This window comes from Sphingobacterium kyonggiense, assembly GCF_039536825.1.
In the GTDB taxonomy this organism is placed as follows: Bacteria; Bacteroidota; Bacteroidia; order Sphingobacteriales; family Sphingobacteriaceae; genus Sphingobacterium; species Sphingobacterium kyonggiense.
Window position 1 is genome coordinate 841,522 of the sequence record NZ_BAAAZI010000006.1, and the last position, 57,671, is coordinate 899,192.

54 protein-coding genes, 2 tRNA genes and 1 pseudogene (2 of these 57 only partly in view) are annotated in these 57,671 nt (G+C 35.2%); 36 read left to right on the forward strand and 21 right to left on the reverse strand.

The annotated features are described in order from the left end of the window. The 4 genes from ABD676_RS08505 to ABD676_RS08520 all read right to left on the reverse strand — a co-directional run. A protein-coding gene (locus tag ABD676_RS08505) for a DKNYY domain-containing protein (RefSeq protein ID WP_344674203.1) crosses the window boundary here: on the reverse strand, positions 1-282 show its 5' portion. The gene continues 453 nt to the left of window position 1, outside the view; 282 of the gene's 735 nt are visible here — the first part of the coding sequence; the start codon lies at positions 280-282; its stop codon lies off the left edge, out of view. A 168-nt stretch (positions 283-450) separates the two neighbouring features. Further along, positions 451-1,476, reverse strand: a complete 1,026-nt coding sequence (locus ABD676_RS08510; protein ID WP_344674204.1) for a PDDEXK nuclease domain-containing protein — start codon at positions 1,474-1,476, stop codon at positions 451-453. 570 nt (positions 1,477-2,046) lie between these two features. Beyond that, a tRNA-Ser gene (locus tag ABD676_RS08515) sits at positions 2,047-2,131 on the reverse strand. Between the two features lie 246 nt (positions 2,132-2,377). Continuing rightward, positions 2,378-3,040 (reverse strand): DUF6266 family protein, encoded by a 663-nt coding sequence (locus tag ABD676_RS08520; RefSeq protein WP_344674205.1) that lies wholly within the window; start codon positions 3,038-3,040, stop codon positions 2,378-2,380. A gap of 704 nt (positions 3,041-3,744) precedes the next feature. Here ABD676_RS08520 and ABD676_RS08525 point away from each other — a divergent pair. The 4 genes from ABD676_RS08525 to ABD676_RS08540 all read left to right on the forward strand — a co-directional run bounded on the left by ABD676_RS08525 (position 3,745) and on the right by ABD676_RS08540 (position 7,025). Next, positions 3,745-4,287 (forward strand): hypothetical protein, encoded by a 543-nt coding sequence (locus tag ABD676_RS08525; RefSeq protein WP_344674206.1) that lies wholly within the window; start codon positions 3,745-3,747, stop codon positions 4,285-4,287. An 83-nt stretch (positions 4,288-4,370) separates the two neighbouring features. Next, positions 4,371-5,474 carry a serine hydrolase domain-containing protein gene (locus tag ABD676_RS08530; RefSeq protein ID WP_344674207.1) on the forward strand — a complete coding sequence of 368 codons (1,104 nt, stop codon included), beginning with the start codon at positions 4,371-4,373 and terminating at the stop codon, positions 5,472-5,474. A gap of 10 nt (positions 5,475-5,484) precedes the next feature. Next, complete coding sequence (locus tag ABD676_RS08535; RefSeq protein WP_344674209.1) at positions 5,485-6,345, forward strand: tetratricopeptide repeat protein; 861 nt, start codon at positions 5,485-5,487, stop codon at positions 6,343-6,345. Between the two features lie 68 nt (positions 6,346-6,413). After that, entirely contained in the window at positions 6,414-7,025 is a 612-nt protein-coding gene (locus ABD676_RS08540) for a hypothetical protein (protein ID WP_344674211.1), read from the forward strand. A gap of 101 nt (positions 7,026-7,126) precedes the next feature. On the opposite strand, the gene bglX is transcribed toward ABD676_RS08540, so the two are convergent. Next, positions 7,127-9,328 (reverse strand): beta-glucosidase BglX, encoded by a 2,202-nt coding sequence (gene bglX, locus ABD676_RS08545; protein ID WP_425565276.1) that lies wholly within the window; start codon positions 9,326-9,328, stop codon positions 7,127-7,129. A 180-nt stretch (positions 9,329-9,508) separates the two neighbouring features. After that, positions 9,509-10,879: a glucoamylase family protein gene (locus tag ABD676_RS08550; protein WP_344674214.1), complete on the reverse strand. Its 1,371-nt coding sequence runs from the start codon at positions 10,877-10,879 to the stop codon at positions 9,509-9,511. A gap of 427 nt (positions 10,880-11,306) precedes the next feature. On the opposite strand from ABD676_RS08550, the gene ABD676_RS08555 reads away from it, so the two are divergent. The 4 genes from ABD676_RS08555 to ABD676_RS08570 all read left to right on the forward strand — a co-directional run bounded on the left by ABD676_RS08555 (position 11,307) and on the right by ABD676_RS08570 (position 13,996). Then, positions 11,307-12,089 (forward strand): hypothetical protein, encoded by a 783-nt coding sequence (locus tag ABD676_RS08555; protein WP_344674216.1) that lies wholly within the window; start codon positions 11,307-11,309, stop codon positions 12,087-12,089. Between the two features lie 79 nt (positions 12,090-12,168). Next, positions 12,169-13,236, forward strand: a complete 1,068-nt coding sequence (locus tag ABD676_RS08560) for a helix-turn-helix domain-containing protein (protein ID WP_344674218.1) — start codon at positions 12,169-12,171, stop codon at positions 13,234-13,236. Between the two features lie 177 nt (positions 13,237-13,413). Continuing rightward, positions 13,414-13,743 carry a hypothetical protein gene (locus ABD676_RS08565; RefSeq protein ID WP_344674220.1) on the forward strand — a complete coding sequence of 110 codons (330 nt, stop codon included), beginning with the start codon at positions 13,414-13,416 and terminating at the stop codon, positions 13,741-13,743. 73 nt (positions 13,744-13,816) lie between these two features. Beyond that, positions 13,817-13,996 (forward strand): hypothetical protein, encoded by a 180-nt coding sequence (locus ABD676_RS08570; RefSeq protein WP_344674222.1) that lies wholly within the window; start codon positions 13,817-13,819, stop codon positions 13,994-13,996. Positions 13,997-14,441: 445 nt separating this feature from the next. Here the strand turns inward: ABD676_RS08570 and ABD676_RS08575 are convergent, their stop codons facing one another. Together ABD676_RS08575 and ABD676_RS08580 are read right to left on the reverse strand one after the other, a co-directional pair. Next, positions 14,442-16,298: a glycoside hydrolase family 2 protein gene (locus tag ABD676_RS08575; protein ID WP_344674223.1), complete on the reverse strand. Its 1,857-nt coding sequence runs from the start codon at positions 16,296-16,298 to the stop codon at positions 14,442-14,444. 332 nt (positions 16,299-16,630) lie between these two features. Further along, entirely contained in the window at positions 16,631-17,893 is a 1,263-nt protein-coding gene (locus ABD676_RS08580) for an NAD(P)/FAD-dependent oxidoreductase (protein ID WP_344674224.1), read from the reverse strand. A 512-nt stretch (positions 17,894-18,405) separates the two neighbouring features. Between ABD676_RS08580 and ABD676_RS08585 the strand changes: the two genes are divergently transcribed. The 6 genes from ABD676_RS08585 (at position 18,406) to ABD676_RS08610 (ending at position 24,525) form a co-directional block, all read left to right on the forward strand. Next, positions 18,406-20,595, forward strand: a complete 2,190-nt coding sequence (locus ABD676_RS08585) for a GumC family protein (RefSeq protein WP_344674225.1) — start codon at positions 18,406-18,408, stop codon at positions 20,593-20,595. Between the two features lie 16 nt (positions 20,596-20,611). Next, positions 20,612-20,818 (forward strand): hypothetical protein, encoded by a 207-nt coding sequence (locus tag ABD676_RS08590; RefSeq protein ID WP_344674227.1) that lies wholly within the window; start codon positions 20,612-20,614, stop codon positions 20,816-20,818. Positions 20,819-21,240: 422 nt separating this feature from the next. Next, positions 21,241-21,363 carry a hypothetical protein gene (locus ABD676_RS08595; RefSeq protein WP_344674229.1) on the forward strand — a complete coding sequence of 41 codons (123 nt, stop codon included), beginning with the start codon at positions 21,241-21,243 and terminating at the stop codon, positions 21,361-21,363. A gap of 113 nt (positions 21,364-21,476) precedes the next feature. Further along, complete coding sequence (locus ABD676_RS08600) at positions 21,477-23,060, forward strand: fimbrillin family protein (protein ID WP_344674231.1); 1,584 nt, start codon at positions 21,477-21,479, stop codon at positions 23,058-23,060. 78 nt (positions 23,061-23,138) lie between these two features. Next, positions 23,139-23,408, forward strand: a complete 270-nt coding sequence (locus ABD676_RS08605; RefSeq protein ID WP_344674233.1) for a PqqD family protein — start codon at positions 23,139-23,141, stop codon at positions 23,406-23,408. A 7-nt stretch (positions 23,409-23,415) separates the two neighbouring features. Beyond that, positions 23,416-24,525, forward strand: a complete 1,110-nt coding sequence (locus ABD676_RS08610; protein WP_344674234.1) for a nucleotidyltransferase family protein — start codon at positions 23,416-23,418, stop codon at positions 24,523-24,525. Between the two features lie 70 nt (positions 24,526-24,595). On the opposite strand, the gene ABD676_RS08615 is transcribed toward ABD676_RS08610, so the two are convergent. The 3 genes from ABD676_RS08615 to ABD676_RS08620 form a co-directional block, all read right to left on the reverse strand. Beyond that, positions 24,596-25,552, reverse strand: coding sequence for a YiiG family protein (locus ABD676_RS08615; RefSeq protein WP_344674236.1), 957 nt, complete (start codon positions 25,550-25,552; stop codon positions 24,596-24,598). Between the two features lie 335 nt (positions 25,553-25,887). Next, positions 25,888-26,226 carry a zinc-ribbon domain-containing protein gene (locus ABD676_RS18225; RefSeq protein ID WP_425565277.1) on the reverse strand — a complete coding sequence of 113 codons (339 nt, stop codon included), beginning with the start codon at positions 26,224-26,226 and terminating at the stop codon, positions 25,888-25,890. 118 nt (positions 26,227-26,344) lie between these two features. Further along, entirely contained in the window at positions 26,345-26,698 is a 354-nt protein-coding gene (locus ABD676_RS08620) for a DUF2200 domain-containing protein (protein ID WP_344674238.1), read from the reverse strand. Between the two features lie 225 nt (positions 26,699-26,923). Here ABD676_RS08620 and ABD676_RS08625 point away from each other — a divergent pair, with 225 nt between their 5' ends. Together ABD676_RS08625 and ABD676_RS08630 are read left to right on the forward strand one after the other, a co-directional pair. Beyond that, complete coding sequence (locus ABD676_RS08625; RefSeq protein ID WP_344674240.1) at positions 26,924-28,303, forward strand: DUF1800 domain-containing protein; 1,380 nt, start codon at positions 26,924-26,926, stop codon at positions 28,301-28,303. 12 nt (positions 28,304-28,315) lie between these two features. Next, a complete protein-coding gene (locus ABD676_RS08630) occupies positions 28,316-29,503 on the forward strand; it encodes a DUF1501 domain-containing protein (protein ID WP_344674242.1) in 1,188 nt (395 codons plus the stop codon). 161 nt (positions 29,504-29,664) lie between these two features. On the opposite strand, the gene ABD676_RS08635 is transcribed toward ABD676_RS08630, so the two are convergent. Continuing rightward, positions 29,665-30,189 (reverse strand): hypothetical protein, encoded by a 525-nt coding sequence (locus ABD676_RS08635; protein WP_344674244.1) that lies wholly within the window; start codon positions 30,187-30,189, stop codon positions 29,665-29,667. Positions 30,190-30,406: 217 nt separating this feature from the next. On the opposite strand from ABD676_RS08635, the gene ABD676_RS08640 reads away from it, so the two are divergent. After that, a complete protein-coding gene (locus tag ABD676_RS08640; protein ID WP_344674245.1) occupies positions 30,407-31,090 on the forward strand; it encodes a hypothetical protein in 684 nt (227 codons plus the stop codon). A gap of 53 nt (positions 31,091-31,143) precedes the next feature. Further along, a complete protein-coding gene (locus ABD676_RS08645) occupies positions 31,144-31,818 on the forward strand; it encodes a DUF4625 domain-containing protein (protein ID WP_425565278.1) in 675 nt (224 codons plus the stop codon). A 472-nt stretch (positions 31,819-32,290) separates the two neighbouring features. Here the strand turns inward: ABD676_RS08645 and ABD676_RS08650 are convergent. Continuing rightward, positions 32,291-32,973, reverse strand: a pseudogene (locus tag ABD676_RS08650) (sulfite exporter TauE/SafE family protein). Positions 32,974-33,526: 553 nt separating this feature from the next. After that, a tRNA-Lys gene (locus ABD676_RS08655) sits at positions 33,527-33,599 on the reverse strand. 265 nt (positions 33,600-33,864) lie between these two features. On the opposite strand from ABD676_RS08655, the gene ABD676_RS08660 reads away from it, so the two are divergent. Both ABD676_RS08660 and ABD676_RS08665 read left to right on the forward strand, forming a co-directional pair. After that, entirely contained in the window at positions 33,865-34,734 is an 870-nt protein-coding gene (locus ABD676_RS08660; protein ID WP_344674247.1) for an SPFH domain-containing protein, read from the forward strand. A 28-nt stretch (positions 34,735-34,762) separates the two neighbouring features. Next, positions 34,763-34,957 (forward strand): type II toxin-antitoxin system antitoxin, encoded by a 195-nt coding sequence (locus tag ABD676_RS08665; RefSeq protein WP_344674248.1) that lies wholly within the window; start codon positions 34,763-34,765, stop codon positions 34,955-34,957. Positions 34,958-34,968: 11 nt separating this feature from the next. On the opposite strand, the gene ABD676_RS08670 is transcribed toward ABD676_RS08665, so the two are convergent. Next, on the reverse strand, positions 34,969-35,277 hold the full coding sequence (locus tag ABD676_RS08670) for a hypothetical protein (RefSeq protein ID WP_344674250.1): 309 nt from the start codon (positions 35,275-35,277) through the stop codon (positions 34,969-34,971). A gap of 268 nt (positions 35,278-35,545) precedes the next feature. On the opposite strand from ABD676_RS08670, the gene ABD676_RS08675 reads away from it, so the two are divergent. The 7 genes from ABD676_RS08675 (at position 35,546) to ABD676_RS08705 (ending at position 42,595) form a co-directional block, all read left to right on the forward strand. Next, positions 35,546-36,529 (forward strand): PLP-dependent cysteine synthase family protein, encoded by a 984-nt coding sequence (locus tag ABD676_RS08675; RefSeq protein WP_344674252.1) that lies wholly within the window; start codon positions 35,546-35,548, stop codon positions 36,527-36,529. Then, positions 36,522-37,568: a DUF6695 family protein gene (locus ABD676_RS08680; protein WP_344674253.1), complete on the forward strand. Its 1,047-nt coding sequence runs from the start codon at positions 36,522-36,524 to the stop codon at positions 37,566-37,568. The genes ABD676_RS08675 and ABD676_RS08680 overlap by 8 nt, the downstream gene beginning before the upstream one ends. 11 nt (positions 37,569-37,579) lie before the next feature. Beyond that, on the forward strand, positions 37,580-37,948 hold the full coding sequence (panD, locus tag ABD676_RS08685) for an aspartate 1-decarboxylase (RefSeq protein ID WP_344674254.1): 369 nt from the start codon (positions 37,580-37,582) through the stop codon (positions 37,946-37,948). Between the two features lie 259 nt (positions 37,949-38,207). Further along, positions 38,208-38,879 carry a hypothetical protein gene (locus ABD676_RS08690; RefSeq protein WP_344674256.1) on the forward strand — a complete coding sequence of 224 codons (672 nt, stop codon included), beginning with the start codon at positions 38,208-38,210 and terminating at the stop codon, positions 38,877-38,879. A 24-nt stretch (positions 38,880-38,903) separates the two neighbouring features. Further along, a complete protein-coding gene (locus ABD676_RS08695; protein WP_344674258.1) occupies positions 38,904-40,946 on the forward strand; it encodes a hypothetical protein in 2,043 nt (680 codons plus the stop codon). Between the two features lie 45 nt (positions 40,947-40,991). Continuing rightward, a complete protein-coding gene (locus ABD676_RS08700) occupies positions 40,992-42,275 on the forward strand; it encodes a hypothetical protein (RefSeq protein ID WP_344674259.1) in 1,284 nt (427 codons plus the stop codon). Between the two features lie 92 nt (positions 42,276-42,367). Then, a complete protein-coding gene (locus ABD676_RS08705; RefSeq protein ID WP_344674260.1) occupies positions 42,368-42,595 on the forward strand; it encodes a quinol oxidase subunit 4 in 228 nt (75 codons plus the stop codon). A gap of 839 nt (positions 42,596-43,434) precedes the next feature. Here the strand turns inward: ABD676_RS08705 and rplI are convergent. The 4 genes from rplI to ABD676_RS08725 all read right to left on the reverse strand — a co-directional run bounded on the left by rplI (position 43,435) and on the right by ABD676_RS08725 (position 46,307). After that, positions 43,435-43,878, reverse strand: a complete 444-nt coding sequence (rplI, locus tag ABD676_RS08710; RefSeq protein ID WP_344674261.1) for a 50S ribosomal protein L9 — start codon at positions 43,876-43,878, stop codon at positions 43,435-43,437. A gap of 13 nt (positions 43,879-43,891) precedes the next feature. Further along, positions 43,892-44,155: a 30S ribosomal protein S18 gene (rpsR, locus tag ABD676_RS08715; protein ID WP_103906215.1), complete on the reverse strand. Its 264-nt coding sequence runs from the start codon at positions 44,153-44,155 to the stop codon at positions 43,892-43,894. Continuing rightward, positions 44,155-44,523, reverse strand: a complete 369-nt coding sequence (rpsF, locus tag ABD676_RS08720) for a 30S ribosomal protein S6 (RefSeq protein ID WP_344674267.1) — start codon at positions 44,521-44,523, stop codon at positions 44,155-44,157. Before rpsF ends, rpsR begins: the two co-directional genes overlap by 1 nt. A gap of 578 nt (positions 44,524-45,101) precedes the next feature. Beyond that, positions 45,102-46,307 (reverse strand): pyridoxal phosphate-dependent aminotransferase, encoded by a 1,206-nt coding sequence (locus ABD676_RS08725; RefSeq protein ID WP_344674268.1) that lies wholly within the window; start codon positions 46,305-46,307, stop codon positions 45,102-45,104. Positions 46,308-46,440: 133 nt separating this feature from the next. Here ABD676_RS08725 and ABD676_RS08730 point away from each other — a divergent pair, with 133 nt between their 5' ends. The 8 genes from ABD676_RS08730 to ABD676_RS08765 all read left to right on the forward strand — a co-directional run bounded on the left by ABD676_RS08730 (position 46,441) and on the right by ABD676_RS08765 (position 55,374). Further along, positions 46,441-47,439: a bile acid:sodium symporter family protein gene (locus ABD676_RS08730; RefSeq protein WP_344674270.1), complete on the forward strand. Its 999-nt coding sequence runs from the start codon at positions 46,441-46,443 to the stop codon at positions 47,437-47,439. A 57-nt stretch (positions 47,440-47,496) separates the two neighbouring features. Further along, positions 47,497-48,477 (forward strand): cation diffusion facilitator family transporter, encoded by a 981-nt coding sequence (locus ABD676_RS08735; RefSeq protein ID WP_344674272.1) that lies wholly within the window; start codon positions 47,497-47,499, stop codon positions 48,475-48,477. 465 nt (positions 48,478-48,942) lie between these two features. Next, a complete protein-coding gene (locus tag ABD676_RS08740) occupies positions 48,943-49,500 on the forward strand; it encodes a nuclear transport factor 2 family protein (protein WP_344674273.1) in 558 nt (185 codons plus the stop codon). Between the two features lies 1 nt (position 49,501). Next, positions 49,502-49,783: a GNAT family N-acetyltransferase gene (locus ABD676_RS08745; RefSeq protein ID WP_344674275.1), complete on the forward strand. Its 282-nt coding sequence runs from the start codon at positions 49,502-49,504 to the stop codon at positions 49,781-49,783. 24 nt (positions 49,784-49,807) lie between these two features. Further along, positions 49,808-50,461, forward strand: coding sequence for a Rossmann-fold NAD(P)-binding domain-containing protein (locus ABD676_RS08750; protein ID WP_344674276.1), 654 nt, complete (start codon positions 49,808-49,810; stop codon positions 50,459-50,461). A 213-nt stretch (positions 50,462-50,674) separates the two neighbouring features. Further along, complete coding sequence (locus tag ABD676_RS08755) at positions 50,675-52,888, forward strand: NADP-dependent isocitrate dehydrogenase (protein WP_344674277.1); 2,214 nt, start codon at positions 50,675-50,677, stop codon at positions 52,886-52,888. Between the two features lie 146 nt (positions 52,889-53,034). After that, on the forward strand, positions 53,035-53,898 hold the full coding sequence (locus ABD676_RS08760; RefSeq protein WP_344674279.1) for a sugar phosphate isomerase/epimerase family protein: 864 nt from the start codon (positions 53,035-53,037) through the stop codon (positions 53,896-53,898). A gap of 135 nt (positions 53,899-54,033) precedes the next feature. Further along, positions 54,034-55,374: a PDZ domain-containing protein gene (locus ABD676_RS08765; protein WP_344674280.1), complete on the forward strand. Its 1,341-nt coding sequence runs from the start codon at positions 54,034-54,036 to the stop codon at positions 55,372-55,374. Between the two features lie 43 nt (positions 55,375-55,417). Here ABD676_RS08765 and ABD676_RS08770 read toward each other — a convergent pair whose 3' ends face one another. Then, the gene (locus ABD676_RS08770) at positions 55,418-56,371 is read right to left on the reverse strand and encodes an acetyl-CoA carboxylase carboxyltransferase subunit alpha (protein WP_344674281.1); all 954 of its coding nucleotides are present in this window, start codon (positions 56,369-56,371) and stop codon (positions 55,418-55,420) included. Between the two features lie 190 nt (positions 56,372-56,561). On the opposite strand from ABD676_RS08770, the gene ABD676_RS08775 reads away from it, so the two are divergent. Continuing rightward, a complete protein-coding gene (locus tag ABD676_RS08775) occupies positions 56,562-57,443 on the forward strand; it encodes a mechanosensitive ion channel family protein (RefSeq protein ID WP_344674283.1) in 882 nt (293 codons plus the stop codon). On the opposite strand, the gene coaA is transcribed toward ABD676_RS08775, so the two are convergent. Continuing rightward, on the reverse strand, positions 57,430-57,671 hold the final stretch of the coding sequence (gene coaA / locus ABD676_RS08780) for a type I pantothenate kinase (protein ID WP_344674285.1). The gene runs 703 nt beyond the window's last position; 242 of the gene's 945 nt are visible here — the last part of the coding sequence; its start codon lies beyond the right edge, outside the window — the gene reads right to left on this strand; it ends in the stop codon at positions 57,430-57,432. The two genes, ABD676_RS08775 and coaA, sit on opposite strands and share 14 nt — an antisense overlap.

Below are 57,671 nucleotides of genomic sequence, written 5' to 3' on the forward strand. Positions count from 1 at the left end.
ATAAGCATTACCATTTGATGTAGCTTTTCCATTTTCAAAATCCACTATTTTAAAATTTGTTGGATCAGCATCCAATAAAACCATAAAGGTATTCATATAACTATCTAGATATACATGGTTCTTATCCTTGAAATAGTGAAAAGTAGATCCATTGCTTTCGATAATTTCAAAACTATCAAAATCAATGATGGAGTAAAACTTACGGTAGACTTCAGAATCAAAATGTAGTATAAACTTATGGTCGATGATAAAGAAGTGATGTCCTATAGCTTTTCTGCTCATACAATTCTCTTTTAAATTATTAATTCCTCTAGTTATTCTAATTTAAATAAAATACCCTTTTAAAGCGAATGACATGCTATTAGTTGGTTATAAAGAAGACAGATTAGGAGTAATTCTGATAAAGCCGATCTCTATTAATCAACTTGAATACTAAGTACAATTAGATTTTTAGGGAGTAAAGTGATTGTTTTTGGTCTTCCCATCATAACTTGCTAATTCTTTTTTCACTTCATCCACCAATTGTTTTTCTGTTGGCAAGTAAAGTTGGTATTGACTTGCAAAGATTTGTTTTTGGTTGTCGGGTAAAGTGAAGCGTACTACGGCGTCATTTTTATTAGCACAAAGAAGGATTCCTATTGTTTGGTTTTCATGAGGAAGTTTTTCTATACGGTCATAATAGTTTACATACATCTGCAATTGTCCGATATCCTGATGTGTCAATTTAGTGGTTTTGATTTCAATAATGGTAAAGCACTGTAATAAACGGTTGTAGAAAATCAAATCCACAAAAAACTCATCACCTTCTATATGGATTCGTTTTTGCCTTGCTACAAATGAAAAGCCGTTTCCCAATTCTAATAAGAAATCCTGAAGATGAGTTATAATAGCACTCTCTAAATCTTTTTCATAATAAGATGCGTCTTTTTTTAGTCCGAGGAACTCTAAAAACATGGGATCTTTAATGATTTCATTTGCATTAGATAGCTTCTTTTCCTTTTTGGCAACTGCTAATACACATTCTCTTTCGTTACTCATCAATAAGCGTTCATACAGATTACTATAAATCTGTCTTTCCAATTGGCGAACTGTCCAATTGTTCTTTATGGCTTCGGCTATGTAAAATTGTCTTTGATCGTCGGTGTCAATACTCAACAAGAGTTTGTATTGGCTCCAACTCAATTGTGCATACAGTGTATGCGCAATTGGGAAAGTGCGATAAAATTGCCTATATAGATTAATTTGCCTTTTGGAAAAACCACTGCCAAATTCCGGTTGCAATTGTTCGGAAAGGTATTTTATAAGGTATTTTCCATAATCTGCCCGATCTTTTCCTTCTTGTTCTTCTTCAAAAATACGTTTACCGATAAGCCAGTACATCAAGGTCCTTTGATGATCAACAGCGCGAATTGCCTTGTCTTTGGATTGAGCGATGATGGATTTTATATCTGTTATTATGGATTGGTTGATGTGCATATATTAACGTAAGAAATTGTTTAATTACTTTATAGGTAAATATAATAATTATATGGAACGTAAATAGCTTTGAAGGATTAATAAAGTGATAAGATTAGATTAATAGAAGGTTAAATATGATTTGATTTGATGAAGGGGAATTTTGATAAATTTTATTTGTAAAGAGGTTAGTAAGGAGAAGAGGGATTGATTTATTAAAGAGTTAAATGAAATGTGGTTTTTTGATGAGTTTTAAATGAATTGATATAGTTTATGAATTGCATGGGAATGGTGAGGGATTGGTTCAGCCGCACAGATTCCCGCACGCTACCCTGAACCCCCTCCGGGTCGAATTTTGGATAGTGCCAGGTTTGTGCCCATATTCTGAGTGAAATATCCCTCATCTTTCGATGAGTTTTTAATGAATTGATATAGTTTTTGAATTGAATGGATTAAGTGAGGGATTGGTTCAGCCGCACGGATTCCCGCACGCTACCCTGAACCCCCTCCGGGTCGAACCCCGGCCAGCGCAAGGTTCGAACCCTCACTCTACGCAAAAAATCCCTCATCTTTCGATGAAGGATTTTTGTGCGGAGAGTGAGGGATTCGAACCCCCGAACCTGTGACAGTTAACGGTTTTCAAGACCGCCGCATTCGACCACTCTGCCAACTCTCCGCGACAAAAGTAGAAATTTTTATAGTCCTACCAAAACTTATTTAATATTGTGTTGATAATGAGTTCAATTAATTTTAACACTATCTAAATTCAACTGTTTTAACACAGTTCTCAAAGAATAAACAACATTTCTCCATAACTTATTTCACCAAAATTAGCCCATAGAAATATTCAATAGCTGTATAAAGTCTTAATCGGATATTAATCCATTTATGTCTTATAAATTTTTATTCTTTTCCTTATAAATTATTCGGGTTTAAAACTGCCTAAATATATGTTTGAAGTAGTTTGACTATCGCCAAGTGTAGAAAAGAATGCTAAGTAAACATGAAATTTGCAAGGCTTTTGTTCATTCATATAGTTTACTTCGAGTTTTTCATTTGCTAAGTGTGCTGAATGCCAAAATATTTGTGGAAGAAATGTAAACTCTTTTTCTACATAAATAAGAACAACAGATTGAAACAAATTAGCTTTATATTTCTCGATGAAATTTAAATCTGTTTTCCAGCTTAGCCTGATTTTTTTATCACTCAAATTTACCTGCATCTTGGCATTTAAAGCTGGATTTTCTAAGCCTTTGCTAAACAAAAAGTTTTGCCATATTATTTGTTGCTTACCATCGATTAATTGAACCGATTCTTTTAAATTATAGGACATAGCAGCGTTATGGCAACTTCGTTTTTCAATATCCTTTTTAAATCCCAACTTAATCAGTGCATTGATTGGCCTTAATAATCGCTGTATTAAAGCAAATTTTTCACGGTGTAGACGTTGTCTTGCCGTGATTTTTCTTCTCTTAATCCGGGTTGGCATAGAACGGATATATACCATGTCTTTGCGTTGACAAATAACGACCGGTCCAATTTTCCCTGAATAACGTTCCAAATAACCTTTACTTAATGTAGCCATATTGCTTTGTTTTTAATTTTTACCAATATCTAAAAGTAAATGATTTTAAACAAAAGGTTGCATAGATTACTTTGTTTAACAAAAACTTATTTTATGATTAACAAGGAGAGGGTTTTTGTAATATTACATTAGCTTCGGTTTGTGAAAGATATTTAACGGTTTCTTACTTGGATTTGTTTTGATACACTAAAGGAATTTCTTGGGATTTGGGATGGATCTTTTTCGGATCTCGTTCGGTCGGAACCGAACGAGATCCGAAGGAGTTCCGAACAAGTTCCGAAGGAGATCCGATGCAGTATCGAAGAAAACTCCTAGAAAAACATTATGAGATAGGAGATCGCTACGCTGTTAAATATGAGATGTGAGACAGTTACGCTATTAGATGGTAGATAGGAGACTGCTTCGCTATTAGATGTGAGATAGGAGATCGTTTCGCTGTTAGATAGTAGATAGGAGATTGCTTTGTTATTAGAAATTATATGTTTAAGTATAATGGGTGAATTATGCTTCATCAGCTATTATTCATGAGTGTGGTTGGGTTACATTGATTATTAGAGTAATTTATTGATGAATTAATACATTTAATAATAGAGAAATGATGATTAGTGAATTTTTCTTTCATTAATAGAGACCATGATTTTTTTATCTTCTTATAGTACTCCAATGTAAATTTTATTTACCTTAATAGTTCTAATTTAATGCATATGGATATATCCTACATTTTACGGGAAGAGGACTATTTACAATTTAATCTTTACGTCGCAAGTAATTCTAAAGTTGTAAAAAGAAGACGGATATTGAGTCGATATGTTGTGCCTGCAGCTTATCTTATTTTTGCTTTAATTTCCTTTTACATGAATGCAATGATCATGGGTGTAATCTTTTTGATTTTTTCAATTCTTTGGGTTCTACTGTTTCCGGCATATGAGGTCAAAAAGTATGTTAAAGCCTATAAAAAGTATATTCAAAGTAATTTATCTCGGAGTTTAAATAACCAAGTGGAATTAAAGGTTAAGGATGATTTCATTTATTTAAATGATCATACAAGTGAACATAAGATAAGTATTGCAAGTTTATATGAATTGGTAGAATTACCGAGCATTTTTTTGCTAAGTTCTGATGTAGGTAGTGCAATTTTAATTCCTAAGGATCAGATTGATGTGTCCTTAGTAAAGCAAAATTTAATGGATCTTAGTAGAACCCATAAAATTCCATTGATTGAAAAATTGGATTGGAAGTGGCGTTAAATTATATGTATCATGATTAGCTTTTTATGTAAATTTAGATTTTTACTTTTTAAGAGATATAATTTATTACTAAAGCTATAATTATGATGCCGCTACGTGTTATTTTCCTCTACTCGCTTTTTATTCTAGTAGTTCTCAATTCTTGTAAGCTTTCCCGATTTGTGTATTATAATACAGCTAATATTACGGATTATAAGATTTTTCCTTCTCGAACTGCAAACAACTCCAATGAGCATTTTAATTTTCTAAATGCTAAACAAACCAAAGTACCTAAGAGCATTCAATATGCGAACCAGGATTATCCCTTTGAGGACTTTTTAAAAGAACAAAATACGGTAGCCTTCTTGGTTATTCAACGGGATAGTTTGCTGTACGAGCAATATTGGGATGGTTATACGGATTCCTCCATGATTGCTTCTTTTTCCATGGCAAAATCCATTACATCTATATTGATTGGATGTGCGATTGAAGATAAACTGATAGAATCTGTTGAAGAACCGATTACCCGTTATATTCCAGAATTGAAGGCCAATGGATTTGATGATGTCAAGATAAAGCATTTACTACAGATGACTTCCGGATTGGACTTTCGCGAGGGTTATATAAATCCGTTTGGGGAGGTTGCAAGCTTTTATTATGGGACGAATTTGACTAAGGCAATTGGAAAATTGAAATTAAAGCGAAAACCAGGAGAGGCATTTGAATATGTAAGCGGCAATACGCAGTTATTAGGTTTTGTATTGGATCGAGCATTAAAAGATCAGTCGATTACCAGCTATTTGGAAGAGAAATTATGGAAACCTATGGGCATGGAATATCCTGCTACATGGAGCCTGGATCGTAAGAATGGAATAGAAAAAACTTTCTGTTGTATAAATGCACGTGCTCGGGATTTTGCGAAATTAGGTAGGCTATATTTGAATAAGGGCAATTGGAATGGTAAACAGCTTGTTCCTGTGAATTGGGTAAAGGAATCAACCAAAGCAGAAATAAAAGAGGGTAGTGTGCCTTATTATCAATATCAATGGTGGTTGCCTTCCAATAATGGTGAGTTTATAGCGCAAGGTATTCTTGGACAATTTATTTATGTAAATCCGCAAAAAGATTTAATTATTGTAAGACTAGGAAAGAAGCAAGGTAAAGTGGATTGGTGGAAAGTATTTAGTAGTTTAGGACAGATTTACTAATGTATAAACAATGAGCAGCATTAAATACTTCATTTTAGGTTTAATAACTTTCTTCAATTTGGCTACCTATGGGCAGGAATTGAAATTTGACAAGAAGTTTTATGATGCATTGGACAAATGGGTTGTAATAGAAGGGATAGGTAATCCTCCTAAGCATATTTTGGGTTTTATTTATTTAGACCCTTCAGCTGGGATTTCATTTCGACATGAATCCAACCTATTCGTTTTGAATGATAAATTGGTAAAGGATAGTGTGAATAAAGAGGCTATGATTACAGCCAGACTTTCAGCGGGATTAGCCGATATAGCTGTTTTGTCTGATTTGCAGATTCAAACCTTAGGACTACCGAAGGAACCGAATTGGTTATCGGTTTATAAGGTCAATGAAGGGACTTCTGCTTATCAAGTTTCTAAGGGTTTGTGGCTTAATTCGGTAAATGCATCCCATTTGGCTCTTCCTATTCTTAAAGCTGTTTATGAAAAAGATCCAAAAGCTAAAGGATTGGAGTTTGAATTAGCTTATGCTTACAATCATGTTGGAAGTTTTTATAAGGCAATTATTATTTTGAATAAAGCAATTGAGGAGGAGCCGGATAATTTTTGGTATTATCGAGAGTTGGGTTTTGCATTAAAGCATTTGAATAATCTGAAAGAGGCGGACAAGGCTTATAAGCTAGGGATAAAACACAGCAATGATAAAATGCAAAATGCTGAAATGAGCATTAATATGTTGCAAAGCTATTTTCAGGTAAAAGATCGACCGAAATTTGATGAATGGAAAGTGATTTTTTTAAGACATGTTGAGGAGGGGTCTCAATTTCTTGAATACTTGAAATTTTTTGAGGATAACTGGGAAATGGAAAGGAAGTAATTTCCTAGTATAAACCCTTAAAACCTGCAATAAAATTGGTAAATTTATAAGATATAAAAACATACACTATGGAATTGATTAAACCGTTTACAAGTGCTAGCCAGGCCATTGATCTATTGGATAATGGTGGGAAATTCTACAATATATTCACGAAAGCTGATGATGATATTATTTCTCCATCTGAGGTTGGAAAATTGGCTGGTGTGACCTTTGAAAAACAAAAAGCTGTATTATATCTACAATTAGCCCTTTCTAAATTAACTAGTCGTGAGCAGTTAGAAGTTGAGGGACGTTTCGATGATACCTTAGCAGATAATTTTCAGAAGTACCACGCTCATGAATTGAATAGTGCAGAAGCTGTTCATGCAGAAAAAATCGCTAGCAATGTATTGGTTAAAGGTTCAGCTGTTAAACTGGAAGAAGAAGGATATGTCATTGGATATGTTCAAATTCCTATTGTAGATACCTTTACATTGATTCCTTTTTCGGAGTCATATACCGTATATGAATTGAAAACAGAAGGAAGCGATACTGGTATCTTGATTGCCCACAATAAAGATGTTGCCGAATTACCTGCAGGTCCTTTGACCATAGCTGGGGTTGTGAAAGAGTTTCAGCTAGAAGAAGGTGAATCCAGCCAAACGCAGAAATTTATTGAGGTTAACTATTATACGGATTAAGCTAGACAATAAAATTATTTGTCCATTAAATGAATAAAAATAAAGGGATTCAGCATAACTGAATCCCTTTTGTTGTCAAACACAAAAATCAAGTATATACTTTATAAAAGCTCAAAGCTTGTTTCTTGTACATCTCTAGAGTTTCCACCAATAAATAGGCGGAATTCACCTGCTTCAGCCACAAGTTGTAGCGACTGATTATAAAATTTCAAATCTTCTTCCGTGATGGTAAATTCGACTTTTTTCGATTCCCCTTTCTTTAAGAAGATTTTTTGAAACCCTTTTAATTCTTTAACAGGACGTGTAATCGAGCCAACTACATCTTGAATGTATAATTGTACTACTTCTTGTCCATCATAATTTCCATCATTCTTTAAGGTAATAGTTGCCTTTAATTGTCCATTCCTATCGAACTGTTTATTACTTAGTTGTAAATCTGTATAGGTGAATTTTGTATAGCTAAGTCCGTATCCAAAAGGGTACAGGGGGTCATTGCTGACATCCAGGTAATTGGAACGGAATTTTTGAAACCAAGCGTCCTTTGCTAATGGTCTACCTGTGTTTTTATGGCTATAGTATAAAGGAAGTTGTCCAACATTTTGAGGGAAGGTCGCAGGTAATTTTCCTGATGGGTTTACATCGCCAAAAAGTACGTCAGTTACTGCCTTGCCCGTTTCTGTACCACCAAACCAAACATTCAAAATGGCAGGTACGTGTTTGTCTTCCCAAGTCAAGGTCATTGGTCTACCTGCAAAGAGTACTAAAACGACTGGCTTACCGGTTTGAAGCAATGCCTCTAATAGCCTTTTCTGGCTCGCTGGGATGTCTAAATTCGTTCGGCTAGAGCTTTCTCCGCTCATCTCCGAGCTTTCGCCTAGGGCAGCTATAATCACGTCTGCATCTTTGCTGGTCGATAAGGCTTCGGCGATTATTTCCTCCGATGAACGTTCATCTCTTGGGATTTCCCGACCGAACATGGTAGAACGTTCCTGTAGTTTTGGGTCATCCGTTAGATTGGCGCCAAGATGAGTGACTATTTTTACCTTATTGCCTAGAACTTCACGCATTCCTTCTACCAAGGATTGAGTTTTTCCTAAGTCCGCACTGACACTCCAAGTTCCGGGCATATTAGCTCCTGAATTAGCTAATGGACCAATTACAGCTACTGTTCCTTGTTTTTTCAAGGGTAGCGTTTGTTGGTCATTTTTTAATAGTACAAAGGATTTTCCAGCTGCTTCGCGAGCAAGTTTCAAATGTTCAGATTTTAAAATTTCTGTTTTTGCCCGTTCTTCATTGCAATAACGAAATGGATCATCAAATAATCCTAATTTATATTTTGCTTCCAAAACTAATCGACAAGCTCGATCGATGTCTTCTATTTTTACTTTTCCTTCTTGTAAGGATTTCTTTAGTGTGGTTAAAAATCCTTCACCGACCATATCCATATCCACACCTGCATTTAAGGATAATGCTGATACTTGTTGTAAGTCACCTAATCCATGATCAATTAGTTCATTAACGGCTGTATAATCGGTGACCACAAGACCTTTGAATTTCCACTGTTCTCTCAAAAGGTCTGTTAAGAGCCATTTGTTGGCTGTTGCTGGTACACCATTGATATCGTTAAAGGAAGTCATAATGGTTTGAGCACCGGCATCTAATGCGGCCTTGTAAGGAGGTAGGTATTCATTATACATGCGGTGTAAACTCATGTCGGTAGTATTATAATCTCGTCCAGCTTCAGATGCACCATACAATGCAAAATGTTTTACACAGGCCATTAAAGTATTATACTCACTTAAGTCTTCACCTTGATAGCCAATTACCATTTCTTTAGCAATTTGTGAAGTCAAATAGGTGTCTTCACCACTACCTTCAGAGATACGACCCCAACGGGCATCTCTAGAGATATCAACCATAGGAGAGAAGGTCCAGTTTATGCCATCAGCGGATGCTTCAATTGCGGAAATACGTGCTGTTTGTCGAATTAATGGCATGTCCCATGATGCTGCTAAACCTAATGGAATAGGAAAAACAGTTCGGTAACCATGGATTACGTCCATTCCAAAAATAATCGGAATCTTTAATCTGGATTGGTTTATTGCAAGTTCTTGCGCTTTTCGGATTTTAGCAGGACTCGACATGCTGAATATTCCACCAATATTCCCTGCTTTAATTTTTGCCTCCACATCCGTTGATACTACAGATCCTGTGGTGGCTTCGCCAGCAGTTACTAAATTTAATTGGCCAATCTTTTCTTCTAAGGTCATTTTGGACATCAAGTCCGCAATGAATTTATCCATGTTGTTCGCTCTTTTTTGAGCTATAATTGAATTGGAGATAATTAATAATGCTAAACAAAGTATTAATCTTAGGTAATTTTTCATGTGATAAGGGTGTGTAAAGTTCCCGAAAAGAGTGTTCGCCTGTAAGGGGTATAAACTAAGGCTCAGCCTGCAAGAGGCTGAGCACTAACCCACCTATTATTTAATATCAGGGCTTGTAAACCCCAACTTTTTTAATCCTTGTTGAATTTCATCCGCCTGCATAAAAAGCTTCCAGATAAGACCAGTACGGTAATTTTCTATCATAACAACGATAGGACCTTGATCGATGGCAAGATAACGTTGTGGATACCAGTTTTCAGTTTCGCTATAGGCATCATAAAAACCATATTTCCCCCAAACTTTATCGCCTAGTTGTTTGAATAAGTAATTGGCAAAGGCTATCGATTCCTTAGGGGTATAAGGAATAGATGATAATGCGGCAGTAGGACTGATTACCGATTTATCATTGTCTGGATGATGTGCATCATATCCAGCAATGGAATAGCTGGCAGTCCATCCCCATCCTTTGTCTGGTCCATAACCTTTATAACCATTTGGGTTGGCTGCACTATAAGCAATGTTTATTTTTGTGTGGTTTTTGACAATTTCACCATAATCCACGTAAGCATCCTTTAAACCGATCGGGTCAAGCCCTAAAAAGGAGTAATGAGACCAAAATAAAGGGCCTACTTCACCTGGCTTGGCATTATGTTTTGCAGAAATTGGAATGTCAAATTTCTTTAAATCCGATTTTATTTGTCCCGATCTTGCCCAACCTTGATTGTAAACAGCTGTATCAATTGCATGAGACGGAGAAGAGGCTGCAAGGACATAGGTTATTAGGCATTCGTCAAAACCTTGAATAGCATGGTTCATTCCAAATCCATGGGTCTTACTCCAGTGCCAATAAAGTACATTTTGACCATTGGTATAATGTTTCCAATTAATTTCCTTCCATAAATCATCTGCAGCTTTTGCTACAATTTTCTGTTGGTTATTACCACTTTTGAAATATTCGCGAACGACTATTAGTGCTTGCGCTAAAAATGCAGTCTCAACGATATCACCACCATTATCTTTTTCACTAAATGCTTTGACCTTACCTGTATCACCAAAATACCAATGAGACCATGCTCCTTCAAAACGCTCTATTTTTTTAAGATACTCCATGATTTTGGATAAGCGCTCGGTGCCTTCCTCCTTAGAAATAAATCCCCGCTCCATGGCAACAACCATTCCCATTATTCCAAATCCACTACCACCAATAGTAATGACATTCTGATCGTTTTGTGGGTATTCCCCATCAATATGTATTCTTTCGCGTGCAAGACCAGAGGTTGGTTCTGCAGCTTCCCAGAAATATTGGAAGGTTTGACTTTGAATTTTAGTCAATAAAGAATCTGTAGATTGATTAATCTGTTCAGTACTGTCTTTTACTGTCTTTTGTTTTTCCTGTATCTGATTTTGGCAGGAACTCAAGGAAAGTTGTACTATCAGAAATCCTAAAGTTAGTGTTTGAATCTTCATGGTTAGAAATTCGGTTATCTATTTAAGCTAAATATTGTTTATTACTGAAGTTCGTAAGAACTTTGCCCTTAAACATACTGGCTGCTCTATTACAAAGATGTGATGAATAGTTTTTGTTTTAAAATTTTGTAGATATACATTACTACTACAGATATGAAATAGTTTCTCATATCAAAGGTTTTTGTAGGTATATTCTTTACTGTCAGTGCGTTGTTTGATTCAGCTGTTTGACTTTTGTTAAAGATCGGTGTGGGTTATACACCTTCATTGTTGTGAGGTAATGATGTAGTCATATGCAAGAATATTTTAGGTGCAAAACTCATATTTCAATTCGATGCCCCGAGCTTTGATTAAACTTAATCTATACCTTAATTGTTTATCGGTTTACTTATTTCAGAAGTTGGCTGGTTTTTTGTCGGTTGAAAGTATGATTAAACACATTCCAATTCTATACCTTCTTTTCGTTTTATTATCAGCTTGTCAGCAAAATAGCAAAACGGAGAAATCTGTTGTTCTGAAACCTCAAGAACAAAATACGCCGGATACTATTTTGTTCCAGAACGACACTATTGCTATATATAAAATAGATTCTGTTTCATTTTTTAAAGCTAAGGGTCAATTGGAGGTTCCTCAGGATACTTTAGTTTATTATGAAGATATAGATAAGGTGAAGGGGTTTTTGAAGAATCGTGTCACTTTTGCTGGGTACAATGCTGAAACAGATAAAATAGATTCTACTATAGCAGGGAGCTTTTTATCAAAAATAGTTTTTGAGAATGGAGATTCTTTGGTTGCTGGAAAACATGATGTATTATCAGAAATTGGCTTTTGGCGTTATTATCCTTCAGAAGATATTTTATTATGTGAAGGAGGGCATTCGTCCGATTATCCAATTAACCTAAAGACAGGAGAAATGGGAGGAGAGGTTGTCGGAAATCCAGCATATATTGTCGAATCAACGAATAAGATATTTCGATTGAATGGATGGTTTCCTGGTCAGGAATGTTCAGATTACTTTATCCAAAAAAATCAATCAGGAACATATTTTCGGTATGTTGGAATACCTATGGATTTGACAAAGGCATCATTTGACCTATGCAATATTTCAAGCATATTTTGGGATGGAGATCAAATTATATATTTCAGAAATGATTTTTATAAGTATGGAAATGATCCACGATCTGGATTTTTTAAGTTGAAAATTAAATAATAGGTTCCAGTTTATAAAGTAGTACTCCTGAAAAGCGTGCTTTTTAATACCTTAGCTCCAGAATAGTAAGGATGCTTTTATGGGTTTTAATGAGATAGTTACGTGCTTTATTAGTGGTGCAATTTTATTGTTGTCATTTTTGTTTTTAACCAATCCATTAAAAGTAAATGTAAAAGGTGACCTTTATTTCGGTATCTTTTTGCTGCTTTGGGCGAGCTTTTGGTTAGATGGATTGATCTTCCCTGGTGAAATACCGACTTATGTTTATTACCCTATACGATTATTACAATTTTTCTGTGCTTTAACTTTCTATACCAGTGTGGTATTTTATACGAATCCAGGATATAAATTTGGTAATAAGGACAGTTGGATTCTCATCTTACCAGTTATATTTATTGTTATCCTTTCTTTAAAATCTGAATTAAATCCGAAGATTTTTAATTGTTTGTACCTTATCGTGTTTTTAGGTCAAGCTTTATTTTATACCGTACTTTCTTATTTTAGGATTGTCCGCCACCAAAAGCAAATTGAAGTTTTCTCCGCTAATACAGAACCAATTAACCTAAATTGGATAAAGTATATCATTTATTGTTTTATGGGGTCATCCATTCTATTGATTATACTGAATCTTATAGAAACCGTTCAATCCTTAAATCTCTATATTAATCTTTACTTTTTAGCTGTAATCTATTTTGTGAGTTATTATGGGATTCGTCAAACAGAGATATACCCTAAAGAATTGAATGTATCTACGGATTTAGAGCCAGAAGGAACGTTGGTTCCAGAGCGTAATGCACTTATGTCAAATTCTGAATTAGAAAAAAATAAGGAACAATTGGAATTAATGATGAATGACGAAAAGCCTTATTTGGATCCCGAATTAAATTTACCCAAATTATCCGAAATGTTAGGAATTAGTAGCCATCAGTTATCCTATGTGATCAATCAAGGGTATGGGATGAATTTCTTCAATTATGTTAATGGGTACAGGATAGCAAAAGCAAAAGATTTATTGAAGGATAAAAATTATGATCATCTAACCATTTTAGCCATTGCTTATGAGTCTGGCTTTAATTCAAAAACAGCCTTTAATAACACCTTCAAAAAGATCACTTCCATTACACCATCCACATTTAAAAACACTTAAAAAAGTAAACAAAAGAAACTTGTTAAAATCAATATGTTCAGTACTATAAAGTAGGACTTGTATATCGTTGATAATTAGCTTTCTATTTGAATTTTTGAGATTTGTCCTTTCCTATAAATTGGAACACATAACTGTTTAGGAATTGTCAATTTTAAATCGATTAAAATGATTTTAAATATGGCTACTTTAATTCTAGATTCGAATAAAAATTATTCTCAGGTTGTAGAAATGATCATCTCGGCAAATAAAGGAGATTTATGGGAGGCAATTTCGGAGTATAAACTCATGAAACAATGGGATCTATATCCTGAAAGATTAAAAGAACTTCATGTCATAGAAGAAAGACAGTCGCTTTCTATCTGGGATTTAGAGGAGGATAAAGAGCTTATAATAAATTTACTTGAACTAGGTTCTAAAATTAAGATTCAATTCTTGACTTCGAATAGTGGCTATTCATTAAGTTTTTTAACCCAAAGCCTGACACGCTTAAGCGCTATGTTTGATTAATGGCTATGAAATTTAGATATTCCTTTTTATAGCTAAAAGAAAGCTTATTTTTGTGGCTTAAAATCACACGGTCATGAGAAAGAAGACCTGGTTAGGCAGAAATATTAACGAGATCAAGCAAACTATTTTTCCAGATAATCCAGATGATACCCCGTCACAAAGGATGGGGAAGAAAATTGGATGGTTTATGTTTATTTTAATTATGCTATGTTGTTCTGTCGCCATGCTTATTGCCGTATCTTTCGCGCATTAATAACTCTATTCTTAGATCCTTTCTGTTTGTTTTATATCTTGAGCTGGTTTGTAATCCGGTATTTAAGGAATAGGGACATTATTGTACCCTATTTGAATAATTGGTTAACAGATTTTGTGTTTATCCCACTAATTTTTCATGCTGTTTCACTAATCGGATTGATGATTTTTAAGGAGCGTTATTTATACAAGTTTCCGCTTTGGTTGATCCTTTTTATTTGTTCTTACTGCTCCTTATTTTTCGAAGTTTTGGCTCCGAGGTTTACTAGCTACAACACAGCAGATTGGGCAGATGTATTATTTTACTTCATAAGTGGATTATTCTATTATTTTATTCATCAACCTTATTTGACAAAACGTATTGCCCGGCTACAAATCAGTTGGGATAGAATTATAACTAATAAAGGCTAACGTATAAATGTTAGCCTTTTATATTATGCTAGGTTCTATTGTTTTATTAGCTCTTTATTGTAGAGTTTAAAATTGAGTTGCCTTAATTCATCTGCAGGGATTTTGATAACCTTTCTGTCATAGGTCATTAATCCATTGGTTTCAATTTCCACATCTGTGGTTTGTGTATATACAGCTGCAGATAAACCAAGTGGAATTAACCTGCTTAAACTCTCTGTTAATCCACTGTATTTTTTCTTTAATTCGTCAACATTTTTAAAGGTTTGGTATCCCCAATTGTCTTTTTGTTGCCATGTATGACCTTCAACAGGTAAACCTAGCCCTCCAAATTCTCCGAGAGCCAAAACATAGTTACTGCCGTACAGTTCAGGGCTTGGCATGGCTGCATCAGGATAATTATGGATGTCGAATATATGGCCAGGTGCATTAAAGTTACCTCCAGAAGCACCATTTACTAATCTAGATGGATCATTTTTGATGGTCCAGTCCACGATTTCCTTCGATTTAAACTGGCCCCAACCTTCATTGAATGGAACCCAGATAACAATGCTAGGGTAGTTATGCAATTGAGCCATTATGGCTTTCCATTCTTTTCTATAAATTGCTTCTGATTCTGGACTACGATCTTTGTCATGCTTATCAGAAGTAATTTTGCCAGGTTGCATATCCCATACATTCCCGCCAAGGTCGCCGCTTGGCATGTCTTGCCATACCAACATGCCAATACTATCGCAATGCCTATACCAGCGAGCTGGTTCTACTTTTATATGTTTTCGAATCATATTAAAACCCATTTCTTTGGTTTTAATAATGTCATACATTAAGGCATCATCGGAAGGTGCTGTATGTAGTCCATCAGGCCACCAACCTTGGTAAAGTGGTCCATAATGGAAGACAAATTCATCATTTAAATACATGCGCTGAATACCCTTTGCATCTTTCTTCATGCTGATTTTGCGCATAGCGAAGTAACTGCTAACTTCATCAATAACTTTTCCTTTTCTAAGCACCTTAACTTTAAGGTCGTATAAATGCGGGCTATTAGGACTCCATAGTTTAGGATTGTTGATTGGAAGGGAAATGGCACTTTGGTCAACAGCGCTTTTTATCTCGGCAATTTTTTGCCCTTTATCAAAAGCTTCTATTAAGATTTCATCTCCTGGCTTTTTCCCTTGGATATCTGCTGAAAACAATAAGGCATTTTTGTCCAGATCAGGAGTTTGTTTGGTCTTACTAATAAATGTTTCTGGAACTGATTCTAACCAAACGGTTTGCCATATTCCTGAAACCGGTGTGTACCAAATTCCATGTGGGTTATTTATCTGTTTACCTCGGGGCTGTGGACCTTCATTAGTTGGATCCCAAACACGGATTAATATGTCCTGTTTGCCCGACTTTTTTATTGCGCTACTGATGTCAAATCGAAAGGCATCAAAACCACCTTCATGTTGCCCGACGTGTTGCCCATTTACATATACATCACATTGCCAATCTACAGCCTCAAAGTTCAAGAATACCTTGCCTTTATTTACTTTTTTATCAATTTCGATTTGATTGGAATACCATAATGCTTGGTCCTTATTGATTCGTTTTCCAACACCGGAAAGTGCTGATTCAACTGCAAATGGCACCAAGATGTTTCCATCGAATGTTTTTGGTAAATTCTTATCTTCTTTGCTGGAAATCTTATACTTCCATAAGCCATTTAAGTTTTGCCAATTGTTCTGACGGATCATCTGGGGTCTTGGGTATTCTCGATGTACGTTTTGAGGGGTAATCTGTTCTGCCCAGGTAGTCATAATTTTGCTGTTTGTTGGTTTCCAGTCTTGTGCATGGGCAATTGAATGGGCAGAAACAATTAAACATGCCATGGCAAGTGTTTTCTTCATCATGTCGTTTGTTTTAGTTTAAATTGATAAAAAATAGATGTATCGGTAAATAGGCTAATCGAATATACAAGAATAATTTAATAATTAGAACATGAAAATAAAGCTTTATAGATGAAAATATGATAATAAGAGGGGAGCGGCTTGATGATCAGATTTGCCAATAAAAATATAGCTTCCCAAATTTGGGAAGCTAATTTCTAATGTTAAATTTAAAAACACATGGTAATTAAAAAGGTAATTTTTGTTGTTTAAGCCTTGTAGACCTAATTAACAAAGGGATTAAATTTCATCTTTCGATTAATAAGAAATATATCTAGATGAAATTTAAATATTTTCTATACTTCTTCACCTTTCATCATTTTATTCCAATAAAGATGAGGTAAAATGTATTTTTTCAATAGCCACAATCGCCAATGTTCTTTGCTGCTGTCTTTAATAAACAGTTGTTTTAGCTTAGGATCGGGCGTGAATTCGTTTTTGTAATTAAATTCCGCCAAGACCATTTTGCCATATCCTGTTACCAATGGACAGGAAGAATAACCTTGATAGGATTTATTGTCAGCAATTTGACCATGAATTATTTTTAATAAGTTATCAACTACTATTGGAACCTGCTTTCTAATTGCGGCCCCGGTTTTTGCTGTTGGCAAAGCAGCAACATCACCTAATCCAAAAATATCTGGATGTTTTTTATGTTGCATGCTGTTTATATCCACATCTAGCCATCCTGCTTCATTGACAAGACTTGATTTCTGAATGAATTTTGGAGCTGTCTGTGGTGGGGCCAAATGTAAAAGGTCAAAGGGTATTTCAATAGTATCTTGTTGATCAGGAACGCCCTCGGTACCATCATCTTTGTTGATAACACAAGCGTTGTCTGCAGGATTGATGTTTTTAAAAGTGATTATTTTATTATCTGCATCAATTTTAATTGGTGCATAAAAAGGTTTAAAGTCAATATTGTAGCGTTTTATAACTTGCATTAAGGTGTCGGCTATTTTCTTTACGCCAAAAATAACAGAACCTGGAGTAGCAAATGTGATGTTCACCTGATCTGACATATTATTCTTTCGGAAGTAGTCAGCAGCCAAATACATGATCTTTTGAGGTGCACCACCACATTTGATCGGCGTAGTAGGTTGTGTGAAGACGGCATTACCACCTTTAAAATTTTGAATACACTCCCAAGTGTAATTAGGATCTATATAATTACTACAAACGACACCTTTTTGAACAGCTTCTTCTAGTCCTTCAATAAGGCTTAGGTCATTGACCAGACCGCACGCTACTATAAGATAGGTGTATGAAAGTTTTGTTCCATCTATAAGCGTTACTTGATGTTGTTCTGGATCAATTTGATCTACGGCGGTTTGAATCCATTTTACACCTTGTGGTATTAATTCGGACATGGGCTTGACCGTTTTCTTAAAATCATATGCTCCAGCACCTACTAAAGTCCAAGCAGGTTGATAATAATGCTTCTTAGCAGGATCGATTATAGCAATGTCTAAGGATTTATCCTTTTTCATAAGTTGGGCTGCCATCATAATCCCTGCGGTCCCACCCCCAATGATGAGAATTTGATAATCCGTTTTCATAGTTTATAATTTTGTTTAATTAAAAATAAGATTATCAGAAGTTTTGGATTGTAACTTATGTTACTTAAGTACAATATTTTATGAGAATAATCATATTTTTTTTCCTTCAAATCAATCACTTATAGACTAATCTTACGAAACTATAATCTGTTATTTCATTTGCTAACTATTTGGAAAAGAGCAGGCTATTATAATTAATTATCACTTGTTGTTTCATTTTTAGAAATCATTGTTAATAAATAAATAATTTTCACTTCTCTTACGCTAATTTTATTGTAATTTCATGTTGTGATTCAGTATTATTTATTTACCAATTAAAAAGTATCCTATATTTTACATGTTTTGCATTTGTACTACCTGCTGAAAAACTGTTAATCACAAGACGAGAAAGTTAATTTCATAAATTTTCATTGAACCTGTTCATGGAATCGGATTATTCAAATCTAATTTCTGTTGCGAATTTGGTTATTGAAGCATATTGAAAAAAGATCTTAAAATCAACTCGAGGATAAATGGAAAGAAATAAAGCTAAGTCTGAATCTCCGGTGGATAAGGCGCTTGGTTTTCGTTTGATCATGGAGAAATACCTCCATTATTGGAAATGGTTTGTCTTAAGCATTGTAGTGTCCTTATTTATTGGTTTGGTGCATATGCGTTATTCACCACGTATTTATTCGCTATATGCCAAGATTTTATTGCAAGATGAAAAGAAGGCTAGTGGGGATATGGCGGGGCTTTCTGAGCTAGCTAATTTAGCCGGACGAAGCAGTTCCTCTGCAGCATACGTAAATGATCAAATCCAAATTTTACATTCTCGCAGAATTATGCGTAAAGTGGTTGATGCGAATAACTTTCATATTACCTATTTCTTACAGGGACTCATTCGAGAAAATGAAATATTAGAAAAAGACTCTCCAGTTAAACTAATTATTCTTCAGCCTAATCATGAAAGTCTATTAAAGCGCAGCTATCAATTGTTATTAAGGAAAACAAAAGAAGGGTTTGAATATGATGATAAATCTGGAGAAAAAATTCCAATAACAATTGGCAATGAGTTTAATAGTCCAATAGGGAAGATAAAGCTTGAGGTTGGATTTTCAAGTTTTTGGAAGGGTGATTTACGGATTTCTTACATACCTAAAGAAATTGCTGTGGACATTTTAAGATCTAAAGTGAAAATTGCACCTAACAAGGATGTGCTGTCCTTCGCTATTGATTTTGTTCTACAATATCCCTCCCGAGAAAAAGGAAAACAAATATTGAATTCACTTATAGATCAATATAATAATGATGCGTTGGATGATAAAGCAAAGGTTTTTAAATCTACAACAGATTTCATTAATTCGAGGTTGAGGATAGTTTCAAATTCTTTAAATGCGACTGATTCGCGAATGGAGCAATTTAAGGCACAAAATAAAACACATAATTTACAAGCTGAATCAATAAAATATTTAGAAGCTGGTTTCCTTGATGAGGCAGCATACAAGGCTCATCAAGTTCAATACGATGTGCTTGAAATGCTGGAAAAGTTTGTTGATGAGGACCCCTCCACTTTACTCCCTGTCAATTTGGGCTTCTCAGATCAGGCAATTATTGAGCTAATAAAAGATTATAATCAACTTCAATTGGAGCGGATGGAATTGATGCAATCTGCTAAAGAGGATAATCCTGTCGTTCAAGGCATAAATAATAATTTATATGCTTTAAGACAAAATATCAGAGTTGCCATACAGAATTTAAAGAAAATAGCCTCGGCAAATACCAGGATGTTCAAGAGTCAAAAAGTCAGCTATAAGAATAGATATGAAGCTATGCCATTTCAGGAAAGGCGCTATAAAGAGATTAATAGACAACAAAAAATTGTAGAGTCAATATATTTATTTCTGTTGCAAAAATTAGAAGAAAACGAGATTAATCTAGCTGCAAGGCCATCACATTTGAAAATTGTAGATGACGCTTATGGTACATGGAACCCTGTTTCACCTCGTAAGATATATGTTTTGTCGATTTCATTGGTGATTGGGTTATTAGTTCCTTTTTCCGTGTTGTATGTCAAGTTCAATCTGGATGTGAAAGTTCATAATAGGGAAGATATATTAGCAGTTCTAGATATACCTATAGTAGGAGATGTGCCAAGTTCCAAGCATGAAATTCAGCAAAATGGAGATCGATCGTCATTAGCAGAGGCCATGCGTATATTGAAAACTAATATTCATTTTTTAATACAGGAAAAAGGTAATTCAGCTCAAGTTTACTTTGTGACTTCGACCCTTGCTGGGGAAGGTAAATCTTATATTGCAAGCAATCTAGCTAAAGTTTTGGCAATGTCGGGTAGCCGAGTTTTGTTAATTGGGGCAGATATCCGTTCTCCGAAGATTCTACATTATTTAGGACTATCCTATTTAAAGCATCAGTACAGGGGATTATCTGATTTTCTAATAAATCCTGAGATGCAAGTTGATGAGATTTTAATAAAAGAACCTAACCAGTTGAAATTTGATTTAATATATTCAGGATATATTCCGCCAAATCCTGCAGAATTATTAATGAATGGGCGCTTTAGAGAATTAATAACAACTGTGAAGCGAAAGTATGATTATGTAATTGTCGATACAGCGCCAGTTGGTTTAGTTGTTGACACCATACTGCTTGCTAAATTAGCAGATTTAACTTTGTATGTCGTTCGAGCAAATTATAGATAAGCGAATGTTGCCATTGATGAGTGAAATATACAGCAAAAAGAAGTTGTATAATATGGCTGTTGTTGTTAATGATGTGGATTTTAAATATGATTACGGCTACGGATATGGTTATGGCTACGGATATGGCTTAGATCATAGTTTAAATGATGGATCCATGGCGACTCCTTCTTGGAGAAAAAAGATGGCTAAATGGTGTAAATATATAAAGAAGTGGGTTTCGTAAATTGATTAATAACAAAGAATTTAACTCTATTGTGCTAATAAGAGCTTTTTTTTGATGTCTTAGTATATATTAGCGTAATTACCTGTGTAAATTTTATCGATAATCAATTAAACCAAGAAAATATTAACATAAATTCAATTTTATTCTTGCTATATTGATTTCTTATTATTAAAATTGTTATCATATTCTAGAACACGTCGTATTATAGATATTATAGTTAAAATATTAGAATTTTTCTCTCCTATATAAAGTTTACCCTGAATTATTAGCCGAATCTTTAATTTTTCAAAGACAATCTCTCGTTTTTTCTTATTTGAATTTGATTAATCAATGGATAAAAATTAATCCTATTAATATATATTAACCAAAATAAATGAAAAGTTATGATAAATGATGAAAAAAAAGATTATGTAATTCCTAGCATGACTTCTGTGCTAGTCGAACTTGAACATGCTATTGCTGCAGATTCTGTTACTGCTTCGCCCAATCCTAGTATTAATGATTGGAATGGTGGTACTGGTGGCAGCAATGATGGTGACCTATAAATTAAAATCCTATGAAAAAAATTATGAAAAGATTTCAAAGTATAAAGCAACATAAGATTACAATTGTAATGCTAATTGCTGGATTTATTTATTTTTCTTGGAGCTGTTCAAAAATGAGCTCAGAAATAAATAATCCATTAGAGAAGTTAAGTTTACAGGTTAGAGTTTTGGGGATTGATGAAACTGTTAGACAAGCAAATACAGGTTCACAAGCAAGGATAGGGTTTGAATCTCCATCCTTGGCACCAACACAAGAATTTGCAGGATTTGATGCAACTGTTGAAGTTGACCATCAACTACAACCAAAGGGTAGAAGGGCTATCCTAAAGTCTAGTTCAAAAAACAGTAAGGGAAATAGTTTATATGGTGCATTAATGGATCCAGGCGTAAAGTATAGGTTGTTTTTGTATAAGGCTGATAATACTTTTGTGAGTTCAACTGTATTAACTTCAGATATTGCTACAACTATTGCAGTGGAGGCAGGTGTATCCTATAAATGGTACGCTTTATCCTATAATTCCAGTGAGTCACCAATGGATATTGATCCACTAAACCCCTCTGTTACTACATTAAATATGCCCGAAGGCAAAGATATCCTATATGATGCAGGTACATTCAATGTGCCAACAGGACCTACGCCAATTAATGTGGCCATTAATATTCTTTTCAACCATAAGGTTTCCAGGATTGGGGTCGAGTTAAACAGTATGGGCATGTTTGCAAACATGACTGCAGGTACAGTTTCTATTTCTGGTTTGACATTAAATACTGGAACTTTTGATATTAGTGATGGTACATGGAAGTCTTACACGCCTTATTCTGCAAGTTTAGACTGGACTAAATTTGGAAATATTGATCCTGCTTACTCCGATCGTAAAATAGCTTATTTTTTTACTGCAAAAGAGGAGTTGATAAGTGGGATTGGCGTTCAATTAAGCGGTTTGGACTTAGCAATTGATGATAATTCTACTCGATCATTTAATACTCTATTAGCAGCAACACCATCTGTGTTTAATTTTAATGTTACTCCCCAAGTAGCAAATGATCATAGACTTTTGATTAATCTTATAGAATCGCCATTAACAATTGGAGGGAAAAAATGGGCAAGGACAAATTTATATTATGTTGCAGGTCACAATCCATACCGTTTTCATCACACCTATGCACATACTGCTGCTCGAAACAGCTTTTTCTCCTTCAAAGGTGTAATTCCAGAGAATTTTGGCATAAATGGAGATCCATGTGCCTTGGTTTATCCTGCTGGTAAATGGATTCAACCATCAGATACTGATTTTCGAAATGTCATTACAACATTAGATACCTATACAACAAATGGATCAATTGGGGGTTTAGGTTATTTTGAATATTCGAATTCAACGGGGACAGCAGCTCCATATCCTGGGAAAAACTTGCGATTTAATTTTAATGGGGGAAGTACTGATGTTACCGTTTTAGGAGGAGTAGTAAATGTGACCTTAGGAAACTATGGTGATATCGCTGAGATCTGGACTTCCAGTTCAGGATTAAATTTACCACTAGATGTTGCACTTAGTGCATGGCATTACAATGGAAAAATGAACCTTACTATTAAAGAGGATGTTGTAGCAGCTCAACTTCTAAATGTTACTGCCTTAGGAGTGGATGTTGTTGAATCCCCATTTAAAAATATACGTTGTATTAGAGCACCTGGACAATAAGTTCTACTGTTAATCATTCCATCAAGCGGCTGGTCTCCAGCTGCTTGATTTATCTAGTTATACTACCTAAATAAACCTATGAGAATTGATGAAAATATAACGGTTCGTAAAATTGCTGATGAATATCTGGTTTTGCAGCCGGGTTTGGAAATGTTGGATATGGCGAAAGTATACACGCTTTCAGAATCTGCAGCATTGATTTTAAGTAATTTTAAAGGCATAGAATTCAATAGAGATGATGCACTTCAGGTTTTACTTCAGCATTACCAAGTAAGTGAACAACAAGCGAAAGATGATTTAGATAGAATCATTAATCAATTTATTGCTGAAGGAATGATTCAAGAATAAGAACGAGATGAGCGACAAGGATTTATGGTTAAATAAAACATCAGTTAAAGCATTTTTGGCATTATTGAAATCAAGTCTATGGGATATTCCGCTTTCAGATGAATATTTAGAAAAATTGAATTTTGAAGATTGGATTTCTATTTACCGAATAGCTTATTTTCAGACTGTGGATGGTCTTATTGCAGAACGAATTACAGATCTACCTGATGACCTTTTGCCAGAGCAAACTCTTCGGTATAAATTTATGTTGAGGTCGCAGCAAATTCAAGAGTTGAATGTCCGCATGAACCAAGTAGTTGGTGAAATGGCCATGCTATTCAAACTAATAGATTTAACCCCGATTTTGCAAAAAGGGCAGGGGATTGCTCAATATTATCCGAAACCTCTTCTCCGAGTTTGCGGTGATATTGATTGGTATTTCCCAAAAAATGGTCCTTATGAAGAGGCGTATTTATTAATGGATGAACTTACCAATAATGTTAATTACCATGCGAATTACAGTTGCGGATATACTTGGAAAGGCCTGCATGTAGAACATCATCAACATTTAATACAAATTAGAAACCCTTGGAAACAAAACTTTTTGCAAGCTTTGTTAGATCAAGAAAAAAGTATTCAGTCTACTATTCGAATCGGTACTGAAAATATTCCAATTCCGAAACCGGTTATTAATTCAATCATGATTAATATGCATATCCTTAATCATCAGATAGGCTATGGGATAGGTCTGAGACAAATGTGTGATGCAGCTATGTTATATGAATCTGTTGGGACACAATTGGATGCTGATTACTTGATCCATGTATATAAAAAACTTGATGTATTAAAATGGATCCATGTCTTTCATCAGACTTTAGTTGATGGCCTTGGTTTAGATGAACGGAAATTACCTATAGCATTAGAAAGAAGGAAAGATTCGACTTGGATGATGTCGGATATTTTATACGCAGGTAACTTCGCTTTTCATGACCCTAGATATCCAGATATTACTAAACCATTTGCAAGAGTCAAACGAGTACCTCGTTTGTTTTATAGCTTCAAGAAATTCTTTCCTTTGGCACCAATAGAAACTATTTCTTTTCCAATTATGCAGGTTCTTACAAAATTTCATCGTTAGGATTTTCATTAAAAAAAGGGTCTACATATTGAATTGTAGACCCTTTATTAATGTATGAAGTGTAGTTTGTTTAATTGACAAAAGAATTATAATTGGAAACAACCGATTGTGTGCTGCGATCTAAAGTCTCTAAATTAGACTCTGATACATTTCCAGTTTCATTTAATTCTCGCTGAATAATACGTAATTTGCCTAAATATTCGTTTATTTCATCATTGAAGCTGATAAACCTGCGGTTTTCGCTAGCAAATTTCTCATCCTTGATTGGGTTATCCTTGCTTTTGTTGTACATGGTTTCCAATTCTTTATATTGGGACTCTAAAGTAGCCTTGAAACTATTCATATCCGAAATTTGATAGGTTCCTTCAGTAATTTTTTGTGTGTAGTCCATTAATTGACGAGCAGTGATGATCTGATCCTTATAAGGGTGATCCTTTAAGATTTTCTCTTCTGCTTTTTCAGCCTCTGGTTTTAAAGCGTCAAATAAAGATTTGGAAGCATTTCTATTTTTCTTGATTTCTGCTAATGCTCTCACTTTAATGTCTTCAATTTTCTTGCCTTTATCCTCTTTCCAATCTTCAGCAGATTTGTAAGCATCAAGCTCTTTATGGATTCTTTTTAAGGCTTCAAAACTCCCAGTTAGACTATCAATCCATTCGCTATAATTTCCTTTTAAACTGCTAGGAGCTTTTAAATTATCCATTCCACCAACAATCACAGGCGTAATTAAAATAGGAGGAATAGCTACTGCATTTGGATTGGTCAATTTTGTTTGGACAAATTTTTCAAACCCATCTACTGCATTCATAAAATTACGGATGTAAGTATTATGGCTGTTTTCAACGCGAACCAATCGGTTATTGAATTCGATAATGGCGTCTGCATCTTCTTTATCGTTACTTGATCCAAATAATCCACCAGAACTTTCTGTAGAATCGCCAGATTCTCCTTTTTTACCAGAATTATTGCAACTGGCAAATAAGGATAGAGCAAGGGTACTGCAAATGATAATCTGTGTAATTTTCATAATGAGCTGTTTAATAGTTGTACGAAGTATTTGTTTATAAGATTGTTAGCTAAATCCATGGTGTATACCATTTATTAATCTTATTAATCATGCATCATGCCAAGAATAGATTTGGATTATTCTCTAAGTTTATATTTTTAGAATAGAATGATCCAAAATTGATTAAAAACCTGCTCTAATTACAATTAAAATGGATTTTTAAGGATTGAAATAACGACATTCTCAGATATGTAAATTGGTCGTGTAAACTTTCTTTTTATTTAAAAATAGTAGCAATCCCTATACAGCGATTTAATATTATTGTGTCCGAAAAGGTTTAAACTGGGACGCTCTATTTAGCCTTTTATGATATGTGTAATAACGCTGATAAGTATAAATAGTACAATTACTAATAAAATAATGTAGGTGAACCAGGGCGTTCTTAATTGTTTTCGAGTGGAATGAGCCTGAGCTTTTAATTCAGGATCCATTTGATTCAACTTTAATAGCTGCTTACAGTGCGTGCAAGTGGAAAAGCTTTCACGCCAAAGTGGAAATAGGGGGATCCAAAATATATGAAAGTATCGTTGGTTATGGACTAATGCCATAGTGTTTTCTTGATGACAGTAATTACAATTCATTGAGATTGGTTCTGCAGCAAGGCGTGTTGTATTCGTTCCGAAAATAAAAAACATAAGCTTTCAGTTTTGGGTTTTATGACTAGTGTTATTTTTTTTAACTATAAGCAATTATAAGTCCAAATCTTATCTGATTCTTATGATGATATACTATTTGATTTTAAATACTAATAGACTAAGTTCGAAGGATTTTTTCCATAGCTTTACCTTTTGCAAGTTCGTCAATTAATTTATCTAGGTATCGGACTTGTTGCATCAATTTATCTTCTATTTCTTCTACACGGTACCCGCAGATTACCCCAGTAATTTTATTTGCATTTGGATTGATTTCTGGAGCTTGACCGAAGAAGTCCTCAAAATTTGTTTTATTATCTAGTTGCTCTTTTAGACTTTTTTCATCATAGCCTGTTAACCAAAAGATGATTTGATCTACTTCTTCTTTTGTTCGTCCTTTCTTCTCTGCCTTTTGAATATACAATGGATATACTCCAGCAAATGACATTTTATATACTCGTTCTAAGTTTTTCATGTTTTAATAAATAGGTATTATACTAATATAAGCATAGAATTGAACTGTCAATCATATAACAGCTAAAAAAAGTATTGATAGATGATATTAATTTTTAATTGCATCATGGAGTTTTAAGAATTGATACATTTTTATTTTCTAAAAATACGTAAATTAGTTCTAGAAAAGACTGGGAATCAAGTGGTAGATACTCCTTCTAATTTGATTCTATCAACTACCGAAAAAATGAAAGACAATAGTTTAAATCACAAGTTACATTTGCTGTGGAGAGCGGGATTTGGACCTTCCTATCTTCAGATTAAGAATCTGAAAAATATGGAGTTATCAGAGTTATTCCAAAGTATTTCCGGATTGGATCCATTTCAACGTATTAACTATGTGGAGGAACAAGTGTCAGAAGTCTATTCGGAACAAGAGGGAGATAATGCAGAGCTTAGGAAAGCACAGCAACGTAGGAATAGGAAACAAAACCTAGACTTAAATCTGGATTTTCTAGACCGAATGGTGCATTCAAAAACGCAATTAAGAGAGAAAATGGCTTTCTTTTGGCATGGTCATTTTGCCTGTAGAACAGTTAATCCTAAATATAATAGACAGCTATTAAATAGTATTCGGCGAAATGCTTTGGGCAATTTCAAGGAATTGCTATTTGATGTCAGTCAGTCTCCAGCGATGCTAAGTTTTCTTAATAACCAACAAAATAAGAAAGGGCATCCAAATGAGAATTTTGCACGAGAGGTAATGGAATTGTTTACGATGGGGAGAGGGAATTATTCGGAGAAAGATGTTCGAGAAGCTGCCCGTGCTTTTACTGGATGGGCTTTTGATAGAAATGGAAAGTTTCTTGAACGAAAAAATCAACATGATTCTAATGAGAAGACTTTTCTTGGTGAAACAGGAAATTTTGATGGATCAGATATATTAGAAATTATTCTTTCGAAGAAGGAAACTGCTAAGTTTATTACGCAAAAAATATATCGATTTTTTGTTAATGAACAGTTGGATAATAATCGAGTTGATGCCTTAAGTCTGGAGTTTTATAATTCGAATTACGATATTATGAAATTGATGAAATCGATTTTTAACAGCGATTGGTTTTATGAAACTAAAAATATTGGAAATCGAATTAAATCTCCTATCGAATTATTAGCAGGAATGATGCGATTCCTGCCAATGACTATTGAAAGAAATGAAAGTTTAGTTGAATACCAACGTCTTTTAGGTCAGATGCTACTTTATCCTCCAAATGTGGCAGGATGGCCGAGTGGCAAATCTTGGATTGATAGTTCTACTTTAATGCTTCGTTTACAAATTCCTCAAATATGGTCAGGCTTAAGACCAATGGATTATGAAGCTCGAGAAGACGATGACCTGGATATGGGATTGAACAATAAACGAAACCCATTGAACAGGCAATTTAAAGATCCCAAGATTGTGATCGACTGGGCTAAAGTGGAAGGGAGTTTTAAAAATTCAGAAATTGCTGATTATTTAATTCAGACTAACGATAAGTCCATCCTAAAACTAACAGATCGATTTTCATCGGATAATTTGAAATCCAAAGTTATCAATCTAATGTCTACACCAGAATATCAGTTAATGTAATAGCTAAAGGTTATGATTATTAAAAGAAGAGAATTTTTGAAGATAGGCTCATTAGCTTCAGCATCGCTTTTTATACCTAATTTTTTAAAGGCATTAGAAGGAGACCAATCCTTAGCAGCTAGACCCAATGTTTTGGTGGTCTTGCAATTTACAGGAGGAAATGATGGTCTAAATACCATCATCCCAACGCAAAACGATATTTACTTTAAAGAGCGTCGTAAAATTGCGGTTCAAAACTCTTTAAAGTTAACAGATGAAGCAGGTATAAATCCTAACCTAAGTGCTTTTAAGTCATTATATGATGCAGGTGAATTGGCTATTTTAAATAATGTTGGTTATCCAAATCCTGATAAGTCTCATTTTAGAAGTATGGATATTTGGCATTCGGCAAGTAGGAGTGATGAGTATTTGGAAACAGGATGGCTAGGTAGATACTTGGATGAGGCGTGCTACGATTGTCCACATCCAACGCAAGCACTGGAAGTGGATGATATGCTTAGTTTGGCTTTGAAGGGCAAAAAGAACAAGGCATTTGCCTTTAAGGAGCCAAGGAAACTTTATCAACTTAGTCAAGAGAATTATTTTAAAGCCTTATCCGAACAACATTCCCATGAAGAGGAAACAGTTTCTTATTTATATGAAACATTAGGATCTACAATAAACAATGCGGACTATATATTCGAAAAAAGTAAGGTTAAATCAAAACCGGCAGAATATCCAAACACAAACTTAGGTAGAGAATTTAAGACCATTTCTTCTTTAATCAAGTCTGATATTAATACTCGGGTTTATTATTTGTCAATAGGCAGTTTTGATACACATGTTAATCAACATGATAAACAGAGTAAGCTTTTTGAGGAAATTAATGGGGCAGTGGCTGCTTTTGTAAAAGATTTGAAGCAGCAAGGTTTATTTAAAAACACGATGTTAATGACATTTTCTGAATTTGGAAGACGGGTTGCCGAAAATGCTAGTAATGGTACTGATCATGGTACTGCCAATCAAATGTTTTTCATTAGTGGTGGTTTAAAGAAGAAGGGACTATTAAACGCATTGCCTGATTTAGGAAACTTAAATGAAGGAGACTTGATTTATACGGAGGATTTTAGGAAAGTTTATGCCACTGTACTAAAGAATTGGTTGCAAGCAGATGAAAGTAAGATATTAGGTTGGAAAAATGGGTTGTATGATTTTGTGTAGTGGATTAATATTTTACATCATTCCATGAATAAAATTCCTCATTCAACAAAGAGAATACTTTAATATCTAAATATTCATTATTTACAAACCTTGCTTGTCTTACACTTCCATCATCCTTGAGTAATTCTGTTCATTAATCGAATCCAAACCAATTGATAACCTTATCCATATTTTGAAAACATAACTTTTGACTTATTAATAAGTTGATCAATTTTCTGTAACTCTGAGTTATATTCCGACTCGAATCTTGGAAATAATTCCAATAATGCTTTATAGAAATTATCTGCCTCAGCTAGCACGATTTCGTAAAAATCGCTTGCCTGCATGTTTAGTCTATGCTGACCAACTTGAAATATTAGTCGATCTTTTACGATCTCCATATTTACCGGTAATGCTTGACTAGGAAATGAGAAATTGCTGTTATTGTTTTCTAGCAATTCATCAAGAGAATCAATAAAATAAGGCCAAAAATAATTTAGGTCATCCCATTCACTATAATCTAAAATGGTTTGATCATTATACTTCATAATGATTGCTCCAGTTATGTAATCAGGATCAATCTTGCTTGGATCCAAATGGTCAACATCTTCAATATTAACGAATTTTGATAAATCTATTTTATTTAAATCTCTAACTGAATATCTTTTGTCAGAAATAATATAGGAAGCTAGTGTGAGTTTTTCCATACATTTTCATCGTCAATTAAAGTGCCTGAATTAAATCAAGCTTGAGAATTTGCTAGTTTTCTTTATTCTGTTCAAATACACAAGATTATTTTCTGTTAAGATAATTATAACAGAATTGTGGAAAAATAATTAATATTAATTTAATGCTGTAATGTTGCAAAAGCTATATAAATCACTACATTTGCAACAAAATTGCATTAACTATATATTTAAGAAAATGATAAAACTAAGTAAATGGACACCAATAATTGTCCTGATGGGACTTTTGGGTGCTAGTTGTCAAAAAAATGAAAATTTACTGCCTGAGAAACCTGATTCGTTTGATATCACTAATCACTATATCGCAGGTACAATAAGCCCAAAAAGTGATTCCTATAAGAGCATTTATTTGATTAAACTTTTAGCAGATAATAAGGCTGTTTTTATGGGCACAGGTAATGATTTAACAGGTTCATATAGCTTAACGAAAGATTCATTAATTGTTGTTGTAGAAAACAAGGATAATTTCCGAACTGCCAGATTTGCTATCAATGAAAAGTATGAATTGACCAGTGCTTATTATCGCGCTTTGGCTATGGAATATAAAACAACAGGTGCGTTAATTAAGATCCCAGAACAGAATATGTTATCAGGAAAGACCTACAAAGGAGAGGAGTATAAAATGGGACCAGCATTAAATAAATCTTCTTGGTTTTATAAATTCAGTTCTACTGATTTAAATTATGGGTCAGCAGAACACATAAACACTTTGGAAACCAAAAATCAATATGAACTGATCAATAACTCGGCATTTAAATATAAAAATGGAAATACAACTGAAATAGGTTTTGTGGTTGATAAGCAACTGACAGTATTCCGTTCTTCTGGACTTTTTTATTTTGGAGCATACCAACAGCAATAGGACAATTTATAGAAAAGAATGAATAGAAATTTATTGATTTTTTTTGCCTCTTTTTGCTAGTTACTGTTAACTGCCAAAAAAGCGAATTTGAACCTGATGATTTGGGATCTTTAGAGATTAGAAATATCGAAATCGGTACTAAAAACAGTAAGATTGTATATGCGGGTTCTGACCTGCATATAGAAGGTCTTATTGAAGCGAAACATGGCCTAGATCAAGTAAAAGTTGAAATTACACCTCAAGTCTCCGGATATGGCTTTGCATTTGACCGAACGTATAAAGAAGGATTTAATGGCTTAAAGGAGGCTACATTTCATCAGCATATCTTAATACCCAAGGGTATAAAACCCGGTTTACACAATTTCCTATTTATCCTGAAGGATTTAAAGGGAAATACGAAAATTGTGAGAGATACCCTTAAGATTGAAAACAATCCGAATCTGCCGGAGTTTAAAAATGCAATATTTGGAATGGATGGTAAAGTTGCTCGAGTAGAAGCTACCATTCTAGCGAAGTTGAAAATCGACAGAATCGAATTAGAGATTCAATCATCTGTATGGAATAAAGCGGTAATTTATAACCATGATCAGATAAAAGGCGCAACTTCCTATGTTTTTTCAAAAGGAATTGACATGACGAATGCCCCTTCAGCTCATTACCATGTTAATTGCACCGTTTATGATCAGCAAAACAATAAAATTACCAGGTCATTTCATTTTGATAAGTAGAAGATAATAAGGGGAGGTAAGTTCAATGTTATCGAGGTTAGATTTGAACATGAAATTATCCTAATTCTTTCCTTTTAACTTACCTATTCGACCCATTCTCCTTTGTATTTGCTTCGTATTTCTAACGGCATCGCTTTGGATTTTGGACGGATCTTGTTCGGATCTCGTTCGGTCGGAACCGAACGAGATCCGAATGAGTTCCGAACAAGTTCCGAAGGAGATCCGAAAGAGTACCAAAGAAAACCCCTAGGAAACCTATTGCAAACCTCTAGGAAAGTCGAAAGAAATAGGGGTGAAGCCACTAGAAAAGGACATTAAAAGTTTACCTAAAATTGGATGATACTTTTCAAATTATCATCAATCATACAATTCGATATTAAGGTCGAATTAACAGGTTAGAGGAGAATGGTTTTAAGGGCGAGTTTGATGTTTTTTTATGTAGGAAAAGTGAATGCCTTTATTTTTGTTTGAATTACATCATAGTACTGACAATCAAAACAACGCTGATTACCATTAGCCCCCAATAAACATATTTAAAGAAGGTGCCATCTTTTAATTTATGATTTAGATACCTTCCTAAAAAAATTGCCGGAATAGTAGTAATTAGCGAATAGAGAAAGTAGGTATTAACTTCTCTTGTAATCAATCCTTTTGAATAATAACCCAAGACACTTAGCAAGCTAACAGGTAAAAAGTAGGCCTGTAAGGTCGCTCTAAAATGTTTTGCACTCCATTGTCTTAAATTGCCGTAGACAACCAATGGCGGGCCATTCACACCATATGCTCCTCCAAATACTCCTGATAAAAAACCGCAGACGAATAGCCAGACCTTATTGTCTTCTTGCAAGGTCTTGTTTCTTTTAAAATAAAGGGAATATATTGAATACGAAATAATTAGTAATCCAAGTCCTGTTTTAACGAATGTTTCATTTACATAGGTCAATATTAAGATACCTAAAGGCAAACCAAGAATAGCATAAATAATCAGCCATTTGGCACTGTGAAAATGGATTTTTTATGATCTTGTATCACAACCACAAGAGCAATGATAATGGACAACATCACAGCCAAAGGAACTGCTACATCTACTGGCAAGAATAGTAGGAAAAACGGAACTGCTATTAATGCTTCACCAAAACCTAAAGTCGACCGCACTAATGAAGCTAGAAAGCTAATGATAAGGATGAAAATTACTGTCAAAACAGGATTTAGTTAGTTGTTTTGTGAATACTCTAATTTACGAAAAATAAGTCGGATTTGTTAATAAAAACGAGGATTATCTGAGATTAAATCACTCAATTTCAATAGGTTTTTTTTAACAATTTTGAGGCATATGAAAAGGTGATTTGTATAGGTTTTATGAGTTTAGATTGACAGTGAAATAATTCCAAATGGATTGCCTCAGCCGCTCTATTCCCGCACGTTTACATTGATACCCCTAACAGGTCGGACTTGCTTCGCAACGTTCGAACCTAGTGGATACAAAAGTAGCATTAATCTAAGATCCTTTGGCCTGTGAGAAGATTTGTTCCCGCTGGGATTTGTTCAGCCCCGCAATGCCCGCACTCCAACCCTGAACGAGAAAGTTGCCTCAGCCGCTCTATTCCCGTACGCTTACCCTGAGGCCCCTAACGGGTCGAACCGGCTTCGCAACGTTCGAACCCATCGGACACAAAAAAAGCCTCAATCTGTGATTGAAGCTTTTTTGTGATCCCGCTGGGATTCGAACCCAGGACCCATACATTAAAAGTGTATTGCTCTACCAGCTGAGCTACGGAATCTGATTTCTTATTTAAAGAACCACTTCGTTGTTTGAAGTGATGCAAAGGTAGGGTTTTCAATTAATATTGCAAATAAAAAGTTTAAATAATTCCTACTATTCCTAAAACCCCCTCATACTGAAAGAATTAATTTTTATCCCCTCCTAATCGCTACTCAAATAGCATAAACACAGTTTTTAGTAATTTTTCAATAATTAATTGCAACTATTATCCAAATAAGTTGATATATTTGTGATATCATTTTAATATCAATTATATCTTTATTATGGAAAAGATTATTAAACCAACTTCAGGATATTTAGCCTTAGTATTCCTGTTTATCTCCTTGTTTGCCATTGGGTTTTCATTTTACCAGATCGCAGCCAATGAATCCTACGGATATGGAATCCTTATCCTAATTTCTTTCATCGTTTTTATTGTCATTGTTAAGGGTTTGATCATAGTAAATCCGAATCATTCAAGTGTTTTAAATCTATTCGGTAATTATGTTGGGACAATAAAAGCGAATGGCTTGTTTTTTATTAATCCGTTCTACACAGCTCAAAAGATTAGCTTACGTTCGGAGAACCTACAAGGGCAAACCTTAAAAGTCAATGATAAGATGGGGAATCCAATTGAAATTGGAGCTGTAATCGTATGGAAAGTAGGGGACACTTTTAAGGCAGCATATGATGTGCAGAGCTATACTGATTACGTAAGGGTACAAAGCGAAGCTGCCGTACGTCATTTGGCAGTTAGTTTTGCTTATGATAATCTGGAAGATGAAAATGCACAACTGACTTTACGTGATGGGGGTGAGGAAGTAAACAGAATATTAGAGAATGAATTGTCAGAGCGTCTTGCGAAAGCAGGTATCGTAGTTGAAGAAGCTAGAATTAGTCATCTGGCTTATGCACCAGAAATCGCAGGGGCAATGTTACAACGTCAGCAAGCATCTGCTATTGTAGCGGCACGTGCTAAGATTGTTGAAGGGGCTGTCGGCATGGTTGATATGGCCTTAAAGAAGCTTTCTCAGGAAGGTATAGTAGAGTTGGATGATGAAAAGAAAGCAGCCATGGTGAGCAATCTTATGGTGGTATTATGTGGTGAGAAAGCTGCACAACCTATTGTCAATACAGGAACGCTTTACAATTAATCATAAATAATAGAAAATACGAAACACAATGAAGAAAAGTTTTGTGATCAGGATCGATGAAGATGTGTACAAGCTATTGGAAAAATGGGCACAAGATGAATTTAGAAGTGTAAATGGTCAGATAGATTATATTATTCATAATAGCTTACAAAAGGCTGGTCGAATGAAAAAGTCTAAACAAAGTCCTCCTAAAAACGAAAAAGGCTCAGCTGATGATAGCTGAGCCTTTTTCCCTTAATCTCTTCTTATATATTCCCGATCCTCATCTGTAAGGTCGTCGTCTTGTCTTATAAATTCGGAATCCTCATCAGATAATGTTGGTCCATTTGGATTAGTGACTCCGTATTCTTTAGGATGCTTGTTTTTCCTTCTGAAGACAATTGCTCCAACCAAAACTCCAATTAAAAAGAAGGCCCCTAAGATGAATAGTTTGGAAGTTTTAATGTCGGTAAATAACCAAAAGCTTGCTTCTTCTTTATTGTTAAATAAAATAATCAAGATTAAAGCAATCACAATTGCACTGATTATAGTTTTTGGTTTCATAGTAATATGTTTTGATACCACAAAACTATAAAAATAATTGAGTTGAGGAAATGGACATTTTTAAAGGCCATACTTTATGGAATATTTTTATTATCTTAATAGTAAAAAATCCTATTCTAAAGGTAAAATGTATTATTTGAGTTACAAACACCTGAATTAGTACGGTTTTTGGGAACATTCTACTTGTTATGATAGTTATTATAAAATAAAAGCTATTTGATTTCGTTTATTGAGAAACAAAACCTTAAATATTTTCAGGAGAAAAACATTGATAAAAGATAACATTGGAAACACCGCATTAGAGAAGCATGAGGCCTTAAGTAGGCAATATGGCACAGGGATATGGATAAAAGAGGAATATCGGAATCCTGGTGGTTCTTCTAAAGATAGGGTTGCCTGGTATATGGTTCAAGATGCTATCAAATACAATAAAATCCCTGAAGGTGGAATCTTTGTTGAAGCTAGTAGTGGCAATACAGGTATTAGTTTGGCCCTTATTGCACGAGAATTGGGATATCAGTGCAAAATTTTTGTTTCTAAGTCCACATCTTTTGAAAAGATACTCATGCTCCAGCGTTTGGGTGCTCAAGTGGAAGTTTGTTTGAATTCTAATGGACCATTGGATGAGAACTCCACACAGTTTAAAGCAAAAACATTTGCTGATCAACACCCAGAAGCATATTTCACCAATCAGTACTATAACGAGGCTAATATTGAGGCGCACTACCAAACAACGGGTCCAGAGATATGGAGGCAGATGGAAGGTCAAGTTACACATGTATTAATTGGTATGGGGACAGGAGGGACGATATCAGGTATTGGTAAATATTTAAAGGAGAAGAATCCAAACATTCAAATTTGGGGAGTAGAACCAATAAATTCTATTTATCAACTAATAGTACAGGATATGCCCATTCCAGAAGATCAAACAAAATTTGATCCCATTGAAGGAATAGGTCGAACATTTATACCTGGATCATTTGATCCCTCGGTGGTTGATCAGGTATTTCAGGTGTCAGCAGATAAGACTAAAAAGATCGCACATCTATTTAGTCACCAGAATAAACAGTTAACTGGGTATTCCAGTGCAGCGGTCTTAGCCGCTTTAGATGAACATGCTAAAGTGATGAATTTAAAAAGTTCGGATCGAATGGTTATAGTTTTTCCCGATCATGGCGATCGATACTTAGAAAAATTGTATTCCAATAAAGCAGGTAATAAAAATGGAGATTTAGGTTTTAAACATGTATAGTTATCAAGATATTGCATTACCATTGGCTTGGCCCGATCAAACTGCTCGGGGAGATGAGCTATGGATGGCTATCTTGAAAAAGATAGGTATTGTAAAAAATCTAAACTTTAAAGTCGGTCATGCGGCTATTGTACTGATTGAAAGAAAGACTGGGGAAATTCGATATTTTGATTTTGGACGTTATTTAACTCCTAGGGGATTTGGAAGAGCACGATCTGCTTTGTTTGATCCTCGATTAGAGCTCCATACTGTAGCTAGATTTGACAGTGAAGGGAAATTAAACAATCTGGAAGAAATCTTGGAAGAGCTTAAATCTAAAGAGTCTGCAACTCATGGAGGAGGGATGTTACTTTGTTCTTTAGCCTATGGTATTTCTTTTAAAAAAGCAGTAGAATTTGCTGAAACATTGGTGGACAAAGGACCTGTCCTTTACGGGGCATTGGCACCTAGTAATAACTCCTGTTCTCGATACGTAGCCCAAATATTATGTGAAGGAATGCCAAGGGATGATAAAAGAATTAATAAGATTCTTTATCCGGAAAGCTTAAAAGCAAGTCCTACCAGTAATGTTGTCAATGCTTCTAGCGACAAGTCAATTATTCGATACGAAGAAAATGAAATAAATCATTGGGATTTAAATCGATGGAGTTCATTAAAGTACCAAATTCAAATATTAAAAGCTAACTTTAGCAAATCTGCATCTAAAGATTTACCTGATGATGGTCGCCTAGGTCATATTCATGAGCCCTTAAGACCAGCCCATATTCCTAAGGAAGCACAATGGTTGGGTGGACTAGGAGAGGGAGCTTGGTATTATTTAGGAAAAACAGGAATGACTTTTGAAGTTTATAAGTTTGATTATTTAGGTAACTTGGAATATCAAGTTCAAGCCCTTCCAGATCAAATGTTCTCTTATGATTTACCCTATGAGTTCACATTTGATATTCATAATAACAAACATGTATTGAAACAAAGTAATCAACAAATAATTTTTAAATCTTTAAACATGGCGGAAGACGCCATTAAAAAATCTATCTAAGTTTAAATTCTATGGAATTAACATTATTAAAAGCAAAAATACACACCGTAAAAGTAACTGAAGCAAATGTAGCCTATAATGGCTCAATCACGATCGATGCCGATCTATTAGATGCAGCTGGAATTGTTAAGTATGAACAAGTTTATATCAATAATGCAGTAAATGGTAGTCGTATCATGACTTACGTGTTGCCTGGTGAACGTGGAAGTGGTGAAGTGTGTATGAATGGAGGAGCAGCATTACATGCTAAAGAAGGGGATACCGTGCATATATTATCATTCATTAATTTGAATCCAGAAGAAGCAGAGACTTATCAACCTACTTTGGTTTTTACGGAAGGTAATAATCAAATTAAATCGGTTGAAAAGTATTCCTATTAAGATTTTTTAAAATAGAATTAAAAGACAGTTTCTTATTGAAACTGTCTTTTTTTATATGACTATTTATATAGCGTTTTAGCTACAAATTGCCTTTGAATTACCTTATTTATATAAATAATCGATATAAGCCGTGTAGCTAAGTCAAGGATTTTTGTAGCTTTAAAACATTTATTAGCAACAAAGAGGAAGCATTATGTCCCATGATGGAGATTTCATTTCAACAATGGTATTTATATGTTTACTTTTGCAAAACATACATATGAAAAAGACACTAACATTTATTCTTTGTATCCTTATCACCTTATCATTTACCTCTTGTTTTGATATTGTTGAAGAAATAAATTTAAAATCCAATGGCTCTGGATCTATTCAAGGAACTTTAAACTTGAGTAAAAGCAAAACGAAAGCAGCATCCTTAATGAAATTGGATAAGATAGACGGCATTAAGATTCCTAACCAGAATGAAATAAAAAAGGAAATGGCTGTTATTGTTCAATTATTGAAAAATACCAAAGGAATCAGTAATGTACAAAGCCGATTAGACTTTAATAATTATATAGCCAGTATATCATGTGACTTTTCCAACGTTGAGGCTTTGAATGCTTATACGCAAACACTTTCTAGTCACTTTAAAGCCAAAATAAACAGTTACTCGAGCTATGCCTTTAACAAAAGCACCAAGGTGCTGCAAAGGACCTATAAACATAGTCCTGAAGCAAAAAAAGAATTCGAGAAACTAAGACCTGAAAACAGAAATTCATTTAATCAAGCATTTTATACCTGTATTTACCGTTTTGATACTGCTGTAGAAAGCCAAAAAAATTCAACAGCAAAAGTATCACCTAATAAACAAGCCGTTATGCTTAAAGTAAGTGTTCCTGACCTTGTGAACGGAAAAGCAAACTTGGGCAATACAATTGATCTTAAATAAACATTAACCCTCTAAATAAAAAGTATGAAGATCGTAAAACTTGCGATATGTTTAATTATCCTTGGGATAGGAGGAAAGCTCCAAGCTCAGGATCTCCTACAACGTGTTCCAGCTGATGCTAAAGTTGTTATGGCCATTAATGGTAAGGCCTTCTTTAAGCATGTCGATGTAAGTGAAATGAATAATCTTTTTAAGAATTTCGGATTTTTCAAAAACGTAATTGGTAAAAAAAGTAAAGTTACTTCTGAAAATCTAGAAGACTTTGGAATAGATATTAAATCCAAAGCTTATGTGTATATGCAAATTACTGATAGTTTGCAATACGTAGGCTCCTTGATTCCATTATCTAATTCTTCCCAATTTGAATCATTGATTCCAGATACCAAAAAGATTGAGAATGTAAATGGTCTAAAAACCATCTACAACAATAATAAAACAATGCGTGTATCATGGGATAATCAAAATCTTTATATCCTGAATGGGATAGCTATGGATAACCATTTCTCTAGAAAAGTTAACCAAGATCGTTATGGTATGCTAGAGGAAAGTTCTTATGAGGATGTTACGGCAACTGATGATCATTATGATTATAGTGTAGTAGAAGCAGCGCCTGATACGGTAGTTACTGAAGAATGGACTGAGGAAGAGTTGGAGGCTATGGAAGAAGCTGCAAAAGCTGCAGAAGAAGCCGCTGAACAAGCAGAAGAAGCTACAGAAGTGGTAGAAAGTACAAATGAAGTGAATGTTGCTGTCCCTCCACCTGCAGCAGCTCCGCCAGCAGTTATTGTTTCTCCAGATGACTTTGATCAAGTAGATTCTGTATTGGATAGAGAGGAGTATCAAGACGATTACTACCTTCAATATCGTAAAATTAGAAACCATAATGATAGTATTAAGAATACTTTAGTTGCGAAATGGGTTAATGAGCATTTTACTCAACTACTAAGCAATCAAGGAAATTCTTATCAGTCCAAAACTTTACAGAACCTAAAAGACAATGAACTGGTTCGTGTAGAAGTAAAGGAAATCAATGATTTCTATAAATATTATTATCCGATGGATATTATGTACAGTGCTTTTGGGACTGCTTTTAAATTTGATACAGGAATCAAATCATTAGCCTCATCCATTGTTGTTGATGGTAATACGATGAAGATGGTTGGTGATATGGAAGTAGACAAAGAGTTAACTAAATACTATAAAGAAATTTACAAACATAAGCTGAATCCTAAATTTTATAATTTCTTAGATGAAAAAGCATTAGGCTTTGCATCTATCAATATCAATTCTGAAGCCTATATCAAGCATCTTCCTACTTTAGTTAATAAGTACTATGGCTCTATGGGAGATAACAAGGTCGCTAAAGGACTTGAATTGATGTCAACGATCTTTGATGTTGCATTAGATGAAAAAGCCTTAGCTAAAGTTATGAAAGGTGATCATTTATTGGTATTTAACGGAGTTACTAAAACCAAAGTTACTTACACCGATTATGAGTATGATGATGATTACAATGCTAAAGAGGTTCAACGTACTAAAACTGAAAATGTACCACAATTCATGTGGATGTTCTCTTCTGATGATACAAGAATTTATCAGCAAATCCTAAATTTAGCTAAATCTGAAGGTGCAGGAACTGATCGTGATGGTATCTTCGAATTGAAATTTGATAAATCAACTGGTATTGTTCCTCACATTTTAATTGACAAAGGGATTGTTTTCATTTCCAATGATTTAGAGAAATTACAAGCAATTAAGAACAACCAATTCCGTGGTAAAGGTCATTCAGAGTTTGTGAATATGGCGAAAAAGAATAATATAGCTGTTGTATTCAATACCAAACAAGTTCCTGTGTTAATTGATGAATTGGATTTACCAGTTCACCGTAGCATGGAAGAAACAGTGAATGAGTTAAGCCAATATGGAAATTTCTATTATTTAAACGGAAAAATGAAGGGTAATCATCTTCCTTTTGAATTAGGATTAGATTTCCCGAAAACAAAAAGCAATGCGGTATCCTTTTTGATTGATGCTTTGAATAAAATTTCATTGCGATTAAATGACTAGCCTATGCGCATTATTAAAATAACAATATTTAGTTTACTAGGACTTATGGCAGTACTTGCCATAAGTCTTTTTGCTTATAAGGCTTTTAGAGCCTCACAAGCGAAAAATATCCGAATCCCTGTAAATGCTCACTCTGTCTTAAAGATGAATGTAGATGAGCTTATTTGGGCTATGGGAAAGAATTCTTTGGGTAATTGGAATGAATATTATGGCGCTAAGGAAAGGGACTCAACTGGAACCAAAAAAACAAAAATTTGGAACATAGGGGTAGAATTGCCCGCTAACTTGTATTTGTTCTCCTTAGATCAAAATACTGACCATTATTATGCAGTGTTAAAAGTCACAAATTCTGAAAAACTACATCAGTTTCTAAATGATAAGTTGGATTTAAAAGTAGATAGTGCCTATCAAGGTTCAGATAAGACACAAAAGCTATATAGTAAAAAGCATATCCATATTCTTTTAGACCAACAAAAGTTATTGTTTTCACTTAGCAAAGATAGAACAGCAGATACTGCAATGATGAAGAACCTTTTAGTTTCTGATCAACAGAATTGGCAATTAGCTTCTGCATTTATGGATAAATTGCCTGCAGATCATCGTTCGGATATTACTTGGTTTAGCAAGGACAATAATTGGTTTTCTGTGCATTTCAATAATGGGGAAGCTGATATAAAAGGAGAGTTTAGTTCCACCTTGTTTCGTTTTCCAAAACAAGCCAGTGGTATTTTTCAGGATGATGGAAATGATATAATCCGAGCAGAAATCAATAGTGATTTGGCTTTATTGTTGAAGAGCCAACAAGCACTTGTAGACTCCCTAAAGTTACCCTTTGATAGCTTAGAACGATATGTTGGAAATTACCTAAGTATTCGGATGAGCAATAAGGAGCTTAGTCAAACCGATACGATTATCAGCTATGATTATGATGATAATTTTGAAATGGTAGAAAAGAAAGAGCTTCAACAAACTCAAGTGCCAGATTTAACCATTAATCTAATGGCTTCACCACACTTGTTAAGTTATCTGCCTGAAAAGCTATTTTATAAATTCAATAAAGCGTCACAATCTAATTTGTTGCGCATGAGTACCGGGCCATTAGCTCTAGATCAGGCTATTCCTTGGAAACAACAAGCAAATGTTCTATATCTGCACTACAAACAACACGCAGTAGGAGCGAAGTATTTAGGATGGCTTCCAGCTTATGATAAAATAGGTTCGTTAAATTTAACAGCTGTAGCACTGACAGAACAAAAGGCAAAAATAGAAGGTCAAATCTCCTTCAATAACAAAAAGTTAAACGCATTTTATCAATTAATAGACAACTAAATTTTGAACATTTAAAATTATTTAGATTCATATTGTCCAATCCTTGGCTTGGTATTTGGTTAAAGAAGTAATATTAACAAGAATTGAAGGATATGAAAAGATTTTTAGGATTACTATTAATAGCGTTGATGGCTTTTTCGGTTAGTTCATGTTATGTAAGTGACCATAGACGTGGACATGTGCCTCCTGGACAAGCAAAAAAGAGATATGGTGGTAAATCGGCTAAACGTTATGCACCAGGTCAACAAAAGAAACATCAAAAGGCCAACAAAGGAAAAGGTAATAAAAAAGATGCTTTCTGGGACCAACTTAGACGGTAATTGAAGTATTTAGTATTAAGTATTTAGTATATAGACCTATGGTTGATACTAATGAGATATTAAGATATAAGGGAAGAGCGATATAAGTATCGCTCTTTTTTTGTGGAGAGAGACCGCTTCGCTATTAGAAGTATTGGGTATTAGATTATTTACTACTTAGAGCAAAGCGAAGAGTTTTAGCCCTTCGGGCTGTATAAAGTATAAAGTAGTTAGTAAAATGACCTATGGCGTCAAAAAGATCTTACGTCATTTACAAATCAGAGCGAAGCGAAGAGTCTCATCTCTCTCCCCACAAGACCACGTCATCCAGAATCGAAGATGATGGAACTTCATACTATAAAAGGATTTTTAATTCGTGCTATAGGCGGTCGATGCTTGCATCGACCCTACAAACAATCGTGATTTTAATAATTAAAACCACCATAACCGTAGGGTCGAAGCATGCTTCGACCGCTTAACTTTATTCTTTACCACTTAACAGGTCTGATTTCTGAAGTCTAACATCTGTTATCTCCAAACAAAACAAGCCGACATTCCATTCGTTCTCATCAGTAATCTTTACATTCCCTTAAACTCATTCAATTTTGCCCTTATCTAAGCCTATCACATTAAAAGCCGCCCAGCGTAGGGGCAGCAATAAGTGTAGCGGAATGTCTGCCCGATTGATATAATTAAGACCGCTTCACTAGATATGAGATTTAAGACCGCTTCGCTGGTAGATGTGAGATATGAGATATGAGATAGAAAGGGGGGGTAGGTCATTTCCAATTCATAGCAAGCCTTAAAAACAAAAAAAGTCGTCCATATGGACGACTTTTCTATGTTTTTGGGTAATTAGATTACTCAGCAACAACTTCGAAAGGAACTTGTACTTTAACCTCTTTGTGAAGGTTTAAGTTAGCTACGAATTCGCCTAAAGTTTTAGGTTCAGTTTCGAATGTGATACGACGACGGTCAACTTCAAAGCCTTGAGCTTTAAGTGCGTCAGCGATCTGAATGCTGTTCACTTTACCAAAGATTTTACCAGATTCACCAGCTTTAGCTCCGATAGATAATTTTACCGACTCTAATTTACCTGCTAATTCTGTAGCATCTTTCTTGATTTTATCTTGTTTGAACTGAGCTTGTTTGATATTCTCAGCTAATACTTTCTTTGCAGATGTTGTTGCCAATACTGCAAATCCTTGAGGGATTAAGTAGTTACGACCATAACCTGGTTTTACTACTACGATATCGTCTTTCTCTCCAAGGTGTTTAACATCTTGTCTTAATATAACTTCCATTATCGTATCCTCCTTATTTTAATGAATCAGTTACGTAAGGTAATAGTCCGATGATACGCGCACGTTTCACCGCTTGAGCTACTTTACGTTGAAATTTTAATGATGTACCAGTCAAACGACGAGGTAAGATCTTTCCTTGATCATTTACAAACTTTAATAAGAAGTTCGCGTCTTTGTAGTCGATATACTTGATTCCGTTTTTCTTGAAACGGCAGTATTTCTTACGGTTGTCCTCTACTTTAGGGGCAGTTACGTATTGGATATTTTCGTTTGCCATTAGTTTGCTACCTCCTCAGTTTTAGTTTCAACTTTCTTGTTGAATGCTCCGCTACGTTTTTTCTCATTGTAAGCAACTGCATGCTTGTCCAAAGAGATTGTTAAGAAACGCATCACACGCTCATCACGCTTGTATTGAACTTCCAATTTTTTAATTAATTCACCTGGAGCCTTGAATTCAGTTAAGTGATAGAACCCAGTCGTTTTCTTCTGGATCGGATACGCTAATTTTCTCAAACCCCAATTATCTTCAGCGATAATTTCGGCTCCGCCTTCTACTAAGATGTCTTTGAATTTTGCGATTGCTTCTTTCGCAGCATCTTCTGAAAGCAACGGGGTAAGAATGATTACAGATTCGTACTGTTGCATTGTTTAAATAATTTTGTTTATGAATTCTTGCCGTAGTTATTTTAACGGACGTGCAAAAATAGACATTCCTTGGTAATTTGACAAACTTATTCGCTTATTTATTTCACTTTACAGCAGCCTTTTCCCCAGAATTTCCATTTGTAGCATTTCCTTGACAAGAATTATTATTCTTAATCCCTATGCAGGCATAGTAAGAAGCCTTTTCGGATATTTGTTCTTACATATATCTAATCAGCGTTATTTTATGAAATTCGCATACAACCTGCAAACAATTAATAGATTTCCGCTTTGGGTAAAAGTCACTTTTGCCGTTTTAACTGGTGTTCTTTTAGGATGTTTAATAGGGGAATTGGTCTATAGGACCATTGTGTAACAAAATCAAAACTTATTATATAGCTATTCAGGTATTTGATAAGAATGGAGAAAAAGAGATTTTAATATTTATTTACTTTAGTAGTACATACTAGGCTTGGTTGCTAGACCGAGCCTTTTTCATGCTCTAGGTTTTGTAAAACAAATCGGGATTCTAATACTATATAGAATCCCGATTTGTATAATCTATTATTAGCTTATCTAACTTAATTTAAATTAGCTAATGCTTCTTTAATTCTTTTTAATGCTTCGATTAAACTTTCGTCAGAAGCAGCGTATGATAAACGGATATAATTGTTGTTTCCGAAAGAATCTCCACCAACGGTAGCAACATGACCGTAGTTTAATAAATATAAAGCTAAATCTGCTGAGTTCTCAATAACCTTTCCATCTGGATCATGCTTGCCAAAAAAGGAGCTGATCTCTGGGAAGAAATAGAAAGCACCATCAGGTAAGTTCGTTTTTACCCCCGGGATATCATTCAGTAAATCATAAACCAATTGGCGACGACGAGCAAATGCTTCTTTCATTTTCAATACGCTGTCCAATCCTTGTTCGTAGGCAGCAATACCTGCGCGTTGAGAAATAGAACAGGTGCCAGAAGTTGTTTGACCTTGCATTTTATCATTTGCAGCGGCAATTTCTTTATTAGCTGCAATATAACCTAAGCGCCATCCAGTCATAGCAAAAGCCTTGGAGAATCCATTCACGACAATGACACGATCTTTAACCGATGGGAATTGCGCAATTGATTCATGACGGTCAACAAAGTTGATATGCTCATAGATTTCATCTGAAATGATGAAGATATGTGGGTGTTTCTCAAAAACTTCTACTAAAGCTGCTAATTCTTCTTTAGAATAAACCGATCCAGTAGGGTTACACGGTGAAGAGAACATGAACACCTTGCTTTTAGGTGTAATAGCTGCCTCTAATTGTTCTGGAGTAATTTTAAAGTTGGAATCAATATCCGTATCGATAAATACAGACTTTCCTTCCGCCAAGGTTACCATTTCAGAGTAGGAAACCCAATAAGGAGTAGGGATGATCACTTCATCACCTGGATTTACCAACGTCAATAATACATTAGATAAGGATTGTTTAGCTCCAGTTGATACAACAATTTGCGAAATATCATAATCTAGACCGTTTTCTTCTTTAAGTTTTTTTACAATAGCTTGGCGAAGATCAGGGTATCCCGGAACAGGCGAGTAGCGGGTGTAGTTTTCATCCAATGCCTTTTTTGCTGCCTCCTTAACGTTGCCAGGGGTATTGAAATCCGGTTCACCGACACTTAAACTGATAACATTGATGCCTTTGGCCGCTAGTTCGCGACCTAATTTGGTCATCTTTAAGGTTGCTGATTCTGATAGGTTATTAATTCTATCTGATAAATAAGATGCTGTACTCATGATATTGCAAATATATTATATACTATTTATTTTTGGTGTGAAAAAGGTAATAATTTCAAAGTTTATCTGTCAAATTTAAAAAACTTATGTGCATTTAGCCGTTCATGAAATAAATGATAGCTTTGTATCGCACATGAGTAAATTGTTCAAACTAAAATTAGACAGATTTATATTGGCGCTCATCGCCATGATTGTCTTAGCCTATATCTATCCCCATGCTATTGAAATTTGGAACGGTAAATTAATAAGTTCCCTCAGTACCATTGGTGTAGCTTTAGTTTTCTTCTTTTACGGCCTAAAGTTAAGCTTTTCTGAGATTAAGGATGGCATGAAGAACTGGAAACTTCACCTTTCCGTGCAACTTTTTACCTTCGGACTTTTTCCTTTACTGGTTTTGCTGTTCCGGCCTCTAGTACATACCGAAACACAAGAACAATTTTGGCTGTCATTTTACTTTCTCGCAGCCTTACCTTCAACAGTAACCTCTTCTGTTGTTATGGTTTCCATAGCCCATGGAAATATGCCCGCAGCTATTTTCAATGCTAGTATATCTGGATTGATCGGTGTCGCAGTAACACCGCTATTGATGCACTTCTTTTTAGAAGTTGAAGAAGTTAATGTCTTTGCAGAGCTATATATAGGTCTTTTATTTGAAGTGATACTTCCGGTAATTCTAGGTCTGATGATGCAGAAATATTGGGGCAATTGGGCGCATAAATACAGTAAGCACCTCACCAATTTCGATAAAGGCGTTGTCCTTCTAATTGTATACAGCAGTTTTTCTGAATCCTTTATCAGCGATGTGTTCCATACCATTGGTTCAACATATCTGTTAGGTTTATTTTCGGCGGTAGTTGTTCTCTTTTTTACATCTTATTTTATTATTAAGTTCATCGTTCGTTACTTCTTGAAATTCAATAGAGAGGATCGAATATCAGCGCTGTTTTGTGGATCTAAAAAATCCCTGACACATGGTAGTGTTTTCGCAAAATTCCTCTTTGCCAATAATCCAAAAATGGGACTTTATTTTTTACCCTTGATGGTTTATCATGCCTTTCAGATATTTGTAGTAACCATAATTGCACAACGATTAGGTAAAGAATACGAAGAGCAAAAGGAAGCAGAATTATAAATTTAATTTATTTCCTCTTAGAAAAATTGTTTCTTTGCAAACTTAAAATTTAGCACCATGTCTAGACAAATGCGGTTGGTCACACTTTCTTTAGTTACAGGGATAGTCCTGATGCTAATAAAGTTTATTGCGTATTTTATTACGGGGTCTAACGCTATTTTTTCCGATGCAGCAGAAAGTATTGTGAATGTTGTAGCATCTGGATTTGCCTATTATAGCATTTACCTAGCTTCCCAACCCAAAGACGAGAACCACCCTTATGGACATGGAAAGGTTGAATTCTTTTCCGTCTTTGTGGAGGGAGGAATGATTTTTATCGCAGGAAGTGTCATTTTAATCAAATCCATCTATAATATCTTCTTTCCAGAGCCCATTGAGAATGTTGAGGAAGGTATGTACCTGATCTTAGTGACATCTCTCGTTAATTTAGGTGTAGGGTTTTATTTGATGAAACGTGGTCGAAGCCTACGATCCTTAACGATTGAAGCCGACGGTAAGCACCTTCAGGTTGATGCAATTAGTTCATTTGGATTGATAGTAGGTCTATTAATTATGAAATTTGCTAAACTTCCTTGGGTAGATATTGCCTTATCCATTTGTTTAGGTAAATTTATCTTATATAGTGGTTATAAGCTACTTCGTAAATCTATTTCTGGATTAATGGATGAGTCAGATCAAGAAGCTATAGAAGAAGTGGTAACAGAATTAAACAAGCATCGAAAAGCCGATTGGATAGATGTACACAACCTTCGGGTTCAACGATATGGCCAAGAAATGCACATTGATTGCCATCTAACTTTACCCAATTATTACGACTTAAATCAGGTTCACGATCGTATTTCTGAATTTGATGAAATATTAAATAATCAACTGGAATCCAAATCCGAGTTTTTCATACATGCCGATCCCTGCATGCCTGAATGTTGCCATTATTGTCAAGTGAAAAATTGTCCAATTCGTTCGGAAGAGTTTAAGCAACTTATAGAGTGGAATAGCAGCAACATCACCAAAAACATGAAGCACTTTCGCAAATCATAAAACAATTATTTAGAAGTTGTTTACTCTGTTTTACCAATATTGAACGACAACAGAATTCAGACAGCAGAAAACAGATTGGAGGAAATTTTAGTTGGCGAGCTATCCATGCACCAGCCCTACATGAAACGGAAAAGCCCAACTTAATTCCCTCATCTAATACCCTTTCTATCTCAAATCTCCTTTCTCATATCTAATAGCATAGCGGTCTCTCCTATAGGTTGGATTCGAGACTCTAACGGATCTCCTTCGGAACTTGTTCGGATCTCCTTCGGATCTCGTTCGGTTCCGACCGAACGAGATCCGAAGGAGATCCCAATCAAATCCGTAAAAATTCCTTAGTGTTCTCGAAGCATTATGGAACCAAACAGGAAGTAACATAGACGGAAAGAATAATTAATTCCAGAGGATACCTGGGTTTAACAATTGCTTTAGCGAACTTATATCTCAGTCGATATTCTTTCTTTCATGAGAAATTTTATTCAGGTATTTTTAGTAGATTTATTGAATAATAATAGCTCTATGGTAAAACATTTGATCATGCTACTGGCTTTTACCTTATCGGTTTCAGTTGGTTTTTCACAGGACAGAAATAAGGAAGTTAACCAGGTAATGGATTCTTGGCATCAGGCCGCCGCTAAGGCTGATTTTAAGGCTTATTTTAACCTAATGGATGCGGAGTCTATATTTATTGGTACGGATGCTACAGAGCGCTGGGACAAGCCTAATTTCATGGCCTATGCAAAACCACATTTTGATAAAGGCAAAGCTTGGTCGTTTACATCTTTGGAAAGATTTGTGAATTTTTCTGCAGATGGTAAAACCGCTTGGATAGATGAATTGTTAAATACACAGATGAAAATCTGTCGCGGATCAGGAGTTTTGGTGAAAAAAGGAGGGAAATGGTTGATAAAACATTACGTGTTATCCATGACTATTCCTAATGAATTAAGTAATCAGGTTATTCCTTTGAAAGCGCCAATAGAAGATAAATTAATTAAGGATTTAAACACAAAAAGGAGATAGTATGCTAATCAAACACGAAGAAAGCGGAAATAAAGGTTCCTTTATCGCAGAAGAAGAAGGGAAACAAATTGGAATAATGACTTATTCACAGGCAGGTCCAGGCAAGATCATCATTGATCACACCGAAGTTGATCCTGATGAGAAAGGCAAAGGTATTGGCCATTTATTACTTAATAAAGCAGTTGAGCATGCTCGGGCAAATAATTTGAAAATCATGCCTTTATGTCCATTTGCAAAAGCGAGTTTTGACCGTGATGTCAATATTCGTGACGTACTGTTTTAACAAAGAATTTTAATTTAATTCCACATGAAAGCTGTAGTTATCGGAGGAACAGGAGCAACTGGAAGGGAGCTTGTTTTGCAACTTCTGGCAAATCCGCAGGTTGAATCTGTGGTTGCCTTGGTTCGACGTGCCTTTTTTCCGCCTGACCCCAAACTTCAAGAAGTCATTGTGGATTTTGACCGATTGGAAGAATATGCCGCATACATCGTTGGTGATGTGGCATATTCTACTTTGGGTACTACGCTAAAACAAGCTGGGGATAAGGATAAGCAATGGCAAGTGGATTATGAATACCAATTGCACTTTGCCCGGATAGCACGAAGAAATAAGATATTCACTTTTGTTTTGTTATCTGCTAATCAGGCACATCCAGACTCTAGGATATTCTACAGCAGAATGAAAGGGAAATTGGAGGAAGCCATCATTTCCTTAGATTATCCCAAATTAATTATCCTTAGACCAGGGTTTATTGCCAGGCCTAATACGGACAGAAGGATGGAGAAAATCAGTTTAGGAATTATAAGCTTTTTTAATAAAATAGGTCTTTTCCGAAAATTCAGACCGATCAGTACCGTTGACCTGGCTAATGTTATTTTAAATTCATCCCTAAATGAAAATGAGAAGGATGTCGACATTTGGGAGTCCCCAAAGATTTTAGGATTTAAACAGTCTGCCTAGGCAGTAAATGGTAAAATCAAGTCATAATTTCTCCATTTTACCCATCAATTCTATTCATATTAGACAATGATTTTTTAATCGTTGTCATTATTTTGCCTTTTGTGGCTAATTAATTTTCATTTTGTTATCTTTAGGCGAATTTTAAAAAGAACAGGCAATCTATTGCTTAGTTTTTCAAATCATCGCAAAATAATATCATTTCTATAGAAAACTATGTCATCTAAAATCATTTACACAAAGACAGATGAAGCGCCATTATTGGCAACTTATTCATTTCTACCTATTGTACAAGCATTTGCTAAAACAGCGAATATTGAAGTTGAATTAAGAGATATTTCTTTAGCGGGACGTATCCTAGCTAATTTTAATGAATATTTAACAGCAGAGCAGAAGACAGCTGATGCGCTAGCTGAGTTAGGTCAGTTGGCAACAACTCCAGACGCGAATATCATCAAGTTGCCTAATATTTCGGCATCGATTCCACAATTAAAAGCAGCAATTGCTGAATTACAGAAAGATGGTTATGCAGTTCCTAACTATCCGGATGCTCCAGCGAATGCGGAAGAGGAAAAAGTTAAAGCGACCTATGCTAAGATTTTAGGTTCAGCTGTGAATCCGGTCTTACGTGAAGGAAATTCGGATCGTCGTGCTCCTAAAGCAGTGAAAAACTACGCTAAAGCTAACCCACATAAAATGGGCGCTTGGGCGAAAGATAGCCAAACAAAAGTAGCGTCGATGAATGATGGTGATTTTTACAGTTCAGAAAAGTCATTGACCGTTGCAGAAGATTCGCAATTCAAAATTGAATTTGTAGGTGCAGATGGCACTAGCAAAGAATTGAAAGGCCTAGCAAATTTAAAAGCTGGTGAAGTAATTGACTCATCGGTTTTACATATTGCTCAATTGAAAGATTTCGTTGCAAAAGCAATCGAAGAAGCAAAAGCTGCAGGTGTGTTATTATCAGCTCACTTAAAAGCTACCATGATGAAAGTTTCCGATCCTATTATTTTCGGAGCTATCGTTGAAGTATATTTCAAAGATGTATTTGCAAAATATGGTACCTTATTTAATGATTTAGGCATCAATAAAAATAATGGATTAGGCGAAGTTTATGCGAAGATTGCTGGTCAACCTCAAGAGGCTGAGGTGAAAGCAGCAATTGATGCAGCGATTGCAAATGGTCCTGATCTAGCGATGGTAAATTCGGATAAGGGTATTACCAATTTACATGTTCCTTCTGACGTTATCGTGGATGCATCTATGCCAGCTATGATCCGTATCGGAGGTAAAATGTGGGATAAAACCGGTGCAGAGCGTGATACTTTAGCTTTAATTCCTGATCGTTCATACGCAGGTATTTACGAAGCGGTTATTGAAGACTGTAAAATAAATGGAGCATACGATCCTAAAACAATGGGTTCTGTTCCAAACGTAGGTTTAATGGCTCAAAAAGCTGAGGAATATGGTTCGCATGATAAAACTTTCCAAGCAAGTGCTAAAGGTGTTATTCGTGTAGTTGATGCTTCAGGAGCTGTATTAATGGAACAAAATGTAGAAGAAGGAGATATCTTCCGCATGTGTCAAACCAAAGATGCACCGATTCAGGACTGGGTAAAACTAGCAGTAAACCGTGCTCGTCTGTCGGCTACTCCAGCAGTATTCTGGTTAGATGAAAACCGCGCACATGATAGAGAGATTATTAAAAAGGTAAATGCTTATTTACCTAATTACGATACAGCAGGATTAGATATTCGTATTCTTTCACCTATTGAAGCTACGAAATTCTCTATTGATCGCATCCGTAAGGGAGAAGATACTATTTCCGTAACTGGAAACGTGTTACGTGATTACTTAACTGACTTATTCCCAATTTTAGAGTTAGGAACTTCGGCTAAGATGTTATCTATTGTTCCATTAATGAATGGTGGTGGATTATTTGAGACAGGTGCTGGTGGTTCTGCTCCAAAACACGTTGAGCAATTCTTGGAAGAAGGATACTTACGTTGGGATTCTTTGGGTGAGTTCTTGGCACTTCAAGCTTCTTTTGAGCATTTATCACAAACTCAAAACAACACGAAAGCGCAAGTATTGGCAGATGCTTTAGATGAAGCGAATGCGAAATTCTTAGCGAATGATAAATCTCCTGCTCGTAAAGTAGGTCAGATTGACAACCGTGGTTCTCATTATTATCTGGCGAGTTATTGGGCAGAGGCATTAGCAGAGCAAACTGCAGATGCTGAATTAGCAGCTAAATTTGCTGGCCTTGCTAAGTCATTAACAGAACAAGAAGCAAAAATCAATGAAGAGCTGATTGCAGCACAAGGAAAAGCACAAGATATCGAAGGATACTACTTCCCGAATGATGATCTTGCTTCCAAAGCAATGCGTCCTTCAGCGACATTGAATGCAGCAATTGACAGTTTATAGTCAATAGAAAATACATACCTAAAGGGGTTGTTCAGACAAAATGAACAACCCCTTTTTCATTTAATCGAGGTAAATTGCTAATGTTAAATATTGTATTACTAACTTGATTTCATTATTTTTAAGTATCCTTAAATAAACCTAAATACATGAAAGATAAGCATCATCCCCGTCGTTCCTTTTTGCAGAAGAGCCTTATAGGCACAGCCGCACTTCTCAGCCCCACAGCTTTGTTTTCTTCAGAAAATAAAGTAGACTTTCAGGCCTTAGCCAATAATCTACCCTTAAAGCTCGGAATTGCTGGTTACAGTTTTGTGAACTTTAATATTGATCAATCCTTAGCAATGATGAAAAGGATGGATGTACGCTATTTATGTATTAAGGATTTTCACTTACCTTATTCCAGTACGGTGGAGCAAATTGATGCTTTCCATAAAAAATTAGCTAGCTATCAGGTGACTGGATATGCAGTAGGACCAATTTATATGAAGACCAAAGAGGAAATCGACAAAGCTTTTGAATATGCCAAACGGGTATCGGTTGACCTGATCATTGGTATACCTTTGGTGGAAGATTTATCCTATGTTGCTGAAAAAGCAAAAGCCTATCAAATTCGATATGCCATCCATAATCATGGTCCTGAGGATAAAATTTATCCCAATGCCTCTGTCATTATGCAGCATATCAAGGGATTAAATCCTTATATGGGATTGTGTTTTGATATGGGACATAATATGCGAGATGGGCAGGATCCTATTAAAGATTTAATTCGATATAAAGATCGAATCTTTGATTTGCATTTAAAAAATGTAACCGCTGCAGATGCAAATGGAAAGACTTGTGAATTAGGCAGGGGAGTGATTAATATTCCTGCTTTTGTAAAAGCATTACAAAAAATCAAATATGCTGGTTCTTGTAGTTTAGAATTTGAGAAAGACATGAAGGATCCGCTAGCCGGTCTGGCGGAGTCAGTCGGTTATTTTAGAGGTGTAGTTGATAGCTTGGGTAAATAAATCCAAGTATTTGTACGAAATAGAAAAAAAGTCCTTGTAAAGGAGCTTTTTTTATTCTTTTACGAAAAGATTCTTTAGGTAATAAGAATGGGCTAAAGAAATTTTTAGTTACATTAGAAAAATAAACCTATTGAAATGAAATTGCTGATGCTGATATTTTTTATCATGAGTTCTTTTTATGTAAAAGGGCAGCAAACTTTTCATTTCATTAATCCGAAAAAAAATTCATTTAAGTTCGAGTTATCGGGAAATCTTGTCATTATTCCGGTAAAGCTCAATGGTGTATCCTTATCTTTTTTATTGGATACAGGAGTCAAAGAAACGATGCTGTTTATTTCCGACACAGATTCTATTCCTCTTGAGAATGTTCATCGGGTAAAATTCACCGGTATTGGTATAGAGGATGGAATAGAAGGTATTATGGCGTTGAATAATGAATTTATTGTTGGCGGGACAGTTGCTGATTTTGGCCACGATATTTATGTTATTGACTCAAAGGAATTGGATGTGTCAAGTCATGTTGGTTTGCCTGTTCATGGAATTCTTGGAAGTCGTTTTTTTGAGAATTATATCGTTCAAATGGATTATTTAAGGAATAAAATTCATTTGTATGATTTTGGTACAGATCTTCAAAAAAAGACGAGGGGTTTTGAAGCTGTACCCATGTCTATTGAGCGAAATCGTCCATACGTTCAGACGAAGATAAAACTTTCTTCAAATCGGATAGAAAATGCTAAAATGTTGTTGGATATGGGTAATTCTGATGGAATGCTCATCTTTCCATTTTTAATGGAAAACTTTACGATAAGTGAGCCTAGTATTTATGATTATATCGGCAGGGGATTTAATGGAGAGATATATGGAAGACGAAATCGGATTGAAGAATTTGATTTGGCAGGTTTTAAAATCAAGGAGCCTATAGTTTCCTACCCCGATTCTAATGCCATTCGATCTGCAATGCTTGCAGAAAATAGAAAGGGTTCTGTTGGCAACCAGGTTCTTCAGCACTTCCATATTTTCTTTGACTATGAACATAGTGTATGCTATTTAAAGCCGAATAAGAAATTTGGAAAGACCTTTCCGATTAATATGGCAGGCATAGAGGTCAAACACGATGGGATGATATGGTCAAAAAGCCGCGTTCCTACTAATCTAAATATAAAGGACAAGGAAGATAATACGCCCGGTATACGTGTAAGTATGGGGGAGAGCTTTCGATATGAATTTAAATTATTGCCTATTTATATAATTGCTAATATTCGAGAGGATTCACCAGCAGAGAAAGCGGGATTGTTAAAAGGGGATGAGTTGGTTCGAATTGATGGTCGGAAAGCGGAGTTTATGAAATTACAGGAAATCGTAGGTAAATTTCAAGAGAAGAACGGCAAGGAATTGCGTATTGTTATCAAGCGGAATGGTGAATTAAAGAGCTTTGAGTTTTTGTTGAAAGATCCAATTCCATTTCGAAAGACATAAAAAAAGCCTCGAATATTCGAGGCTTTTTATTTAATAAGGTATATTATTCATTAACAACACCCATTTTACTGAACTTGTCAATTCTTTCTTGTACTAAAGTATCTGTATCTTTTGCTTTTAAGATGGCTAAGTCGGATAAGATTTTGTTTTTCACATTCAGCGCCGTTGTTTCAGGATCTTGGTGGGCACCACCTAAAGGTTCAGGAATAATTCCATCGATTAATCCATTACCTAGCATGTCCTCAGCAGTTAATTTAAGCGCTTCTGCGGCACGTTCTTTCTGATCCCAGCTTCTCCATAGGATGGATGAACAAGACTCAGGAGAGATTACGGAATACCATGTGTTTTGCAACATATATACGCGGTCTCCAATACCAATACCCAAAGCACCACCGGAAGCACCTTCACCAATAACGATACAGATAACAGGTACTTTTAATACCGACATCTCTAATAAGTTACGTGCAATAGCTTCACCTTGGCCACGCTCTTCAGCTTCAAGACCTGGATAAGCACCCATGGTATCAATAAGCGTAACGACTGGTTTGTTGAATTTTTCAGCCATTTTCATTAAACGCAATGCCTTACGGTATCCTTCAGGGTTTGCCATTCCAAAATTACGGAATTGACGCTCTTTGGTATTCTTTCCTTTCTGATGTCCGATGATCATAACTGATTGGTCACCGATAGAAGCAAAGCCACCAACGATAGCTTTATCATCTTTTACCGTACGGTCACCATGAAGTTCAACGAAATCATTACAGATTAAATCAATATAATCGAAGGTTTGAGGTCTGTCGGGATGTCTGGACATCTGCACTTTTTGCCATCCAGTCATGTTGTTATAGACATCAACTTTTGTTTGTTCTAGCTTCTCTTCCAATTCACGGACAGTAGCCCCCATATCAACTTTGGTCTTCTCTTCGACCTGTTTTACTTTCTCGATCTGGGTTTGCAAATCTGCAATGGGCTTCTCAAAATCAAATGTTGTTTCCATATTTACCTGTTTGCTGCTATAAAAAGCGAAGCTAAGTTACTTGTTTTTTAAGAAATTTAAAACGTTAATTAGCCAAAAGGACACAGTAAGTTAATATTAAGTTTATTTAATGCTTGATTCTTAGTGATATAACTATTACAATGGATAAGTTGTTTTGTTCCACAGCTAAAAAAATAATATCTTCAAAGCCATGAATGCAACATTAGAGGAAAATAAACGCCGGTTTCCCTGGATATTTGTCGTTAAATTGGTTTTAGTAATCATTTTGACTACAGTAAACATTCAATTTCCAATGGAAATTAAAGCAGTGAGCTGGTTGCCACAGCTATTAAAGGGAGTACTTTCTTTCTTAATCCCTAGCATTATACTCTCTTTTGTTCGTTTCATAATTATCATCCTCTATAATACTAGACATAAGCATAGACCTGTACGAGGTAATTTTGTGTTGGGTATCAATAGGTTGACGGCTGTACTCAATACGGTTTTTGCCATCGTGTCTATTATGATCACGTTTGGTATTGATCCCAGAGATTTTATTACGAGCATGACCATTGTAGCCATGGCAATCGCTGTTTTGTTTAGGGATTACATTACCAATATGATTTCCGGATTGATCATTATGTTCTCAGAGCAATTATCAGTAGGTGACCGTATCAAGGTTGGCGACCATAAGGGGCGCATCATCGATATTACATTTGCTAATTTGGTGTTACAGGATGAAGAGGATGATATTGTCATGGTGCCAAACAACTTTGTATTCACGGCAACATTCATGAATTTATCAGCACATCAATCTAGTTTGTTTTCCGTGCGCTTTGAATTACCACTTTCTGTATCCGTTCATATTCAAGAATTGGAAGAGGTGCTGAAATTAAGTTTAATAGCACATCCTAACTTGCGTTTTGAAGAGGATGAATTCTACCTGAAAGTAGTGGAAATCGGTAAAGATTTCGTGCGCTATAAATTAGATCTGTATGCTGTTAGCAACAGTAATCGGATGCACCGTCAATTGGAGAATGAAATTCTCAAAGAAATCATAAAATTTGAAGGGAACTACCTTAAATCTTCCTAACCTTTATTCGTTTTACAAAGTGCTGCGCACTTTTCTTTAAAATAAGATCTGCACGATATCGTGTTGGTAAGATATTTTGGTGAAGATTCGGCTTATTAATCTCATTCCAGATATTGATTGCCATGGCTAGACTTTCCTCAGTAGTCAAATTGGCGTATTTGTGGAAATAAGAAGCGGAGTTTTGGAATGCTGTTGCACGTAGCGATTCAAAGCGATTGATATACCAGG

Coding starts and splice junctions, on each gene's coding strand:
- ABD676_RS08510 (WP_344674204.1), bottom strand. CDS start 1,476: ATGCACATCAACCAATCCATAATAACAGATATAAAATCCATCATCGCT.
- ABD676_RS08520 (WP_344674205.1), bottom strand. CDS start 3,040: ATGGCTACATTAAGTAAAGGTTATTTGGAACGTTATTCAGGGAAAATT.
- ABD676_RS08525 (WP_344674206.1), top strand. CDS start 3,745: ATGGATATATCCTACATTTTACGGGAAGAGGACTATTTACAATTTAAT.
- ABD676_RS08530 (WP_344674207.1), top strand. CDS start 4,371: ATGATGCCGCTACGTGTTATTTTCCTCTACTCGCTTTTTATTCTAGTA.
- ABD676_RS08535 (WP_344674209.1), top strand. CDS start 5,485: ATGAGCAGCATTAAATACTTCATTTTAGGTTTAATAACTTTCTTCAAT.
- ABD676_RS08540 (WP_344674211.1), top strand. CDS start 6,414: ATGGAATTGATTAAACCGTTTACAAGTGCTAGCCAGGCCATTGATCTA.
- bglX (WP_425565276.1), bottom strand. CDS start 9,328: ATGGATAAATTCATTGCGGACTTGATGTCCAAAATGACCTTAGAAGAA.
- ABD676_RS08550 (WP_344674214.1), bottom strand. CDS start 10,879: ATGAAGATTCAAACACTAACTTTAGGATTTCTGATAGTACAACTTTCC.
- ABD676_RS08555 (WP_344674216.1), top strand. CDS start 11,307: ATGATTAAACACATTCCAATTCTATACCTTCTTTTCGTTTTATTATCA.
- ABD676_RS08560 (WP_344674218.1), top strand. CDS start 12,169: ATGGGTTTTAATGAGATAGTTACGTGCTTTATTAGTGGTGCAATTTTA.
- ABD676_RS08565 (WP_344674220.1), top strand. CDS start 13,414: ATGGCTACTTTAATTCTAGATTCGAATAAAAATTATTCTCAGGTTGTA.
- ABD676_RS08570 (WP_344674222.1), top strand. CDS start 13,817: ATGAGAAAGAAGACCTGGTTAGGCAGAAATATTAACGAGATCAAGCAA.
- ABD676_RS08575 (WP_344674223.1), bottom strand. CDS start 16,298: ATGATGAAGAAAACACTTGCCATGGCATGTTTAATTGTTTCTGCCCAT.
- ABD676_RS08580 (WP_344674224.1), bottom strand. CDS start 17,893: ATGAAAACGGATTATCAAATTCTCATCATTGGGGGTGGGACCGCAGGG.
- ABD676_RS08585 (WP_344674225.1), top strand. CDS start 18,406: ATGGAAAGAAATAAAGCTAAGTCTGAATCTCCGGTGGATAAGGCGCTT.
- ABD676_RS08590 (WP_344674227.1), top strand. CDS start 20,612: ATGAGTGAAATATACAGCAAAAAGAAGTTGTATAATATGGCTGTTGTT.
- ABD676_RS08595 (WP_344674229.1), top strand. CDS start 21,241: ATGACTTCTGTGCTAGTCGAACTTGAACATGCTATTGCTGCAGATTCT.
- ABD676_RS08600 (WP_344674231.1), top strand. CDS start 21,477: ATGAGCTCAGAAATAAATAATCCATTAGAGAAGTTAAGTTTACAGGTT.
- ABD676_RS08605 (WP_344674233.1), top strand. CDS start 23,139: ATGAGAATTGATGAAAATATAACGGTTCGTAAAATTGCTGATGAATAT.
- ABD676_RS08610 (WP_344674234.1), top strand. CDS start 23,416: ATGAGCGACAAGGATTTATGGTTAAATAAAACATCAGTTAAAGCATTT.
- ABD676_RS08615 (WP_344674236.1), bottom strand. CDS start 25,552: ATGAAAATTACACAGATTATCATTTGCAGTACCCTTGCTCTATCCTTA.
- ABD676_RS18225 (WP_425565277.1), bottom strand. CDS start 26,226: ATGTTTTTTATTTTCGGAACGAATACAACACGCCTTGCTGCAGAACCA.
- ABD676_RS08620 (WP_344674238.1), bottom strand. CDS start 26,698: ATGAAAAACTTAGAACGAGTATATAAAATGTCATTTGCTGGAGTATAT.
- ABD676_RS08625 (WP_344674240.1), top strand. CDS start 26,924: ATGAAAGACAATAGTTTAAATCACAAGTTACATTTGCTGTGGAGAGCG.
- ABD676_RS08630 (WP_344674242.1), top strand. CDS start 28,316: ATGATTATTAAAAGAAGAGAATTTTTGAAGATAGGCTCATTAGCTTCA.
- ABD676_RS08635 (WP_344674244.1), bottom strand. CDS start 30,189: ATGGAAAAACTCACACTAGCTTCCTATATTATTTCTGACAAAAGATAT.
- ABD676_RS08640 (WP_344674245.1), top strand. CDS start 30,407: ATGATAAAACTAAGTAAATGGACACCAATAATTGTCCTGATGGGACTT.
- ABD676_RS08660 (WP_344674247.1), top strand. CDS start 33,865: ATGGAAAAGATTATTAAACCAACTTCAGGATATTTAGCCTTAGTATTC.
- ABD676_RS08665 (WP_344674248.1), top strand. CDS start 34,763: ATGAAGAAAAGTTTTGTGATCAGGATCGATGAAGATGTGTACAAGCTA.
- ABD676_RS08670 (WP_344674250.1), bottom strand. CDS start 35,277: ATGAAACCAAAAACTATAATCAGTGCAATTGTGATTGCTTTAATCTTG.
- ABD676_RS08680 (WP_344674253.1), top strand. CDS start 36,522: ATGTATAGTTATCAAGATATTGCATTACCATTGGCTTGGCCCGATCAA.
- panD (WP_344674254.1), top strand. CDS start 37,580: ATGGAATTAACATTATTAAAAGCAAAAATACACACCGTAAAAGTAACT.
- ABD676_RS08690 (WP_344674256.1), top strand. CDS start 38,208: ATGAAAAAGACACTAACATTTATTCTTTGTATCCTTATCACCTTATCA.
- ABD676_RS08695 (WP_344674258.1), top strand. CDS start 38,904: ATGAAGATCGTAAAACTTGCGATATGTTTAATTATCCTTGGGATAGGA.
- ABD676_RS08700 (WP_344674259.1), top strand. CDS start 40,992: ATGGCAGTACTTGCCATAAGTCTTTTTGCTTATAAGGCTTTTAGAGCC.
- ABD676_RS08705 (WP_344674260.1), top strand. CDS start 42,368: ATGAAAAGATTTTTAGGATTACTATTAATAGCGTTGATGGCTTTTTCG.
- rplI (WP_344674261.1), bottom strand. CDS start 43,878: ATGGAAGTTATATTAAGACAAGATGTTAAACACCTTGGAGAGAAAGAC.
- rpsR (WP_103906215.1), bottom strand. CDS start 44,155: ATGGCAAACGAAAATATCCAATACGTAACTGCCCCTAAAGTAGAGGAC.
- rpsF (WP_344674267.1), bottom strand. CDS start 44,523: ATGCAACAGTACGAATCTGTAATCATTCTTACCCCGTTGCTTTCAGAA.
- ABD676_RS08725 (WP_344674268.1), bottom strand. CDS start 46,307: ATGAGTACAGCATCTTATTTATCAGATAGAATTAATAACCTATCAGAA.
- ABD676_RS08730 (WP_344674270.1), top strand. CDS start 46,441: ATGAGTAAATTGTTCAAACTAAAATTAGACAGATTTATATTGGCGCTC.
- ABD676_RS08735 (WP_344674272.1), top strand. CDS start 47,497: ATGTCTAGACAAATGCGGTTGGTCACACTTTCTTTAGTTACAGGGATA.
- ABD676_RS08740 (WP_344674273.1), top strand. CDS start 48,943: ATGAGAAATTTTATTCAGGTATTTTTAGTAGATTTATTGAATAATAAT.
- ABD676_RS08745 (WP_344674275.1), top strand. CDS start 49,502: ATGCTAATCAAACACGAAGAAAGCGGAAATAAAGGTTCCTTTATCGCA.
- ABD676_RS08750 (WP_344674276.1), top strand. CDS start 49,808: ATGAAAGCTGTAGTTATCGGAGGAACAGGAGCAACTGGAAGGGAGCTT.
- ABD676_RS08755 (WP_344674277.1), top strand. CDS start 50,675: ATGTCATCTAAAATCATTTACACAAAGACAGATGAAGCGCCATTATTG.
- ABD676_RS08760 (WP_344674279.1), top strand. CDS start 53,035: ATGAAAGATAAGCATCATCCCCGTCGTTCCTTTTTGCAGAAGAGCCTT.
- ABD676_RS08765 (WP_344674280.1), top strand. CDS start 54,034: ATGAAATTGCTGATGCTGATATTTTTTATCATGAGTTCTTTTTATGTA.
- ABD676_RS08770 (WP_344674281.1), bottom strand. CDS start 56,371: ATGGAAACAACATTTGATTTTGAGAAGCCCATTGCAGATTTGCAAACC.
- ABD676_RS08775 (WP_344674283.1), top strand. CDS start 56,562: ATGAATGCAACATTAGAGGAAAATAAACGCCGGTTTCCCTGGATATTT.